The 56,852-nt window shown below is 62.0% G+C and carries 52 protein-coding genes, 1 tRNA gene, 1 other RNA gene and 1 pseudogene (1 of these 55 cut by a window edge); 40 read left to right on the top strand and 15 right to left on the bottom strand.

The features are described 5' to 3' along the window. Positions 1–119: 119 nt before the first annotated feature. The 3 genes from htpX to QZW03_RS09150 all read left to right on the top strand — a co-directional run bounded on the left by htpX (position 120) and on the right by QZW03_RS09150 (position 2,428). Positions 120–1,001 (top strand): protease HtpX, encoded by an 882-nt coding sequence (htpX, locus tag QZW03_RS09140; protein WP_296509679.1) that lies wholly within the window; start codon positions 120–122, stop codon positions 999–1,001. 116 nt (positions 1,002–1,117) lie between these two features. Beyond that, complete coding sequence (locus QZW03_RS09145) at positions 1,118–1,747, top strand: LysE family transporter (RefSeq protein WP_296509680.1); 630 nt, start codon at positions 1,118–1,120, stop codon at positions 1,745–1,747. A gap of 3 nt (positions 1,748–1,750) precedes the next feature. Beyond that, the gene (locus QZW03_RS09150; RefSeq protein WP_296509681.1) at positions 1,751–2,428 is read left to right on the top strand and encodes a hypothetical protein; all 678 of its coding nucleotides are present in this window, start codon (positions 1,751–1,753) and stop codon (positions 2,426–2,428) included. Here the strand turns inward: QZW03_RS09150 and QZW03_RS09155 are convergent. Together QZW03_RS09155 and QZW03_RS09160 are read right to left on the bottom strand one after the other, a co-directional pair. Then, positions 2,425–4,230 carry an FAD-dependent protein gene (locus QZW03_RS09155; protein ID WP_296509682.1) on the bottom strand — a complete coding sequence of 602 codons (1,806 nt, stop codon included), beginning with the start codon at positions 4,228–4,230 and terminating at the stop codon, positions 2,425–2,427. The two genes, QZW03_RS09150 and QZW03_RS09155, sit on opposite strands and share 4 nt — an antisense overlap. Positions 4,231–4,279: 49 nt before the next feature. Next, positions 4,280–5,224, bottom strand: coding sequence for a helix-turn-helix domain-containing protein (locus tag QZW03_RS09160; protein ID WP_296509683.1), 945 nt, complete (start codon positions 5,222–5,224; stop codon positions 4,280–4,282). A gap of 164 nt (positions 5,225–5,388) precedes the next feature. Here QZW03_RS09160 and eat point away from each other — a divergent pair, with 164 nt between their 5' ends. Genes eat through eutC form a run of 3 tightly spaced genes read left to right on the top strand, consistent with a single transcriptional unit; the run spans position 5,389 to position 9,071 of the window. After that, on the top strand, positions 5,389–6,786 hold the full coding sequence (gene eat / locus QZW03_RS09165) for an ethanolamine permease (protein WP_296509684.1): 1,398 nt from the start codon (positions 5,389–5,391) through the stop codon (positions 6,784–6,786). 42 nt (positions 6,787–6,828) lie between these two features. Continuing rightward, positions 6,829–8,229, top strand: a complete 1,401-nt coding sequence (locus QZW03_RS09170) for an ethanolamine ammonia-lyase subunit EutB (RefSeq protein WP_296509685.1) — start codon at positions 6,829–6,831, stop codon at positions 8,227–8,229. A gap of 8 nt (positions 8,230–8,237) precedes the next feature. Beyond that, on the top strand, positions 8,238–9,071 hold the full coding sequence (gene eutC / locus QZW03_RS09175) for an ethanolamine ammonia-lyase subunit EutC (protein WP_296509686.1): 834 nt from the start codon (positions 8,238–8,240) through the stop codon (positions 9,069–9,071). A gap of 14 nt (positions 9,072–9,085) precedes the next feature. Here eutC and cysK read toward each other — a convergent pair whose 3' ends face one another. Continuing rightward, positions 9,086–10,003: a cysteine synthase A gene (gene cysK, locus QZW03_RS09180; RefSeq protein ID WP_296509687.1), complete on the bottom strand. Its 918-nt coding sequence runs from the start codon at positions 10,001–10,003 to the stop codon at positions 9,086–9,088. A gap of 116 nt (positions 10,004–10,119) precedes the next feature. Here cysK and rnpB point away from each other — a divergent pair. Together rnpB and QZW03_RS09190 are read left to right on the top strand one after the other, a co-directional pair. After that, an RNA gene (gene rnpB, locus QZW03_RS09185) (RNase P RNA component class A) lies at positions 10,120–10,464 on the top strand. A 49-nt stretch (positions 10,465–10,513) separates the two neighbouring features. Next, on the top strand, positions 10,514–10,942 hold the full coding sequence (locus QZW03_RS09190; RefSeq protein ID WP_296509688.1) for a CBS domain-containing protein: 429 nt from the start codon (positions 10,514–10,516) through the stop codon (positions 10,940–10,942). 10 nt (positions 10,943–10,952) lie between these two features. Here QZW03_RS09190 and QZW03_RS09195 read toward each other — a convergent pair whose 3' ends face one another. Together QZW03_RS09195 and QZW03_RS09200 are read right to left on the bottom strand one after the other, a co-directional pair. Beyond that, a complete protein-coding gene (locus QZW03_RS09195) occupies positions 10,953–12,158 on the bottom strand; it encodes a S4 domain-containing protein (RefSeq protein ID WP_296509689.1) in 1,206 nt (401 codons plus the stop codon). After that, a pseudogene (locus QZW03_RS09200) lies at positions 12,155–13,036 on the bottom strand (MBL fold metallo-hydrolase); the annotation flags it as partial. The pseudogene QZW03_RS09200 and the gene QZW03_RS09195, both read right to left, overlap by 4 nt. 103 nt (positions 13,037–13,139) lie before the next feature. On the opposite strand from QZW03_RS09200, the gene dapF reads away from it, so the two are divergent. From dapF to QZW03_RS09340, 28 genes are all read left to right on the top strand, one after another. Next, entirely contained in the window at positions 13,140–14,009 is an 870-nt protein-coding gene (gene dapF, locus QZW03_RS09205; protein ID WP_296509690.1) for a diaminopimelate epimerase, read from the top strand. 16 nt (positions 14,010–14,025) lie between these two features. Continuing rightward, positions 14,026–14,724 (top strand): DUF484 family protein, encoded by a 699-nt coding sequence (locus tag QZW03_RS09210; RefSeq protein ID WP_296509691.1) that lies wholly within the window; start codon positions 14,026–14,028, stop codon positions 14,722–14,724. A 13-nt stretch (positions 14,725–14,737) separates the two neighbouring features. Next, positions 14,738–15,697 (top strand): tyrosine recombinase XerC, encoded by a 960-nt coding sequence (locus tag QZW03_RS09215; protein WP_296509693.1) that lies wholly within the window; start codon positions 14,738–14,740, stop codon positions 15,695–15,697. An 83-nt stretch (positions 15,698–15,780) separates the two neighbouring features. Next, a tRNA-Gly gene (locus QZW03_RS09220) sits at positions 15,781–15,856 on the top strand. A 109-nt stretch (positions 15,857–15,965) separates the two neighbouring features. Next, on the top strand, positions 15,966–17,147 hold the full coding sequence (locus QZW03_RS09225) for a class I SAM-dependent rRNA methyltransferase (RefSeq protein WP_296509694.1): 1,182 nt from the start codon (positions 15,966–15,968) through the stop codon (positions 17,145–17,147). Positions 17,148–17,242: 95 nt separating this feature from the next. Continuing rightward, positions 17,243–18,301, top strand: a complete 1,059-nt coding sequence (locus tag QZW03_RS09230) for a GTP-binding protein (RefSeq protein WP_296509695.1) — start codon at positions 17,243–17,245, stop codon at positions 18,299–18,301. Positions 18,302–18,539: 238 nt separating this feature from the next. Then, complete coding sequence (gene dksA, locus QZW03_RS09235) at positions 18,540–19,490, top strand: RNA polymerase-binding protein DksA (protein ID WP_296509696.1); 951 nt, start codon at positions 18,540–18,542, stop codon at positions 19,488–19,490. A gap of 32 nt (positions 19,491–19,522) precedes the next feature. Next, positions 19,523–21,313, top strand: a complete 1,791-nt coding sequence (locus QZW03_RS09240) for a hypothetical protein (RefSeq protein ID WP_296509697.1) — start codon at positions 19,523–19,525, stop codon at positions 21,311–21,313. A 66-nt stretch (positions 21,314–21,379) separates the two neighbouring features. After that, complete coding sequence (gene hslV / locus QZW03_RS09245; protein WP_296509698.1) at positions 21,380–21,925, top strand: ATP-dependent protease subunit HslV; 546 nt, start codon at positions 21,380–21,382, stop codon at positions 21,923–21,925. A gap of 24 nt (positions 21,926–21,949) precedes the next feature. Beyond that, on the top strand, positions 21,950–23,281 hold the full coding sequence (gene hslU / locus QZW03_RS09250; protein WP_296509699.1) for an ATP-dependent protease ATPase subunit HslU: 1,332 nt from the start codon (positions 21,950–21,952) through the stop codon (positions 23,279–23,281). Positions 23,282–23,541: 260 nt separating this feature from the next. Continuing rightward, the gene (gene mraZ / locus QZW03_RS09255; protein ID WP_296509700.1) at positions 23,542–23,970 is read left to right on the top strand and encodes a division/cell wall cluster transcriptional repressor MraZ; all 429 of its coding nucleotides are present in this window, start codon (positions 23,542–23,544) and stop codon (positions 23,968–23,970) included. Between the two features lie 9 nt (positions 23,971–23,979). Further along, entirely contained in the window at positions 23,980–24,915 is a 936-nt protein-coding gene (rsmH, locus tag QZW03_RS09260; RefSeq protein ID WP_296509701.1) for a 16S rRNA (cytosine(1402)-N(4))-methyltransferase RsmH, read from the top strand. After that, positions 24,912–25,229 (top strand): cell division protein FtsL, encoded by a 318-nt coding sequence (ftsL, locus tag QZW03_RS09265; RefSeq protein WP_296509702.1) that lies wholly within the window; start codon positions 24,912–24,914, stop codon positions 25,227–25,229. Before rsmH ends, ftsL begins: the two co-directional genes overlap by 4 nt. After that, entirely contained in the window at positions 25,226–26,971 is a 1,746-nt protein-coding gene (locus QZW03_RS09270; protein ID WP_296509703.1) for a penicillin-binding protein 2, read from the top strand. Before ftsL ends, QZW03_RS09270 begins: the two co-directional genes overlap by 4 nt. Then, entirely contained in the window at positions 26,971–28,470 is a 1,500-nt protein-coding gene (locus tag QZW03_RS09275; protein ID WP_296509704.1) for a UDP-N-acetylmuramoyl-L-alanyl-D-glutamate--2,6-diaminopimelate ligase, read from the top strand. The genes QZW03_RS09270 and QZW03_RS09275 overlap by 1 nt, the downstream gene beginning before the upstream one ends. Then, entirely contained in the window at positions 28,467–29,882 is a 1,416-nt protein-coding gene (gene murF / locus QZW03_RS09280; protein WP_296509705.1) for a UDP-N-acetylmuramoyl-tripeptide--D-alanyl-D-alanine ligase, read from the top strand. The genes QZW03_RS09275 and murF overlap by 4 nt, the downstream gene beginning before the upstream one ends. 18 nt (positions 29,883–29,900) lie before the next feature. Continuing rightward, a complete protein-coding gene (gene mraY, locus QZW03_RS09285) occupies positions 29,901–31,079 on the top strand; it encodes a phospho-N-acetylmuramoyl-pentapeptide-transferase (protein WP_296509707.1) in 1,179 nt (392 codons plus the stop codon). Positions 31,080–31,114: 35 nt separating this feature from the next. Next, positions 31,115–32,950 (top strand): UDP-N-acetylmuramoyl-L-alanine--D-glutamate ligase, encoded by a 1,836-nt coding sequence (gene murD, locus QZW03_RS09290; protein WP_296509708.1) that lies wholly within the window; start codon positions 31,115–31,117, stop codon positions 32,948–32,950. 5 nt (positions 32,951–32,955) lie between these two features. Further along, complete coding sequence (gene ftsW / locus QZW03_RS09295) at positions 32,956–34,197, top strand: putative lipid II flippase FtsW (protein ID WP_296509846.1); 1,242 nt, start codon at positions 32,956–32,958, stop codon at positions 34,195–34,197. Beyond that, on the top strand, positions 34,194–35,258 hold the full coding sequence (gene murG, locus QZW03_RS09300; protein WP_296509709.1) for an undecaprenyldiphospho-muramoylpentapeptide beta-N-acetylglucosaminyltransferase: 1,065 nt from the start codon (positions 34,194–34,196) through the stop codon (positions 35,256–35,258). The genes ftsW and murG overlap by 4 nt, the downstream gene beginning before the upstream one ends. Beyond that, the gene (gene murC / locus QZW03_RS09305) at positions 35,255–36,697 is read left to right on the top strand and encodes a UDP-N-acetylmuramate--L-alanine ligase (RefSeq protein ID WP_296509710.1); all 1,443 of its coding nucleotides are present in this window, start codon (positions 35,255–35,257) and stop codon (positions 36,695–36,697) included. Before murG ends, murC begins: the two co-directional genes overlap by 4 nt. Before the next feature lie 5 nt (positions 36,698–36,702). Beyond that, entirely contained in the window at positions 36,703–37,656 is a 954-nt protein-coding gene (locus QZW03_RS09310) for a D-alanine--D-alanine ligase (RefSeq protein WP_296509711.1), read from the top strand. A gap of 35 nt (positions 37,657–37,691) precedes the next feature. Next, entirely contained in the window at positions 37,692–38,441 is a 750-nt protein-coding gene (locus QZW03_RS09315; RefSeq protein WP_296509847.1) for a cell division protein FtsQ/DivIB, read from the top strand. A 23-nt stretch (positions 38,442–38,464) separates the two neighbouring features. Continuing rightward, complete coding sequence (gene ftsA / locus QZW03_RS09320; protein ID WP_296509712.1) at positions 38,465–39,694, top strand: cell division protein FtsA; 1,230 nt, start codon at positions 38,465–38,467, stop codon at positions 39,692–39,694. 182 nt (positions 39,695–39,876) lie between these two features. Beyond that, a complete protein-coding gene (locus QZW03_RS09325; protein WP_296509713.1) occupies positions 39,877–40,200 on the top strand; it encodes a flagellar transcriptional regulator FlhD in 324 nt (107 codons plus the stop codon). A gap of 58 nt (positions 40,201–40,258) precedes the next feature. Continuing rightward, positions 40,259–41,500: a cell division protein FtsZ gene (gene ftsZ, locus QZW03_RS09330; RefSeq protein WP_296509714.1), complete on the top strand. Its 1,242-nt coding sequence runs from the start codon at positions 40,259–40,261 to the stop codon at positions 41,498–41,500. A gap of 77 nt (positions 41,501–41,577) precedes the next feature. Beyond that, entirely contained in the window at positions 41,578–42,501 is a 924-nt protein-coding gene (gene lpxC, locus QZW03_RS09335) for a UDP-3-O-acyl-N-acetylglucosamine deacetylase (RefSeq protein WP_296509715.1), read from the top strand. A gap of 95 nt (positions 42,502–42,596) precedes the next feature. Further along, positions 42,597–42,896 carry a flagellar basal body protein gene (locus tag QZW03_RS09340; protein ID WP_296509716.1) on the top strand — a complete coding sequence of 100 codons (300 nt, stop codon included), beginning with the start codon at positions 42,597–42,599 and terminating at the stop codon, positions 42,894–42,896. A gap of 11 nt (positions 42,897–42,907) precedes the next feature. Here QZW03_RS09340 and QZW03_RS09345 read toward each other — a convergent pair whose 3' ends face one another. From QZW03_RS09345 to QZW03_RS09380, 8 genes are read right to left on the bottom strand one after another with little or no spacing between them, the layout of a single operon-like run. Next, a complete protein-coding gene (locus QZW03_RS09345) occupies positions 42,908–43,642 on the bottom strand; it encodes a transporter substrate-binding domain-containing protein (protein ID WP_296509717.1) in 735 nt (244 codons plus the stop codon). Between the two features lie 13 nt (positions 43,643–43,655). Next, on the bottom strand, positions 43,656–44,204 hold the full coding sequence (gene ruvC / locus QZW03_RS09350) for a crossover junction endodeoxyribonuclease RuvC (RefSeq protein WP_296509718.1): 549 nt from the start codon (positions 44,202–44,204) through the stop codon (positions 43,656–43,658). Between the two features lie 40 nt (positions 44,205–44,244). Continuing rightward, complete coding sequence (locus QZW03_RS09355; protein ID WP_296509719.1) at positions 44,245–45,234, bottom strand: phosphatidate cytidylyltransferase; 990 nt, start codon at positions 45,232–45,234, stop codon at positions 44,245–44,247. Positions 45,235–45,241: 7 nt separating this feature from the next. Continuing rightward, positions 45,242–45,853 carry a lysophospholipid acyltransferase family protein gene (locus tag QZW03_RS09360; RefSeq protein ID WP_296509720.1) on the bottom strand — a complete coding sequence of 204 codons (612 nt, stop codon included), beginning with the start codon at positions 45,851–45,853 and terminating at the stop codon, positions 45,242–45,244. Between the two features lie 58 nt (positions 45,854–45,911). After that, on the bottom strand, positions 45,912–46,628 hold the full coding sequence (gene mtgA, locus QZW03_RS09365; RefSeq protein WP_296509721.1) for a monofunctional biosynthetic peptidoglycan transglycosylase: 717 nt from the start codon (positions 46,626–46,628) through the stop codon (positions 45,912–45,914). Further along, positions 46,625–47,482 carry a TonB family protein gene (locus tag QZW03_RS09370; protein WP_296509848.1) on the bottom strand — a complete coding sequence of 286 codons (858 nt, stop codon included), beginning with the start codon at positions 47,480–47,482 and terminating at the stop codon, positions 46,625–46,627. Before QZW03_RS09370 ends, mtgA begins: the two co-directional genes overlap by 4 nt. A 2-nt stretch (positions 47,483–47,484) precedes the next feature. Then, positions 47,485–49,536: an RNB domain-containing ribonuclease gene (locus tag QZW03_RS09375; protein ID WP_296509722.1), complete on the bottom strand. Its 2,052-nt coding sequence runs from the start codon at positions 49,534–49,536 to the stop codon at positions 47,485–47,487. Positions 49,537–49,583: 47 nt separating this feature from the next. Beyond that, a complete protein-coding gene (locus tag QZW03_RS09380; protein ID WP_296509723.1) occupies positions 49,584–50,222 on the bottom strand; it encodes a YqiA/YcfP family alpha/beta fold hydrolase in 639 nt (212 codons plus the stop codon). Between the two features lie 65 nt (positions 50,223–50,287). Between QZW03_RS09380 and rodA the strand changes: the two genes are divergently transcribed. The 4 genes from rodA to QZW03_RS09400 all read left to right on the top strand — a co-directional run bounded on the left by rodA (position 50,288) and on the right by QZW03_RS09400 (position 55,211). After that, the gene (rodA, locus tag QZW03_RS09385; protein ID WP_296509725.1) at positions 50,288–51,442 is read left to right on the top strand and encodes a rod shape-determining protein RodA; all 1,155 of its coding nucleotides are present in this window, start codon (positions 50,288–50,290) and stop codon (positions 51,440–51,442) included. 1 nt (position 51,443) lies between these two features. After that, complete coding sequence (locus tag QZW03_RS09390) at positions 51,444–52,316, top strand: NAD(P)-dependent oxidoreductase (RefSeq protein WP_296509726.1); 873 nt, start codon at positions 51,444–51,446, stop codon at positions 52,314–52,316. 79 nt (positions 52,317–52,395) lie between these two features. Further along, positions 52,396–53,856, top strand: a complete 1,461-nt coding sequence (tldD, locus tag QZW03_RS09395; RefSeq protein WP_296509849.1) for a metalloprotease TldD — start codon at positions 52,396–52,398, stop codon at positions 53,854–53,856. 227 nt (positions 53,857–54,083) lie between these two features. After that, on the top strand, positions 54,084–55,211 hold the full coding sequence (locus tag QZW03_RS09400; protein WP_296509727.1) for a 3-deoxy-7-phosphoheptulonate synthase: 1,128 nt from the start codon (positions 54,084–54,086) through the stop codon (positions 55,209–55,211). Between the two features lie 97 nt (positions 55,212–55,308). On the opposite strand, the gene QZW03_RS09405 is transcribed toward QZW03_RS09400, so the two are convergent. Beyond that, entirely contained in the window at positions 55,309–55,584 is a 276-nt protein-coding gene (locus tag QZW03_RS09405; protein ID WP_296509729.1) for a hypothetical protein, read from the bottom strand. A 52-nt stretch (positions 55,585–55,636) separates the two neighbouring features. Continuing rightward, a protein-coding gene (mpl, locus tag QZW03_RS09410; protein WP_296509730.1) for a UDP-N-acetylmuramate:L-alanyl-gamma-D-glutamyl-meso-diaminopimelate ligase crosses the window boundary here: on the bottom strand, positions 55,637–56,852 show its 3' portion. It continues 281 nt past the right edge of the window; 1,216 of the gene's 1,497 nt are visible here — the last part of the coding sequence; the start codon falls outside the window, past its right edge; the stop codon is at positions 55,637–55,639.

Raw genomic sequence — 56,852 nt, forward strand, 5'->3', positions numbered from 1 at the left:
TGTGGGCCCTGAAAGGCCATAAACTTCATGGGCTCAAGCGGCGGGGTGCTTGAATTCAGGCTCCGCGCCCCTACCATTCGCCTCAACGGCCCCTGTGGGCGCTTTTCCAAGAGAGAAATATGAAACGCATTCTTTTGTTTGTTTTGACCAACGTGCTGGTGGTTGCCGTGCTCGGCATCGTGGCCAGCGTGCTGGGCGTGAACAAGTTTTTGACATCCAATGGACTGAACCTGGGCGCCCTGCTCGGCTTCGCCCTGATCATGGGTTTTGGCGGCGCCATCATCTCCTTGTTGATCAGCAAGCCTATGGCCAAGTGGACCTCGGGCGTGCAGATCATCGAGCAGCCCCGCAACGCGGATGAGGCCTGGATTGTGGACACCGTTCGCAAATTCGCCGACAAGGCAGGCATCGGCATGCCCGAAGTCGGTATTTTTGAAGGCGAGCCCAACGCGTTTGCCACCGGTGCGTTCAAAAACAGCGCATTGGTGGCGGTGTCGACCGGCCTGCTGCGCGGCATGACGCGTGAAGAAATCGAGGCCGTTATCGGTCACGAAGTGGCCCACATTGCCAACGGCGACATGGTCACCATGACCCTGATTCAGGGCGTGATGAACACCTTTGTGGTGTTCATCAGCCGCGTGGTCGGCTATGCGGTGGACAGCTTTCTGCGCAAGGGCGACGACCGCGAAAGCAGCGGCCCCGGCATTGGCTACTACGTGACCACCATCGTGCTCGACATCGTGCTCGGCTTTGCCGCTGCCATGGTGGTGGCCTGGTTCAGCCGCCAGCGGGAATTCCGTGCTGACGCTGGCGCCGCTGAGCTGATGGGCCGCAAGCAACCCATGATGAACGCCTTGGCCCGTTTGGGCGGCATGACGCCGGGCGAGTTGCCCAAGAGCGTGGCGGCTATGGGGATTGCCGGCGGCATCGGCCAGCTGTTTTCGACCCACCCGCCCATTGAAGAGCGCATTGCCGCCCTGCAAGCCCGCAACAGCCAGTAAAACGGCTAGCGCGTGATTGCGCTGCTCCCTCTCAAAAAGCCCCTTGCCGCAGACGCGCCAAGGGGCTTTGGTTTTGGGGCGTGCTACAAACGCCTTTTACCTTTCAGTGTTGCACCATGGAACTCTCTACCTGGCTCGCCTTTTTTGCTGCTTCCTGGGCTATCAGCATTTCTCCCGGGGCGGGCGCAGTAGCCGCGATGAGCGCCGGGCTCAACCATGGTTTCCAGCGCGGCTACATCACTACGCTGGGCCTGGTGCTGGGCATATGGACGCAGATTGTTGTGGTGGGCGTGGGTCTGGGCGCGGTGGTGGCTGCCAGTGGCACGGCGTTTTTGGTCATCAAGTGGGCAGGGGTGGCCTATCTGGTGTGGCTGGGCATCCAGCAGTGGCGCGCACCCGCAGTGCCTTTGGCGACCCGGGCGGAAGACACTCCCGCAGTCACCGCGCGCACCATGATTTTCCGCGCGTGGGTCATCAACGCGCTCAACCCCAAGGGCACCGTGTTTTTGCTGGCCGTGGTGCCGCAGTTTTTGAACCTGGCGCAGCCGCTTGCGCCCCAGTACCTGGTGATTGCCGCCACGCTCGCCTTTACCGACTTGGTGGTCATGGCCGGCTACACCGCATTGGCCGCACGGGTGCTGCGTGCGCTCAAATCCGAGTCTCACCTCAAGGCCATGAACCGCGTGTTCGGCGGTCTGTTTGTGGCCGCAGGTACCTTGCTCGCGTTGTTCAAACGAACCGCTTAAGCCGTGTCGATAGCCCACATAGCCGCCCGGAGTCGCGACGTCCTGCGTTTGCATGGCTGGTTGCTGATGGCATGGGCTGCCGCCGTCGGGTTGGCAAGCTCAGCGGTCTTGCTCCATGGCGTGGGCGTGCACTCCTTGGCGGTGCGCTATGCGGTCGGCGCAGGCGCGATTTACTTTCTTGGCTTTGTGGCGGGGGGCTGGGTATATGCCCGCTGGTGGAACCGGTCTCAGGAGGCGGCTCGCGCAGAACTGCAACATGCGGATGCTGCCGACTTTCTGGCCTATGCCCAGCAGGAAGAACGCATCCGCAAGCGTTTCCAGTGGGGCGATGGCGTGGATTTAGGCGGCGGCTGGAGTGGGGATGACCCGTTCAGCGCCATTCTGGCGGTGTTGGTGTTGGTGATGTTGGCCGCATTGGCTTTGCTGGCGCTGGGGCACTTCCCGCTGCTGGCCACCGAGGCGCTAGCGGGTTTCTTGGCGGAGGTGGTGCTGGAGTTCGTGATCGGCGCTGTCATTGCCCGCCAAGTCATGAAGCCGCGCAGCCTGGACGACTATTGGGTCGTGATGATGCGCAAAACATGGCTTGCGGGCTTAGCTTTTGTGATGGTAGCCGGCTTTACAGGCTGGCTTTTGCAGACGCTACATCCCGACGCGCTGACCTTCTTCCAGGTGCTTCACTAGCGCGGCTTGAGCATGTCCAGCGCCAGAGCCTCTGCCACTTTGATGCCGTCCACCCCCGCCGACAAAATACCGCCGGCATAGGAGGCACCTTCGCCTGCGGGGTAGAGGCCGCGCACATTGGTGCACTGCAGGTCCTCGCCACGCGGGATTTTGATGGGGCTGGAGGTGCGCGTTTCCACCCCGGTGAGCACGGCGTCTGCCATGTCAAAGCCTTTGATCTTGCGGCCGAACACCGGCAGGGCTTCGCGCATGGCGTCAATCGCGTAGGCGGGCAGGGCAGGGGCCAGGTCACCCAGCTTCACACCGGGTTTGTACGACGGAGTAACGCTGCCGAAGTCGGTGGACGGTTTGGCCGCAATAAAGTCGCCCACCAACTGGCCGGGCGCCTCGTAGGTGCTGCCGCCCAAGGTGTAGGCGCCGCTCTCCAGCTGGCGCTGCAGGGCGATGCCCGACATCGGGTGGGCAGCCTTCGGGTCTTGGGCCTTCATGGCGGCAGCCTCGGCGGCATAGCGCTTGCCTTTCTCTTCGCCGAAGGCGTGTACAAAAGCGGCTTCGTCGTCCGGGTAATCAGGCGGGTCAATGCCGACCACCATGCCGGCGTTGGCATTGCGCTCGGCGCGCGAATACTGGCTCATGCCGTTGGTGACCACCCGGCCCGGCTCGCTGGTGGCGGCCACCACCGTGCCGCCCGGGCACATGCAAAAGCTGTACACCGCGCGTCCGTTGGCGGCGTGGTGCACCAGTTTGTAGTCGGCCGCACCCAACAGCGGGTGGCCGGCGTGGCGACCCCAGCGAGCGCGGTCGATCACGCTTTGCGGGTGCTCGATGCGAAAGCCCACCGAGAAGGGCTTGGCGTGCATGGCCACGCCCCGCTCATAGAGCATGGCAAAGGTGTCGCGCGCGCTGTGGCCCAGCGCCATGACCACGTGACTGGCGGGCAGCTCGTACACGGTGCCGTTTTGAAGATTTTCGACCTCTAGCCCTCGTACTGATTGCGCGGGTAGCTCCTGATTTAATAGCAAATTATTGACCCGCTGCTCAAAACGGATCTCGCCACCCAGCGCAATGATTTGCTCGCGAATGCCTTCCACCACCTTCACCAGCTTGAAGGTGCCGATGTGGGGGTGCGCCTCGTACAAAATTTCTGACGGGGCGCCGTGCTCCACAAACTCGTGCATGACCTTGCGGCCCAGAAAGCGCGGGTCTTTGATCTGGCTGTAGAGCTTGCCGTCTGAAAACGTGCCGGCGCCGCCTTCGCCGAACTGCACATTGCTCTCGGGCTTGAGCGTCTTTTTGCGCCACAGGCCCCAAGTGTCTTTGGTGCGCTGGCGCACTGTGGTTCCGCGCTCCAGCACGATGGGCTTCAACCCCATTTGCGCCAGCACCAGCGCGGCAAACATGCCGCAGGGCCCGAAGCCCACCACCACCGGGCGCGCCCCTAGGTCCGCCGGGGCCTGGGCCACGGGGTGGTAGGCCATGTCGGGGGTAGCGCTGATGTGCGGGTGGGCGGCGTGCTGCACCAAGAGGCGGCTCTCCAGCAGCGGATCGGTCAGCGTGATGTCTACGATGTACACCGCGAGCAAGTCCACCTTACGGGCATCAAAACTGCGTTTGAACACGTGCAGCGTGGCAATGGCCGCCATGTCGATGCCCAAGGCCTGCGCGCACAGGCGCTGCAGGGCGTCGACGGGGTGGGCGACCGGCGCGCGGTCGGCGTCGGTTTCCGAGGGTGCGTCGGCGGCGCGGCGCGCCTCCACGGGCAGGGCGGAGAGGGGGAGTTTGAGTTCGGTGATGCGGATCATGGCAAGGCTCGTGGTTATCAAGCAAGGCCATGATTTTACGCGGACCGGGTCAATGCAGGTCTGCGCGGCGGGTGGCCGAGGGGCTGTAGCCGAACAGCTTGCGGTAATCGCTGGCGAACTGGCTGAAGTGCCAGAAATTCCAGTCCACCGCGACATCGCGCACCGACGCCTGCGGGTTGCGGCGCAAATCGCGCCGGGCGCCATTGAGCCTCAGGATGCGCAGGGTCTGCACCGGTGTCATGCCCAGCACGTCTTCAAAACAGTATTGCAGGGTGCGCCGGCTCACGTGGAGCTGTCCGCACAGGTCGGGCACGGTCACACTTTGGTCGTGGTGGGCGAGCAGGTAGTCCCGCGCTGCGGCCACGACGCGTTGGCGGCGGCTGAAGCTCTCGCGCACCCCGGCATCCACCTCGCTGGTGTCCAGCAAAGGCAGAAGGGCTTCGAGTGCCAGGGTGCGGGCCTGGTTTGGGTCCAGCGCTGCGGCTTCGGGCTGGAGCAATGCACTCAAGGTGTGCAAGCACTGCTTCAGTGCGGCTGGCGAGGGCTGCAATATCTCGGCGGCTTGCAGGCGCTCCCAGTCCATGTCAAAGCCCAGGGCGCAGGCGGCGCTGTGCAGGGTGTCATGCCGCACCACCATGCCGAAGATGGTGTAGTCCGCCGGGGTGACCAGCTCGAACTCCCGGTGCCCCGGGCGCGCCAGCACGCTGTGGCCGCTTGCGGTGCGCCCGTTGATGCGGGTCACGTCTGCGGAGAAGGGCATGCCGAACCACATCGCGTCCGGCCACACACAGCAGGACTGTCGCATGCCCTGGCTGGTGCTCTCCCGGAACACTTGCATGCCCGGAAGTTGGATTTCTTCCAGCAAGCCATGAAAGCTGCCGCAGGTCGTCTGGTCGTAGCACTGCTCCCAGTTGGTGAGGTTGGCGGCGTGCTCGTCTGCATCGCGAGCTTCAACAACGCGCAGGCCGTTGGTGGGGTTCAAAGTGGGGTTCATGAGGGGCGCTCCCGTTATGCAGTCCGGGATTGCACCGTCGGGGTGCACGCCGCAAGTCTGCCGATTTTTGATACCAGCTTACGGCGGGACTGCCTACAGTCACTGCTAGCAAACCCTATGCCGTGTTGCATGGGGCCATGGCTCAACCTTGTTGGAGAACCCACATGTCATCTGCGCAAGCTTCCTCGGGCGTGCACACGCTCAAACCGGTGCTCAGCACCCTGCAACTCTGGGGCATTGCCGTGGGGTTGGTGATCTCCGGTGAATATTTCGGCTGGAGTTTCGGCTGGGCCTCGGCCGGTACGCTGGGCTTTACGGTCACGGCGCTGTTCATTGCCGCCATGTACACCACGTTTATCTTCAGCTTTACCGAGCTGACCACGGCCATTCCCCATGCCGGCGGGCCTTTTGCCTACAGCAAACGGGCCTTCGGCCCCACCGGCGGCTATTTGGCGGGTGCGGCCACGCTGGTGGAGTTTGTGTTCGCGCCACCCGCCATCGCATTGGCGATCGGGGCCTACCTGAACGTGCAGTTCCCATCGCTGGACCCCAAGCTGGCGGCGCTGGGCGCCTACCTGGTGTTCATGACGCTCAATATCGTCGGGGTGCAGATTGCTGCGACCTTTGAGTTGGTAATTACCGTCATCGCGATCTTTGAGTTGCTGGTGTTCATGGGCGTGGTCTCCCCCGGTTTCTCTATGGCCAACTTCACCAAAGGCGGCTGGGCGGGCAGCGATGATTTCAGCTGGGCGGCGATTCCTGGCATGTTTGCCGCCATCCCGTTTGCGATCTGGTTTTTTCTGGCAATTGAAGGCGTGGCCATGGCCGCTGAAGAAGCCAAAGACCCCAAGCGCTCCATTCCGATTGCCTACATCACCGGCATTCTGACGCTGGTGTTCCTGGCCGTCGGCGTGATGGTGTTTGCCGGTGGTGCCGGCGACTGGACCAAGCTGGCCAACATCAACGACCCGCTCCCCCAAGCCATGAAGCTCATCGTGGGTGAAAACAGCGGTTGGTTGCACATGCTGGTGTGGCTGGGCTTGTTTGGTCTGGTGGCATCGTTCCACGGCATCATCTTGGGTTACTCCCGCCAGATCTTTGCCCTGGCCCGCGAGGCCTATCTGCCGGCGTATTTTGCCAAGGTGCATCCGCGCTTCAAGACACCGCACCGTGCCATTCTGGCCGGTGGCGTGGTCGGTATTGCGGCCATCTATAGCGACTCCTTCATCACCATCGGCGGCCAGTCCCTGACCGCGAACATCGTCACCATGTCGGTGTTCGGCGCCATCCTGATGTACATCTTGAGCATGCTCAGCGTGTTCAAGTTGCGCCGCTCCGAGCCCGCAATGGTGCGCCCTTTCCGTGCGCCGCTGTACCCGTTCTTCCCGGCATTCGCCTTATTCGGCGCGCTGGTGTGTATGGCCACCATGATCTATTACAACCCGCTCATCTTTGGTTTGTTTGTCGGCTTCCTGGCGCTGGGTTACGCCTACTTTAAGATGACCGGACAGCAGCGTGCAGACGCCATGCCCCAAGGCATGAGCGCCCCGATTGCCAAGTAAAAACGGCGCTTTTTCCAACTGTGATTTTTTTGATTCACTGACGTGCCAAGCCACCCTTACCAGCACACAGTCGCCAGCCATGTCTATGGCTTTCGGGATCTCAAAGACCTGATGGCCAAAGCCACGCCCATGCGCTCGGGCGACTTGCTGGCCGGGGTGGCGGCGCACAGCGCGCAGGAGCGTGCTGCCGCCCAGATGGCCTTGGCAGCGCTGCCACTGCGCACCTTCTTGACCGAGGCCTTGGTGCCCTATGAGTCAGATGAAGTCACCCGACTGATTCTCGACACCCATAGTGCATCTGCCTTTGCAGCGGTGAGTCACCTCACGGTGGGGGACTTCCGCAATTGGCTGCTCAGTGACGCCGCTAACACCGAGGCGCTGACCGCCTTGGCACCCGGCATCACGCCGGAGATGGCGGCTGCCGTGAGCAAGCTCATGCGCAACCAGGACCTGATTCTGGTGGCCAAGAAGTGCCAGGTGGTGACGGCGTTCCGCAACACCATCGGCCTGCCCGGCCGCATGGCCACCCGCTTGCAGCCCAACCACCCCACGGACGACGTCACCGGCATCGCTGCGAGTTTGCTGGACGGCCTGCTCTACGGCAGTGGAGACGCGGTGATCGGCATCAACCCCGCCACCGACAACGTGGCGCAAGTCATGAAGCTGGTGCACATGATGGCGGACGTGATTGCGCACTACGACATCCCGACCCAGAGCTGCGTGCTCACCCATGTGACCAACACCATTCAGGCCATAGAGCGCGGTGCGCCGGTGGATCTGGTGTTCCAGTCCATAGGCGGCACCGAGGCCACCAACAGCAGCTTCGGCCTGAATTTGGCACTGTTGGCCGAGGCGCACAGTGCGGCGCTCTCGCTGAACCGTGGCACGGTGGGCGACAACGTGATGTATTTTGAAACCGGCCAGGGCAGCGCTTTGTCCGCTAATGCGCACCACGGCATGGACCAACAAACCTGCGAGGCTCGCGCTTATGCAGTGGCACGTGCCTTCAAGCCTTTGCTGGTAAACACGGTGGTGGGCTTCATCGGCCCGGAGTATTTGTTTGACGGCAAGCAGATCATCCGCGCCGGGCTGGAAGACCACTTTTGTGCCAAGTTGCTGGGCCTGCCCATGGGCTGCGATGTTTGCTACACCAACCACGCTGAGGCCGACCAGAACGACATGGATGTGCTGCTCACCCTGCTGGGTGCGGCGGGCTGCAACTTCGTGATGGGCATCCCCGGCTCGGACGACATCATGCTGAACTACCAGACCACGTCGTTTCACGATGCCTTGTACGCCCGCAAGGTACTGGGCCTGCGGCCGGCACCCGAGTTCGAGGCTTGGTTGCAACGCATGAATATTTTTCAGGGGCAGGGCGCTGACCTGGTGTTGCCATCCGCGCTGCCCGCCGCGTTCGCGCAGGCTTTGTTGCCCTTGGCCTGAGGTGATGCATGTCTGACCCACACTCTCCCGTCACCGCCAACCCTTGGGCGGCATTGCGCCAGTTCACCGATGCGCGCATTGCCTTGGGCCGCTCCGGCGTGAGCTTGCCCACCAACGCGCACCTTGCGTTCCAGCTCGCCCACGCGCAGGCGCGCGACGCCGTGCACCGCGGTTTAGACGGTCCTGCCTTGGCAGAGCAGCTCAGCGCTGCGTGGCCGGGCCTGCCCGGCGCTTTGTTTCAGCTGCACAGCGCTGCGGCCGACCGCAACCAGTATCTGCAACGCCCCGACTTGGGCCGCAGGCTTGACCTGGCGTCGCGCGAACTGCTGGCGCCCGCTAGCGCACCGCAACCCGGCGCATTAGACGACCGGGGTTTTGACGTGGCCTTCGTGCTGGCGGATGGTTTGTCGGCCTTGGCGATTGAGCAAAACGCGGCCCCCTTTCTTGCCGCGCTGCACCGGCGCATGGCGGGGGAGGGCTGGACGGTTGCGCCCCTGTGTGTGGTGCGCCAGGCCCGTGTCGCCGTTGGCGATGAGATCGGGCAGGCTCTGGGTGCGAAAGCGGTGGTGGTGTTGATCGGGGAGCGACCGGGCTTGAGCTCGCCCGACAGCATGGGCCTGTACCTGACCTGGATGCCCCGCGTGGGGCTCACGGACGCAAGCCGCAACTGCATTTCCAATGTGCGGCCCGCCGGACTGGTGGTGGACGAGGCCGCCTACAAGCTGCACTATTTGCTCACCCAATCCCGCCAGCGCCAGCTCTCCGGCGTGGACTTGAAAGACGAAACCGCCACGGCCGCTACCACCTTAAACGCAGGCCACGGTAACTTCTTGCTGAAATAAGCCGCGGCCTGGTGTCAGGCAGGCAAATAGCCTTCGACCGACAGGTAGCGTTCGCCCGTGTCGTAGTTGAAGCCCAGCACGGTGCTGCCTGCGGGGATCTCGGGCAGTTTCTGCGCAATCGCGGCTAAGGTTGCGCCGCTGGAAATGCCGACCAGCAAACCTTCCTCACGTGCACTGCGGCGGCCGTACTCGCGGGCCGCTTCGGCTTCGACCTGAATCACGCCATCCAGCAGGTCTGTCTTCAGATTTTTAGGGATAAAGCCTGCACCAATGCCCTGAATCGGGTGGGGCGCCGGTGCGCCACCGCTGATGACGGGCGACGCGGTGGGCTCCACAGCAAACACTTTGAGTTGCGGCCATTGGGCTTTGAGCACTTGGGCCACACCGCTCAGGTGCCCGCCGGTGCCCACGCCGGTGATGATGTAGTCCACGCCCTGGGGGAAGTCATTCGCGATTTCGAGGGCCGTGGTGCGCACGTGCACGTCGATATTGGCGGGGTTTTCAAACTGCTGGGGAATCCAGGCACCGGGGGTCTGCGCCTTGAGCTCTTCGGCGCGGGCAATAGCGCCCTTCATGCCTTTTTCGCGCGGGGTCAGGTCGAAACTGGCACCGTAGGCCAACATGAGGCGGCGGCGCTCGATGGACATGCTGTCGGGCATGACCAGAATCAGCTTGTAGCCCTTGACCGCTGCGACCAAGGCCAAGCCCACGCCGGTGTTGCCGGAGGTGGGCTCAATGATGGTGGCGCCGGGTTGCAGCGCGCCGCTGCGCTCTGCGTCTTCGATCATGGCCAAGGCGATGCGGTCCTTGATGGAGCCACCCGGATTGGTGCGCTCACTCTTCACATAGACCTTGTGGCTGGTACCAAACAATTTGTTGATGCGGATGTGGGGCGTGTTGCCAATGGTTTGCAGGACGTTATCGAATGCCATGGGGTGTCTCCGTAATGGGGTGTTCAGCTGATTATTTTGTAGCAAAGCCGTGAATTGCTAGCGACAGTTTGCGCATATCGATATTCCGGCGTCGGCAGGCCCGATAATCGGGGGGTGAAGCCCGCCAGACCACCGCTGGTGCAATTCGGGAAACCGAGCACTGGAGGAACGTCCGGACTGCATAGGGCAGCGTAGCAGTTAACGACTGTCCACCGACAAGCTGTTGGCGCAAGCCAGTGGCCCTAAGGTGAGGATTAGAGCAACAGAGACGAGCCGATTGAGTTCGGGTGAAACGGGCAATCTCTACGCGCAGCAATACCAAGTAGGCCAACGTTGACGGGGCCCCCGGAGTTGGCGGGTAGGTAGCATCGAGCCGTTTGGGTGACCAGCGGCCCAGAGTAATGGTGGTCACGTGGGGGAAACCCCATGCACAGAATCCGGCTTATCGGTGGGCTTCACACTTTATTTGTTGTATGGTTGTGTCTTCACAGTGTTTTTGGCGGAGGCTCTATGCGACCGATTCTGGAACTGTTGGAGAAACACGGGGGCTCTGTCTGGAGCTTGAACCCGGATGACAGCGTCTTCCAGGCGCTTGAAATGCTGGCCGACTGCAACGTCGGCGCACTCATGGTGATGGAGGGCGACAAGCTCGTCGGCATCTTCTCGGAGCGGGACTACACCCGCAAAATCGCGCTGGCAGGCCGCTCTTCCAAAGACACCAAGGTGCGAGACATCATGACCTCGCAGGTCATGGTGGTCGGCCCCAAGACGCGCACGCAGGAGTGCATGGCCTTGATGAGCCAGAAGAAGATCCGCCACTTGCCGGTGGTCGACGGCAACAAGGTGCTGGGTATGATCTCTATCCGTGACCTGATGGACGACATCATCAAGGACCACGAACAGACCATCAGCCAGCTGCAAAGCTACATCGCGAGCTGAGCGGCTCCGCTTAAAACTTCTCCCACCCCGCCAGGTAGCGCCACTGGCCTACCGGCAAGTCGGCCAAAGTCACGCGGCCGAGGCGGACGCGTTTCATGGCGAGGATGTTGAGCCCCGCCTTTTTACACAAAAACGCGATCAAGCCGGGGTGTGACCCTTTGACCGCGAAGCGGATACGGCTCATCTCCGGCGTGCTGCTGCTCACACTCACCTTCACCTGCGGTAGGTCCAAGCGCTCGTCTTTGAGCGCATAGCCGATGGGTTTGAGAGCATCGGGCTCGACTTCACCTTGCACTTCCACCAGAAACTCATGTTCCATGGTGCCCATGTCTTCGGTGAGTTTGCGGGTGGTACGCCAGTCTTGGGTGAACACCACCAGACCGGTGGCCCCGTTCTCGAGCTCGACATCGGCTTCTAGGTGGTTGAAATGGCGCTTCAAGACCCGGGTCTCACTGGCATCGCCCTCCCAGTGCTGGGCGGGAGTGAGCAAGAGGCGGGCGTTGGGCGGCGGCAGCTTGGCGCCGCGCGCAGGCGGGCGGGGCGCGCCACCCGCGCGAGGTGGTGTGGGGAGTTCTTCCAGCCCGTCGGTGTGCCCGGAGGGTTTGTTCAGCAGCAGGGTCACCGGGGTGAGCTCCATCAGGCTGGCGTTGGGGTCCAGGGTGATGGTTTCACGGTCCACGCGGTGCTGAGGCTCTTCAACCACCTTGCCATTGACCTGGACCCAGCCGCCTTCAATGTACTGCTCGGCCTCTTTGCGCGAGCAGTCCTTGAGTTGCATGACTTTTTTAGAGAGCCGCTCACCGGTGTCAGGCAGGGCTGCGGGTGCAGGCCGCTGACGCGGAATAGCGCCGCCAGCCGGGCGGGCTGCGCTGCGGGGGCCTGCAGACTCTGCCCGGGGTGGACGCGCTGCGCCCGCACGCTCGGGGGCCCGCGGATGGCCGTCCGCAGGTCGGCTGCGCAGTGGGTGAGGAGGCGCTCCATCGCGCGCAGCGTTGCCTGCCGGGCGCGGGTGGGCCGGGCCGTCGTTGCTGCGGGGTGGGCGGTTGCCTGCCGGGCGTGCCGCGCTGGGAGGTCGTGCCGCGCTGGCGCGGGGCGCGAGAGACGGCGCGCTAGCAGGACGCGGGGCCGGGGTGGCTTGGCGCGCAGGGGTCTGGCCCGCAGGCAGGCGCTTGGTTTTGGCAGCGGCGGGGTTGAGTTTCAGGGTGTTGCGGTTCATGGCCGGCCTTTTTGGTTGTCCAGGGCGTAAATGCGTTCGACATGGGCCATCAACGAGCGTTTGGCCACCGGCCAGATGCGCGGGTCTACGTCGTCATAGGCCAGGGTCAGCCAGTCGTCCAGGCTGCCCAGAGGGTGCGCCTGCATCACCGCGGCGATTTTGGCTTCGCGCTTGAGCCGGTGGGTCTTGAGGTGGGCAATGGCCAAGCCCGCGTTCTCCATCACATGGCCGTGGGCCGGCAGGATGAACTGCACCTGGTGTGCCTCGCAGGCGGCGCTCAGCGCGTCCAGCGACTGCAGGTAGTCGTGCATATTGCCGTCGGGCGGGTCAATCACGGTGGTGCTGCCATTGAGAATATGGTCGCCGCTGAAGAGCAGGCCGTCTTCTTCCAGCAGCAGGCACACGTGGTTGGCCGCATGGCCGGGGGTGTAAATCACCTGCAGGGTATGCGCTGGTTTTAGAGCGCTTTCGACGTCCAGCCCAGGCAGCATATGCGCGAGCAGCTCCTGATTTAATAGCGGTCGATCCGGTGTGAACGCACTGGCCGCGCGTGCGGTGGGCGCCGAGGGCAGACCCAGAATGGGCGGTCCGCCTTGGCACAGCGCCTGCAATGGCGCAGCACCCGGCGAGTGGTCGGGGTGCGAGTGGGTGCACACAATCCGCAGAATGTTGCCGCCGGTGCCGTCTTCAAATGCGGCGGCTTGCCAGAGGCGCTGAAGGTGGTCGGGGTCGGCAGGGCCCGGGTCGATCACGGTGAACCCTGTCGCGGGCTCCCCCACCAGGTAGCTGTTGGTGCCCGGGCCGGTCATGACGCCGGGGTTGGGTGCGGTGAGGCGCCACACATTGCGCAGCAAGGGCGTGGGGCGGTCGGTTTGCCAGGCGTCAACGAGCGAGGCGGCGGCCGGCGAGAGTTCGCCGGTCAGGAGAGAGGTGGGTCGGGCCATGCGGCGGATTGTGACGCCAAACGGGGATAATGAAACGATGCGAATCCAGTTCACCAAAATGCAGGGCGCGGGCAACGACTTCGTCGTGCTCGACGAAACCCGTGGCCGACTCGGCCTGACTCCCGCGCATTACCGCTTCCTGGGCGATCGCCATTTCGGTATAGGCGCCGATCAGATCCTGACTGTGCGCCCCTCGCCCGCAGACGGCATTGACTTCGAATACGTGATCCACAACGCGGACGGCAACGAGGTCGAGCAGTGCGGCAACGGCTCGCGCTGCTTTGCCCGTTTTGTGCGCGACCAGGGCCTGACCACCAAAGACCGCATCCGCGTCAAGACCATGAAAGGGGTGATCGAGCCCCTGCTCACGCTGGATGGCCGGGTGACGGTAGACATGGGTGCGCCGGTGTTTGCGCCCGCCGAGATTCCGTTTGACGACAGCGGCCTGAGCCTGCAGGCCATGGGTTCATGGGGGAATTGGCCTCTGGCCCTCGCCGATACTGCGCAAGGCGCTCCTCTTTTGGTAGCAACTGTCTCGATGGGCAACCCCCATGCCGTGACGCTGGTGGCCGATGTGGACACGGCGGCTGTGGGCGTGTTGGGGCCGCAGGTGCAGGCGGATGCCCGTTTTCTGCAAGGCGTGAACGTGGGGTTTCTGCAAGTCGTCAGCCGCACCGCCGTGCGCCTGCGGGTGTACGAGCGCGGCGTGGGTGAAACCCTAGCCTGCGGCACGGGCGCTTGTGCCGCCGTCGTGGCCGGCATCCGGCTGGGCTTGCTGGACGCGCGGGTCGATGTCCAGACCCGCGGCGGCATGCTCACTATTGCGTGGGCCGGCATGGGCCACTCCGTCTTTATGACCGGCCCGGCCACCACTGTGTTCCGCGGCGAAATCGACATTCCCGAATAACCAGACTCTGACTGCTATGACAACAACCAACCAACAGGCTTTGGCCAACCCGATCACCGAAGACGACATTGCCAACTTTCTGGCCAACAACCCCGACTTCTTTCAGCGCCATGCGGAGTTGCTAGCCACGGTGCAGTTCACCAGTCCGCACAGCCACCGCGCGGTGAGCCTGCAAGAACGTCAGGCGGAAATGCTGCGCGAGAAGATCAAATTGCTGGAGCAGCGCATCATGGAAATGATCCGCCATGGCAATGAGAACGTCATGCTCTCCGACAAAATTTTGCGCTGGGCCCGCACTTTGTTCCTCACCATCAATCCGGCGGAGTTGCCGGTAGAGATCGTCCGGGAAATCAAAGACCAGTTTTCGGTGCCGCAGGTCGGCTTGCGGGTGTGGGGTGTGGCGGAGGCGTTTGCCGGTATTCCTGCCGCGCAGTCGGTGAGCGAAGACGCCAAGGTGTTTGCCACCTCCTTGAACGAGCCTTTTTGCGGGCTCAACACCGGCTTTGAGGCCGTGAGCTGGCTGGAGGAGCCGGCCAACATCACGTCGTTGGCCTTGATTCCGCTGCGCAGCGGCATGGCCGGCAGCACGGCACCCGCCTTCGGTATATTGGTTCTGGCCTCCAGCGACGCCCAGCGCTTTAACAGCGGCATGGGGACCGATTTCCTGGCCCGCATCGGCGAAATCGCCAGCGCGGCCTTGTCGCGCCTGCGCTAAATCGCGAACTGCCATGACTCCGGGCGACCAGGCGCTGGTAGACAAGTACCTGGAGTTTGTGCGCTTCGAGAAGCGTCTGGCAGCGCGCACCGTCGAGCTCTACACCCTGGACCTGGCCCGCCTCTGCGAGCAGGCCGGGCGGGCGGGTGTCTCTTTGGAGGCGGTGCACAACCACCATATCCGCCGCTGGGTGGCTCAGATGCACAGTGCCGGCCGCAGCGGCCGTGGCATTGCCCTCATTCTGTCCGGCTGGCGGGGTTTTTATGCGTGGCTGGGCCGCGAGGGTCTGGTCACCAGCAATCCGGTGCAAGACGTGCGCTCGCCCAAAGCCCCCAAGCCCTTGCCCAAAGCGCTGGCCGTGGATGACGCGGTGCAGTTCGCTGATTTTGAGAGCGATGACGACGCGTGGTTCGAGGCACGGGATGCCGCCATGGTGGAGCTGCTTTACGGCAGTGGCTTGCGGGTCGGCGAGTTGGTAGGCCTGGATGTGGTGGCCGGCAAGGACGCCAAGGGCTGGGTGGACCTGCAGGCCGCAGAGGCCCATGTGCTGGGGAAGGGCTCCAAGCGGCGCAGTGTGCCGGTGGGGGCCAGTGCTTTGCAGGCATTGGAGCGCTGGCTCGCGCTGCGCGGTCCAACAGGCACTCCCGGCGCTGCGCCTGTGCCTGCCTCTGGGGCAGATGCAGCGGCTGCCCTCTTTACCGGGCGCAATGGCACCCGACTTACGGCCCAGAGCATCTGGCAGCGGCTGCGGCGCCGCAGCCAACTCGCAGGACTCGGGGTACCCGTGCATCCTCATATGTTGCGGCACTCTTTTGCCAGCCATGTTCTGCAGAGCAGCGGTGACTTGCGGGGTGTGCAGGAGTTGCTGGGGCATGCCAATATCACCACCACGCAGGTCTACACCCGGCTGGATTTTCAGCATTTGGCCAAGGCCTACGATGCCGCGCATCCGCGGGCGAAGCTCAAGCGCTGAAAGGCGCGCCCTGCTTTTTTCAAAAAAATTGCGCGCTTGCTTGCGAAGGTGAAAAACGCGGTATATAATCGTGGTCTTGCAACGCGGGAATAGCTCAGTTGGTAGAGCGATACCTTGCCAAGGTATAGGTCGAGAGTTCGAACCTCTTTTCCCGCTCCAATCCACCCTCCGGGGTTCAAAAAAGGTCAGCCTCCGCTGGCCTTTTTTGTTTTCAGCGTCAGATTCCGCGCATGCGGGCTGCGGCGCGCCTCAAGCGACAATACACCCCATGAAAAATATCCGTCTGCGCGCTGGCAAAGAGCGCTCCTTGTTGCGCCGTCATCCTTGGATTTTTGAGTCCGCTATTGCCAAAGGCGGTGGCGACAGCGGTGAGACTGTGCGCGTGGAGTCCTCCGAAGGGCAGTTTTTGGGATGGGCTGCGTTCAGCCCGCAATCCAAAATCCGCGCCCGAATCTGGAGTTTTGATGAAAAGCAGCGGATTGACGCTAGCTTTTTCATAGCTGCTTGCGCAGCATCTGTAAGGGCTAGAGCCCGATTTGACATAAAAAGCGACGGTGTCCGGCTGGTGCATGGCGAATCGGATGGCTTGCCCGGCTTGATTGTCGACCGCTATGGCGACACCCTGGTGGCGCAGTTCACCTCGGCCGGCGTAGAGAAGTGGAAAGACGTGATCGCCGACGCGCTGCTTGCGGCCACCGGCCTGACCAAGTTGTACGAGCGGTCGGACGCGAGCAGCCGCGCTCTGGAGGGTTTGCCGGAGGCCACGGGCTGGCTGCGCGGCGAGGGCGCCACAGACCTCGTGCTGCAAGAGCATGAGTGGAAGCTGGCACTCAGCATCGCAGAAGGCCACAAGACCGGTTTCTACCTGGATCAGCGCGATAGCCGAAAGCGTTTTGCTGAAACGACCCGCCGCTTGGGTTTCCAGCGCGTGCTGAACTGCTACTGCTACACCGGTGGCTTTACCGTGGCGGCCCTGTCGGGCGGCGCCGGGCATGTCACCTCTATTGACTCCAGTGGCCCCGCGATTGCCAAGGCGGCGGCCAACGTGGCGTTGAACGGGTTTGATGCCAGCCGCGCCACGTTCATGGATGCCGATGTGAATGCGAGTTTGCGCGCCTTTGCCGCAGAAGGGCGCACGTTTGACGCCATCATCCTCGACCCGCCCAAGTTTGCACCTACGGTGGCCCACGCCGAGCGGGCTGCGCGCGCCTACAAGGACATCAACCGCTTGGCCTTTAAGTTGCTCGAGCCCGGCGGGGTGCTGTTTACCTACAGCTGCTCGGGCGGCATCAGCGCTGACCTGTTCCACAAAATTATTGCTGGAGCCGGCTCGGACGCAGGGGTAGATGGCTACATTACCGAGCGCATGGGCGGCGCACCCGACCACCCGATGACCATTGCGTTCCCTGAGGGGGAGTACCTCAAGGGGCTGGTCGTCATGCGGCGCTGAACCTTGCGGTGAGAGGCAGGCGCGCGCCTGATCTTGAATTTGCTGACTACACTCCCAATTGCCCCTTTTGCACTGCACCATTTTTGGACTGAACGATGAGCTTGATTCCTGCCACCATCCTGACCGGTTTTCTGGGTTCCGGTAAAACCACCTTGCTCAAGCGCGTGTTGGCCGAGGCCCACGGCCAGAAGATCGCCGTGATTGAAAACGAGTTCGGTGAAGAAAACATCGATAGCGACATTCTGGTGAGTGACACCAACGAGCAAATCATCCAGATGAGCAACGGCTGCGTCTGCTGCACCATCCGCGAAGACCTGCGCACGACGCTCAAGGACCTTGCCGAGAAAAAGCGCAAGGGTGAGTTGAACTTTGAGCGTGTGGTGATCGAAACCACTGGCGTAGCTGACCCCGGCCCGGTGGCGCAGACCTTTTTCATGGATGACGAGATTGCAGAGACGTACCTGCTGGACTCCATCCTGACCCTGGTGGACGCCAAACACGCGGTGCAGCAGCTCAACGACCGGCAGGAGGCGCGCCGCCAGATCGGTTTTGCCGATCAGATCTTCATCAGCAAGTCTGATCTGGTGTCCAAAGACGAGCTTGACGCGCTGATGCACCGCATCAAGCACATGAACCCGCGTGCGCCGCAAAAGGCTGTGCATTTCGGGGATGTGGCCATCAGCGAGGTGTTTGATCTGCGTGGCTTTAACCTGAATGCCAAGCTCGACATCGATCCGGACTTTCTGAAGGACGACGATCACCACGACCATGATCATGAACACGGCGAGCATTGCGACCATCCCTCGCACCAGCGCGACCATGGGCACGAAGGGCATGGCCACCACCATCACCATGATGACGACGTTAAAAGCTTTGTTTTCAAGTCGGAGCGCCCGTTTGATCCGGCCAAGCTCGAAGACTTTTTGGGCGCCATTGTCAATATTTATGGCCCGCGCATGCTCCGCTACAAGGGCGTGCTGAATATGAAGGGCACCGACCGCAAGGTGATTTTCCAGGGCGTGCACCAGCTCATGGGCAGCGATTTGGGCCCAGCCTGGGGCGAGGCTGAAGTGCGGATGAGCAAGATGGTGTTCATCGGTATCGATTTGCCCAAAGACATCTTCTTGCAAGGCATGGAGCAGTCGCTGGTGTAAACACCCATTCTTCATGGGCCCGGGGCGCTGTCACCGCCCCGCCCGTGATCCGGTTCAACAGGAAACGAGGGCAGGGAGTGCTATGTTTGTCTCGATTTTGCAACTAATGGGTTTTCCTCTGGGTAAGCCTGTACACTCGCGCGCCGAAGAAACCCGCTCTGAGAGGCCCTTAAAGGACCCCAAGGCGACTGCAGCCACCAGCGACGATGTGCAGGCCGAACCTGCCAGGAGACAAGAAGTGAACGCGAAATCCGGGAAAGATAGCAAGGCCAAAGAGGCCCCCACCAAAGCCAAGCCTCCTGCAAAAAAGGCCGCAGCCCCAGTTGCCGTCAAGGCCGCTGCCAAATCCACCGCCAAGCCGGTTGCTAAAACAGCCGCTAAAGCACCTGTCGCTACCCCCATGAGCAGCCCAGCCGCTGTCAAAAAACCGGTTCCTGCCCCTGTGAAAACTTCTACCAAAGTCGCTGAAAAAGCACCCGTCAAGTCCACTGTCAAAGCGGCGGCTCCTGCAAAGGCGAAAGCTGTAGTGGAGAAGGTCGCTGCCAAAGTCGTGGCGGCGCCTGTTGCTGCTCCTGTCGTGGCTGCGCCTGCGAAAGCCGGGCGCCCCTCTTCACGCTTGGCGCAGCTGACCGTGCCGTCCATGGCGCAGTCTGTGGCGTCAACCGCTGCAAAAGCGAGTTATAACCAGTCTATGTCGTCCCCTGTTATTGCCCCCGTGATCCCTGCTATTGTGAAAAAAGACGCGAAACTTGCCAATAATTGGAAAAACAAAACGGTGACCGAAATGACGGATGCTGAACTGTTGGCGATGCCTGATTCTGAATACATGAACGAGATGCAGATGGCCTACTTCCGTCTGAAGCTTGTTGAGCTCAAGCGTGGCATTTTGGCCAGTGCCGGAGAGACGACCGAGCACCTGCGTGAAGACACATCGGTGGTGCCTGATCCTGCGGATCGTGCAACGATTGAGGAAGAGCACGCCTTGGAGCTGCGTACACGGGACCGCGAGCGCAAGCTGCTGAAGAAAATCGAGCAGTCCATCGGCCGCATTGATTCAGGCGACTATGGCTACTGCGATGAAACCGGTGAGCCCATCGGCGTCGGCCGGTTGTTGGCACGCCCCACCGCGACCTTGTCGCTCGAAGCGCAGCAGCGCCGTGAACTCAAGCAGAAAATGTTCGGGGATTAATCCTCCGGCACTCCCAACTATTCACGGCGGATATGGCAACTAAAGACGAGCGACCCGGCCTCCTTTCGAAGGTGGCGATGTTCGTCCGCAATCCGACCAAGGACTGGTCGGAGTTGTCACGGACCGATACCGAGCCCGACAGTGCCTATGACAAACAAGCCCTGAAGGCGATGATCGAGCGCAAGCGGCAAAACGATTTTGTTCGCAAGCGTGAGTTTGATCAGCTGCGTAAATTGCGTAATCGGGACCCTTCGGCCGCGGCGAACCTTGCCCGACCCTCTTTCTTTCAGAGCAGCATTCCCACGGATCCGGATGGTCGGGCTGTGACGCTCAAGAAGATTGACGAAATCGAAGCCCAGATGTCCAAGCAGTGGTGGAAGGGCAAGCAAGACGCCATGACGGGTGCCCAGCCTGCCGCGATGTCGGGTATGCCGGTACCCATGCCGGCGGCACCCGCCCTGACACCCGATGATTCCATCCCGGAAACTGAAGCGTTTCCGATGTCCATTCCCTCACCCGCTGAGGCGACGGGGACTCACCACCCGCAGCGCCGCCCTGTACCGGCGGCGTTTTCATCGGGTCCTCAGACAGAATATGCGCCGACCGTGATGGGGGCCGGCATGCCGCCGGTGTCTACGCACATACCGCTGGCACCCGTGGTGACGGGTACGGTCTCGCACATTACTGCCGATGTGTCGGAGGTCAGCTTCTCCTCGTCGAAGTTGTTTGCGATGGATGTGGCTGATATGACCACCGACCCGGAGCTCGAAGAGGCCGCTATCCGCTTTGCCAACGGTGACGATGCAGGCGCTGAAAGCGGTCTGCTGGAGGCCTTGCAGCGTGGAACGCCGGACGCTGAAATTGCTTTCAATTGGGCGGCTGCGCTCATGGATTTGTACCGTGCCACCCAGAATCGCGACAAGTTCGACTGGGCTACGGTGGAGTTCGCCCATCTTTGGAATGGTCGCGTCCCCGGTTGGGAAGTCATGATTCTGGATACCGCATTCGGATCCGACACGACGGCAGCGGCCCCCTTTGTGCCAGAGTCGGTACCAGGCGAGTTCGGCACGGAGGCCGCCATGTGGACCAGTCCTGCTGTGCTGGATGTGGCTGCGATGGAGTCCTTGCGCTCGGTCTTGGCAAGCCAAGCGATGCCGTGGACGCTCGCTTGGGGTGGCGTGCGGCGTATCGACCCTGAGGCCATGGGCTTGTTGGGCGGACTTTTCTCCAGTCTTTGTGATGAGCCGGTTGCCTTGCGATTCGTGGGCGCAGATGCGCTTCTCGAGGCACTGAAAGCGGCGACACCCTCTTCCGTCAGATCGGTAGAGTCGTCATGGTGGAATGTGCGCCTGAATGCCTTGCGGACCATGCAGCTGCTCGATGAGTTTGAGCTGGTGGCACTGGACTACTGCGTTACCTATGAGGTCTCGCCCCCCGCATGGGAGCCGCCGCGCTGTGACTACGCGACGTGGAGCCCTCGCGCTGTGGGTGGGTCAACGGCCGATTTCATTGCGACAGTGCCTATGGGTCTGGGTACCGTTACGGTCAGCAGTCAGGAGTTGCGTGGTGAGGTCTTGGGTGACGCGGCGGCCCTGCTGGCTGGCTTAGACAGCGCGAAAGATGCGTCCAACAACTTGTCGATCTCGTGCCGGTTTCTCGTGCGGGTGGACTTCGCGGCGGCAGGAAGCATTTTGAACTGGGTTGCCCTGCGGCAAGCCGAGGGCTGTATGGTGCAGTTTCAAGACGTTCACCGCCTGGCCGCCGCTTTCTTTAATGTGATCGGTATCGGCGAACACGCCCGGATAATTCCCCGCGCGCTGTAACTTCGGTCGCGAGTTGGCGGCACCTCCCGGGCTTGCATTGCCCGCTTTCATCTTTATTTCTCTCCCATGGAACAATTTCACGGAACCACCATCATCAGTGTGCGACGCCAAACCCCGGAGGGCGTGCAGGTCGCCATCGGAGGGGATGGGCAAGTCACATTGGGGCATATTGTTGTCAAAGGTACAGCGCGCAAAGTCCGCAAGCTCTACCATGGCAAGGTTTTGGCGGGGTTTGCCGGGGCAACAGCAGACGCTTTTACCTTGTTTGAGCGTTTTGAAGCCAAGTTGGAAAAGCACCAGGGCCATCTGGTGCGAGCCGCCATTGAACTCACCAAAGATTGGCGCACCGACCGCGTGTTGCGAAAGCTGGAGGCGATGCTGGCAGTCGCCGACAAAGATGCATCCTTGATCATCACCGGCAATGGAGATGTGTTGGAGCCGGAGAATGGCATTGTCACCATCGGTTCGGGTGGTGCGTATGCCCAGGCGGCAGCGGTCGCTCTACTCAACCATTCGGATCTGCCCGCTGCAGAGATCGTGAAGCGCTCGCTGGAAATTGCCGGCGAACTGTGCATCTACACCAACATGCACCACACGATCGAGACCTTGTAATTTTTTGATTTCTGATTCGCTGTTATGCAAACACTCACACCTCAAGGCATCGTTGCCGAGTTGGACAAACATATTGTTGGTCAGGCACAGGCCAAGCGCGCAGTCGCGATTGCCTTGCGCAACCGCTGGCGCCGCCAAATGGTGGAAGGGGATTTGCGCCAGGAAATCACGCCCAAAAACATCTTGATGATCGGGCCCACCGGTGTCGGTAAAACCGAAATCGCCCGGCGACTCGCCCGGCTGGCGGATGCGCCTTTCATTAAGGTGGAAGCGACCAAATTTACCGAAGTCGGCTACGTGGGAAAAGATGTAGATGCCATCATCCGCGACTTGGCGGAAATAGCCATCAAGCAAACGAGAGAGCAGGAAAAGCACAAGGTGGCCCGTCGTGCCGAAGAGGCCGCGGAAGAGCGCATCCTGGACATCCTGGTGCCCCTGCCACGGGGAGATGGCAGCTCGTCTGTGACAGACTCGCCGGAGAGCAGCACCCGACAGACCTTCCGCAAGAAGCTGCGGGAGGGGCAACTTGATGACCGCGAGATTGAGTTAGATCTCGCCATGCCTGCGCCCAATCTCGAAGTCATGGGGCCAGCGGGTATGGAGGAAATGACAGAGCAACTTCGCGGGCTGTTCGGCCAGATAGGGCAAGGCAAAAAGCAGACCCGCAAGTTGCGAATTGCCGAGGCTGCGAAGCTCCTGGCCGAGGAAGAGGCCGCCAAGTTGGTCAACGAAGAGCACATCAAGACCCAAGCGATCCAGAACTTGGAGCAAAGCGGCATTGTGTTTATCGATGAAATTGATAAGGTCACCTCCCGCAGTGAGGGGAGTGGCGCCGAGGTGTCCCGGCAAGGGGTGCAGCGCGACCTGCTTCCGTTGGTGGAGGGAACCACCGTTACCACCAAATACGGCATGGTGAAAACGGACCACATTTTGTTTGTTGCATCGGGTGCTTTTCACCTGAGCAAGCCCAGTGATTTGATTCCGGAGTTGCAAGGGCGCTTTCCCATCCGGGTCGAATTGCAATCCCTGTCGATTCAGGACTTTGAAGCTATCTTGACGCAGACCCACGCGTCGTTGATCAAGCAATACCAGGCACTTCTGGCCACCGAGGGGGTGAAGCTGGAATTCACGCCCCAAGGCATAACCCGTTTGGCCCAGATAGCGTTTGAGGTCAATGAGCGCACTGAAAACATCGGCGCCCGCCGTTTGGCCACGGTCATGGAGCGACTGCTCGATGACGTGAGCTTCAATGCGGATGATCTGGGCGGACAAACAGTCCAGATCGATGCCGACTATGTTGAGCAACGTCTGGGAGCGCTCAGCCAGGACGAAGATTTGTCCCGATTTATTCTGTGATTCGTGAAAAAACGGATAAACGGTATTCGCTTCAAGCATCACTTTCAGAGCCACTGCTAAGTGCTTAATTTAGAACGGTTTTTGAGGTCTCGCAGCCTTTAGAAACGCGTCTAAGTCCTTGATTTCATTGGAAAAAATTCGCGCAAGGCATCTTGCGAATAACCCTTTTGCTGATACAGTGCAAAAAAGTGCAATTAAGTGGTGAAAAGTGCCCTGAAATTGCTGTTTGAATGCCGTCGCAGTGAAAAGGTGGTTCTTCCGTGTTCCAAGGGGCTTCGTCTCTCAGTCTTGATGCCAAAGGTCGCCTGTCGGTGCCGACACGGCATCGTGACGTCTTGAGCGCGACTGCGGCCGGCCAACTCACGATCACCAAACACCCGCACGGATGCTTGATGGTGTTTCCGCGCCCCGAGTGGGAGAAATTCCGGGAGCGTATTGCTGCGCTGCCCATGTCGGCGCAGTGGTGGAAGCGGATATTTCTCGGAAATGCCATGGATGTCGACATGGATGGCACCGGTCGTGTCCTGATTTCCCCTGAGCTCCGCGAATCTGCCGGAATTGCCAAAGACACCATGCTGCTTGGCATGGGGAATCATTTTGAGTTGTGGGACAAAGCGACCTACGACGAACAAGAGGCCAAGGCGATGCAGGGCGAGATGCCCGATGTCTTCAAGGACTTTTCTTTTTAAGGCCTGACGGTGGAAGCTCCTCGGATCCATACCACCGTGCTGTTGAACGAAGCGGTTGATGCCTTGTTCAGCGACGGCGGCACCCCCTTTGCCTCGGCGGCTCAAGCGACCTACGTGGACGCAACCTTCGGTCGCGGCGGTCATTCGCGGCTGATTTTGTCGCGCCTCGACAGCGCAGGCCGGCTGATTGCATTTGATCGCGATCCCGAGGCGGTAGCCCAGGCGGCGTTGGTAGATGACAGCCGGTTTTCTATCCGCCACGAGGGCTTTTCCAATCTCGGGGTACTCGCCCCGGGCAGTGTCGGCGGTTTGCTGATGGATTTGGGGGTGAGTTCGCCCCAGATCGATAGTCCGGAGCGGGGCTTCAGCTTCCGCTTTGAAGGTCCTTTGGACATGCGCATGGACACCACGCGCGGTGAGAGTGTGGCCCAGTGGCTGGAAACAGCCGAGATCAATCAAATCGCGGAGGTGATACGTGAATATGGTGAAGAACGGTTTGCTGGGGCAATTGCAAAGGCGATTGTTGCTCGCCGACAGGAACGGGGGCCAATTTCAACCACCTCCGAGTTGGCCCAACTCGTGGCTGACACGGTCAAAACCCGCGAGCCGGGCCAGAACCCTGCAACGCGCACATTTCAGGCTTTTCGGATTTTCATCAACGCCGAGCTTGAGGAGTTGCAACAGGCGTTAGCGGCGAGTCTGGATGTGCTGGAGCCGGGTGGTCGGCTTGCTGTGATCAGCTTCCATTCATTGGAAGACCGCATCGTGAAGCAATTTATCGCCAAGCACTCCAAGGAAGAGTACGACCGCCGCGCACCTTTTGCCGCGCCGAAAGTCATGAAGCTCAAGGCTTTGGGACGCATCAAGCCGTCTGCCGAGGAGGTTGCTGCGAACCCGCGTTCGCGTAGTGCGATTTTGCGCGTAGCGCAAAGGATGCCGGCATGATCCGCATCAACCTCATGCTCATGGTGGCGGTGGTTATCAGTGCGCTCTACCTGGTGGGCGTGCAGTATGAATCGCGTCGTCTTTTCACGGAGTTGGACAAAGCGCGCGCCGATTCGCGTCGCCTGGAAACCGAATTCGGGCGCTTGCAGGTCGCTAAAAGAGAGCAGGCCACCTCGGCCCGTGTCGAGCAGCTTGCCCGCGAAAAGTTGCAGATGCGGCAGGTTACCCCGGCGATTACGAGCTACGTCACTTACACCGCACCGGCTGCAAAAAGTGTCCCTGAGACACTGCCAGCCAAGAAGGGCGCCGAGTGACACGCCGCGGCATTCAGTACACCTCCAGCCCGTTGCTGGCCAGCCGCACACCGGTGTGGCGCAGCAAGTTCGTGGTGGGCGCCATTGCGCTGGGCTTTACCGGTCTGGTAGCCCGGGCTGCCTACATTCAGGTGTACGCCAATGACTTTTTTATCAAGCAGGGTGAAGTGCGTTTTGCGCGCACGATCGATCTTCCTGCGGACCGGGGCCGTATCCTGGATCGCAATGGGCTGATCCTCGGCTCCAGCGTTCCGGCGCCCAGCATCTGGGCCATTCCGGAAGACGTGGCTCTCGAAAAAGGCCAGCTCACGCAGCTGGCCAAGCTGTTGGATATGCCGGCGGCTGACATCTCCAAGAAGCTGGCCGATGAAGACAAATCATTTGTCTGGATCAAGCGGCAGGTGGATGCCGATGTCGCCAAGAAAATCGCCGAGCTCAATATCAAGGGCATCTACCAGCGCAAGGAATACAAGCGGCAATACCCCGAAGGCGAAGCTGCGGCGCACATTGTCGGTTTCACGAATGTGGAGGACAACGGCCAAGAGGGCGTCGAGCTTATGTTCAACAAGGAGTTGTTAGGCCGCCCCGGCATGCGCCACGTGATCAAGGACCGGTTGGGGCGCGCCGTGGAAAACGTAGGCGAAACCGTTGCGCCGGTGCCAGGGCGTGATTTGCAGCTCAGCATTGACAGCAAAGTGCAGTTCTTTGCCTACCAGAAGCTGCGCGAAGCGGTGACCACCAACAAGGCCAAGGCAGGAAGCGTGGTGGTGTTGGATGCCATCACCGGCGAGGTGCTGGCCCTTGCCAACTACCCCAGCTACACCCCCGACAAGCGCAAGAATCTGACCGGCGAGCAACTGCGTAACCGCGCCCTGACCGATACGTTTGAGCCCGGCTCGGTCATGAAGCCGTTCACGGTGGGCTTGGCCTTGGACACCGGCCGTGTCAAGCCCAGCACCGTGATCGACACTGCACCCGGCTCCGTCACGATCACGGGGGCCACCATCCGCGACTCCCATCCCCATGGAGCCTTGACTGTAGAGCAGGTGATTCAGGTGTCCAGCAACGTGGGCACCACCAAACTCGCCATGCAAATGCCTGCGAGCGAGATGTGGCAAACCTTTTCCCAAGCGGGTTTCGGGCAGAAGCCACAGGTCGAATTTCCCGGCGTCGTGTCCGGCCGGCTCCGTCCCTACAAGTCGTGGCGGCCCATTGAGCAAGCCACGGTTTCTTATGGGTACGGCATGTCGGCCTCCCTGTTCCAGATGGTGCGCTCTTACACCGTGTTTTCCCATGGCGGGCAGATCATTCCGGCCACTCTGCTGAAAACCAGTACGCCCGCCGTGGGCGTACAGGTGTTTTCGGAGCAAACAGCTGCCCGGGTCCGTCACATGTTGAAAATGGCTGCGGGCCCTGGCGGTACGGCCCCGAAAGCCCAGACCATCGGGTACTCGGTGGGCGGAAAGTCCGGTACCGCTTACAAGCAAATCGGCAAAGGCTACGGTTCTGATGGCAACCGCAAGTACCGCAGTTGGTTTGTCGGCATGGCCCCGATCGACGAGCCGCGCATCATTGTGGGCGTCATGCTCGATGAGCCAAGCGCCGGCAAATACTATGGCGGCGAAGTGGCCGCACCTGTTTTTAGCGAAACCGTGCAACAGACCTTGCGCATGATGGGTGTGCAGCCCGATATGGCAGTGCAGCCGCATATCCAAGCCTCCACCGTGGAGGAAAGTTTCTGATGCCCGTGTTCACTCAGGCCCCTCAAGCGGTTGCATGGCTGCGTGAGCGCGGAGTGCAGTCTTTGACGACGGACAGTCGCGAGGCCGGCATGAGCGACGCCTTTATCGCGTGGCCCGGTGCCGCAACAGATCCGCGCCGCTTTGTGCCTGCCGCCTTGGCGCAGGGCGCGCTCGCCTGTGTGGTGGAGCAGGCAGGGGCGGATGCCTTGGGCCTTGACCCGGCCCGCGTGGCCACCTTTGCAGGCCTGAAAGCGGGCTCAGGCCCGATCGCCGCGGAGTTTTACGGAGCCCCCTCCCAGGAGCTGGCGGTGTTGGCTGTCACGGGCACCAACGGCAAGACCAGCACGGCTTGGTGGCTGGCGCAGGCCTTGGCGTCTGTCGAGGGCGCGCAGGCCATGCCGTGCGGGGTCATAGGTACCCTCGGCGTCGGCCGTCCACCAGAATTGACGACCACGGGGTTCACTACCCCTGACCCCGTCTTGCTGCAGAGAACCCTGCGTAGTTTTGTGGCGCAAGGGCTCAGCGCCTGTGCGATTGAGGCCTCGTCCATCGGCATCGAAGAAATGCGCATGGCGGGTACCCAGATTCACACCGCCATTTTTACCAACTTCACCCAAGACCATCTCGATTACCACGGCAGCATGTCCGCCTACTGGGCCGCCAAGCGCGCGTTGTTTGCATGGAAGGGCCTCAAGGCCGCCGTTGTCAATGTGGACGACGACAAAGGTATGGAGCTGGCCACGGAGCTGGAGTCTTCGGGCTTGGATCTTTGGACCGTCGGGGTTCATCGCGCGGCCCGACTGCAAGCCCGCGACATCACCCACGCTGCAAAAGGCCTTGTTTTTGAGGTGGTGGAGGGCGCGCAAGCGGTGCGCCTGCAGTCGCAGGTCATCGGTAGCTACAACGTGTCCAACCTGTTGGGTGTGATCGCGACCATGCGTGCGCAAGGCATTGACCTGCACGCGGCAGTGACTGCGTGTGCCGAACTCTTGCCGGTGCCGGGCCGCATGGAGTGTGTGGGTGGCGATGGTGCGCCTTTGGTTGCGGTGGATTACGCCCATACCCCGGATGCGCTCGACCAGGCTCTGCGTGCTTTGCAGCCGGTCGCGCGCAGCCGCGGTGGCCGACTCTGGTGCGTCTTCGGCTGTGGCGGGGACCGTGATGCCACCAAGCGCCCCCTGATGGGTGCGGTGGCGGCCTCCCGCGCCGACCGCGCGGTGGTTACCAGTGACAACCCCCGGAGTGAAAAGCCGGAGTCCATCGTGGCGCAGATTCTTCTGGGCATGGTGGAGTGCCCGCATGCTGATGTGCAAGTAGACCGCGGCGAAGCCATCGCCCGCGCCATTGCCGAAGCTGCTGCGCAAGATGTCGTGCTCCTGGCCGGCAAAGGCCATGAAGAGACGCAAGAAGTGGCAGGCATCAAAACCCCGTTTTCTGACCTTGCGCACGCCAAGGCCGCGCTCCAGCGGCGTCAAGCGATTCCCGGAGTTGCCGCATGAACCCCTTGATGACTTTGGCCGACGCACAGCGCCTGCTCCCTGGTGCCCGGGTGGTAGGCGACTCTGCGGTGAGCCTTGCGCGGGTGCACACGGATACCCGCACGATTGAGCCCGGAGATTTCTTCGTAGCCCTCCAAGGTGAGCGCTTTGATGCCAACCTCATGTTGCACGAATCGCAGGCCAAGGGCGCCTCTGCGGTGATGTGCCATGCAGGGCTACCGGAGTCCGCCTACCCCGCAGGGCTCCCCCGGCTGGAGGTGGCAGACACCCGCTTGGCATTGGCGGAGTTGGCTGCCGCGTGGCGCGCGCAGTTCCGGATTCCCTTGATCGCCGTGACAGGCAGCAATGGCAAGACCACGGTCACCCAAATGGTCGCCAGCATCTTGCACACCCACGCACCGGACGGTGCTGCGCTTGCGACGGTCGGCAATTTCAACAACGACATTGGCGTTCCGCTCACATTGCTGCGCCTGCGTCCGACCCACCGCATTGCTGTCGTCGAGCTGGGCATGAATCACCCCGGTGAGATTGCAGGCCTGGCCGCCATGGCCCGCCCGACGGTGGCGCTGGTCAACAACGCCCAGCGTGAGCACTTGGAGTTCATGCACACCATTGAAGCCGTGGCGCGCGAAAACGGCAGTGTGTTGAGCGCCTTGCCTGCCGATGGCGTGGCCGTGTTTCCTGCGGATGATGACTACGCCCCTCTGTGGCGCTCACTGGCTGCTAGCCGTTCCGTGACCGGCTTTACGGCTGCGGCTGAGGGCGCGGAGGTGAGTTTGCTGAATGCTTCCTGGCAAGAAGGTGCCTGGTCCGTGCAGGCCGCCAGCCCGCAAGGCCCCCTGCAGTTCCGGCTGGCCATTGCAGGGCGTCACAACGTCAAAAACGCACTGGCCGCTGCCGCGTGCGCCTTGTCCGCCGGAGTGCCTCCTGGTGCGGTCGTACGGGGGCTTGAAGCGTTTGTGCCGGTCAAAGGCCGTTGCCGTGCTGTGCAGGTTCGCCACGGGGAATGCAATTTCACCTTGGTAGACGACACCTACAACGCCAACCCCGACTCCATGCGCGCCGCCATCGATGTGCTGGCCGATCTGCCCGGCCCGCGCCTGCTGGTGATCGGCGACATGGGTGAAGTCGGTGAGCAGGGCCCTGCCTTTCATGCGGAAGCCGGCCGCTACGCCCGGGAAGCCGGCATTGAGCATGTGCTGGCCCTCGGCGAGGCGAGCGCTTTTGCCGTGCAAGAAATGCCGGCTGCGCGCCATTTTGATTCGTTAGACACCTTGTTGCCGGCCACCCGTGCCGTGTTGCCCGGCGTCGCCAGTGTGTTGGTCAAAGGCTCGCGCTTCATGCGTATGGAGCGTGTGGTGGAGGCGCTATCTGCCGGCCCCGCACGGGAGGTGGCATCCCATGCTGCATGATTTGTTTGGAGAAATTACATGTTCCTGAGCCTGGCCCAATGGCTGCAAGGTTTGTCCCCCGAGTTCGGATTTTTCCGGGTCTTTCAGTACCTGACCTTCCGCGCGGTCATGTCGGCGCTCACCGCATTGCTGATCGGCTTGTTGGCCGGCCCTGCCGTGATCCGTCGGCTGCGCGCCCTGAAAATCGGCCAGCCGATCCGCGGCTACGGCATGGAAACCCACCTCGCCAAGAGCGGCACCCCGACCATGGGCGGCGTTTTGATTCTGCTGTGCATTGCCACCGCCACGCTGCTGTGGGCTGATTTGTCCAACCGCTTTGTCTGGATCGTATTGATTGTGACCCTCGGCTTCGGTGCGATCGGCTGGGCGGACGACTGGCGCAAAGTGGTCCACAAGGACCCCGAGGGCATGCGCTCCCGGGAGAAGTATTTCTGGCAGAGTCTCATCGGCCTGCTGGCGGCGCTCTATCTGGTGTTCAGTATTTCTGAAAGCTCCAACCTCCGGGTGCTGGAGCTCTTCTTCAATTGGGTTGCCTCCGGCTTTGATGTGAACCTGCCCCCCAAGGCCGGGTTGCTGCTGCCGTTTATCAAAGAAGTCAGCTACCCCTTGGGGGTTTTGGGCTTTGTGGTCATGACCTATCTGGTGATTGTGGGTTCCAGCAATGCGGTGAATCTGACCGACGGTCTAGACGGCCTGGCCATCATGCCGGTGGTGATGGTGGGCTCCGCACTGGGTGTGTTTGCCTATGTGACCGGCAGCTCGGTGTTCTCCAAATACTTGTTGTTCCCCTACATTCCCGGCTCCGGCGAGTTGTTGATTTTCTGTTCCGCCATGGCGGGGGCCGGACTGGCCTTCTTGTGGTTCAACACCCACCCGGCACAAGTCTTCATGGGCGATGTGGGCGCACTCGCGCTGGGCGCAGCCTTGGGCACCATCGCCGTGATCGTGCGGCAGGAAATTGTCTTGGCCATCATGGGCGGCATTTTTGTGGCGGAAGCGGTGTCGGTGATGTTGCAAGTCACTTACTTCAAGTACACCAAGCGCCGCTTCGGCGAAGGCCGTCGTCTGCTGAAGATGGCGCCGCTGCACCACCATTTCGAGAAGTCCGGCTGGAAAGAGACCCAGGTCGTGGTCCGCTTCTGGATCATCACCATGCTGCTCTGCCTAGTGGGCCTCTCCACCTTGAAATTGCGATGAACAGCCCTGAGCAGCACCCCCCACAGGACAGCCCAATGACGCTGGTCGAGCCGACCAGCGTGCTGCCCTGCGACCCGGTCCCAGAGACCGCGGCGGTGGAGTTGCCCGCTGAAACAGTGCCCTCAGAGGCTCTCCCGCCGGTGCAGGCGCAGGTGCCGGCTCCGGCTGCTCCTGCTGGCCTGCCCACAACGCTCAGCGCAGCCAAAGACGCTGCCGAGTTTGTCGCCCGCATTTTTGCCGAAACCCAGGCCGAGAAAAAAGAAGCGGCTGAAGCGGATCTCGCCCCTTCGGATACAGAGAGCGCCGAGCCTGACAGCGCGTTGGCCGACGCAGTCGCAGAGCCCGTGGTCTTTGCGCCTTTGGCGGGTCAGCAGGTGCTGATCCTGGGCCTCGGTGCCTCCGGTCTGGCGATGGCGCGCTGGTGTGTTCTGGCGGGAGCCACTGAGGTCACCGTGGCCGATACCCGCGACGCACCGCCACAGTTGGCGGTGCTCCAGCAGGAGCTGCCCCAGGTGCGATTTGTGCCCGGTGCCTTCGATGCCCAGCTGGTGGAGGGCCAGAACCTCCACGCCGTCTACCGGTCGCCGGGGCTGAGTCCGGCAGATATTGCTCCTGTTTTAGGAGCGGCTAGCGCACATTCGATCTGGGTTGGCGGTGAATTAAGCTTGTATTCTCAAGGCCTGGAGACGCTGCGCGCCCAGCGCGCCTATGCGCCTGCGGTTCTGGCCATCACCGGCACCAACGGCAAAACAACCGTGACTTCGTTAACCGGTCAGCTGATGGCGCATGCCGGCAAAACAGTCGCCGTGGCGGGCAATATCGGCCCTACGTTGTTGGACACGCTCACACAGCATCTGGTGGCCGACACGCTGCCGGAGGTGTGGGTGCTCGAACTCTCCAGCTTCCAGCTGGACGCGGCCGGAAGTTTCGAGCCCACCGCAGCGGTGGTTCTCAACATCAGCCAAGACCATCTCGACTGGCACGGCAGCATGCCGGCCTACGCAGCGGCCAAGGCCCGTATCTTTGGTCAGCACGCCATGATGGTGCTGAACCGGGAAGACAGCGCCGTCATGGCCATGCGGCCCGAGCCCGTCAAGGTGCGCCTGCAGCGCCCGCAAGAGCGCGCTCACATCACCTTCGGCACCACCATGCCGCAGCGCCCGGGCGACTTTGGTATTGAAGAAGTCAATGGCATGGTCTGGTTGGTGCGCGCCCTGGAGGCAGACGAAACCCGCCGTCGTCGCAAGGACGAAGAGCCGGAAATCCATATCCAGCGCCTTATGCCTGCCGACGCCTTACGCATCCGCGGTCGGCACAACGCGAGCAACGCCTTGGCCGCCTTGGCCCTCTGCGCCGCGGCCGGCTGCTCACTGGCGGCGGTGCTCTATGGCCTGCGCGAATACCGCGGTGAGCCGCACCGCGTTGAGCCGATCGGCATTCTGAACGACGTGGAGTTCTTTGACGACAGCAAGGGCACCAATGTAGGCGCCACCGTAGCGGCCTTGCAGGGGCTAGGTGCCGACCGCCGCATCGTGGTCATCCTGGGGGGAGAGGGCAAAGGACAGGACTTCGCCCCGCTGGCCGGACCGGTGGAGCGCTTTGCCCGCGCTGCCGTGTTGATCGGTCGTGATGCGCCGCTGATTCGCGCCGCCCTGGAGCTCACCGGCGTGCCCCTGTTCGACGCAGACACTATGGCGGCCGCCGTGAACGTGGCCAATGCCAAGGCCCATGCCGGCGATGCCGTGCTGATGTCACCGGCCTGCGCCAGCTTTGACATGTTCAAGAACTACGAGCACCGTGCGCAGGTGTTTTGCGATGCCGTCAAAGACCTGGCCTTGGCCAATGGCACCGATCTGGAGCAGCTCGCATGAAGCTGATGCCCCGCGCTCTCGCCGCCTGGTTCGCACCGCGTGAGGCGGAGGCCGCCGGTGCTTTGCCGGTGCGCCTGGGCGGGCGGGGTTCGTTTTCCGCCAGCACCACGCCCGCACAGGTGAAAGGCTTCGACCAGCCTCTGGTGTGGGTGACGGTGGCCCTCTTGATGTGGGGTCTGGTGATGGTGTATTCGGCATCGATTGCGATGCCTGACAACCCCAAATTCACCTTCTACAGCCACACCCATTTCGCGGTGCGCCACGCGGTGTCGCTGATGGTGGCCTTTGTGGCGGCCCTCATTGCGTTCCAGATCCCGCTGCAAACTTGGGAGCGACTGGCGCCATGGCTGTTTGTCACGTCCTTGATTTTGCTGATTCTGGTGCTGGGCGTGGGGCGTGGCGTCAACGGTGCCAAGCGCTGGATTTCTCTGGGCGTGATGAACTTTCAGCCTTCCGAGCTCGCCAAGTTCGCGGTGCTGCTCTACGCGTCTGACTATATGGTCCGCAAGATGGAAGTGAAAGAGCACTTCTTCCGCGCGGTGGCACCCATGGCGGTCGCGGTCGCCATCATCGGTCTGCTGTTACTGGCCGAGCCTGATATGGGCGCTTTCATGGTGATTGCAGTGATCGCCATGGGCATTTTGTTTCTGGGCGGGGTGAATGCCCGCATGTTCTTCTTGATTGCCGCCCTGATGGTGCTGATGTTTGCGGTGGTCATTGCCAGCTCCGAGTGGCGGCGCGAGCGCATTTTTGCCTACCTGGACCCCTGGACTGAAAAGCACGCCTTGGGCAAGGGCTACCAGCTCTCCCATTCGCTGATTGCCATTGGCCGCGGCGAAATCTTCGGCGTGGGCTTGGGCGGTAGCGTAGAAAAGCTGCACTGGCTGCCCGAAGCCCATACCGACTTTTTGCTCGCCGTGATCGGTGAAGAGTTCGGACTGGTCGGGGTGGTCGTGGTGATCGGCCTCTTTTTGTGGCTAACCCGCCGCATCATGCACATCGGCCGCCAGGCCATTGCGCTGGACCGTGTGTTTGCCGGCCTGGTCGCGCAAGGGGTGGGCGTGTGGATGGGCTTTCAGGCCTTCATCAACATGGGCGTGAACCTGGGCGCACTGCCCACCAAAGGCCTGACCCTGCCGCTCATGAGCTACGGCGGCTCCGCGATTTTGATCAACCTCGTCGCTATCGCGGTGGTGCTCAGAGTGGACTATGAAAACAGACAACTCATGCACGGAGGCCGTGTATGACGCAAAAGTGTGCATTGATCATGGCTGGCGGCACGGGAGGTCACATCTTCCCCGGGCTGGCCGTAGCACAAGCGCTCATTGCCAAAGGCTGGCGAGTGCACTGGCTGGGCGCTCCGGGCAGCATGGAAAGCCGCATCGTCCCTGCGCGCGGCATCCCGCTGGAGCTGGTGGAGTTTGGCGGTGTCCGCGGCAAAGGTCTGAAAACGCTGGCGTTTTTGCCCTTCAAATTGCTGCGCGCCTTCTGGCAAAGCCTGCAGGTGGTGCGTCGCGTGCGCCCCGATGTGGTGGTGGGCTTGGGCGGCTACATCACCTTTCCCGGCGGCATGATGGGGGTGCTCTGCGGCAAGCCCCTGGTGCTGCACGAGCAAAACTCGGTGGCCGGCATGGCCAACAAGGTGCTGGCCGGTGTGGCCGACCGCGTGTTTGCCGCCTTCCCCGGCGTGATGGCCCGGGCCGAGTGGGTGGGTAACCCTTTGCGCGCCGAATTCCTGAACGTGCCCGCACCAGCGCAGCGCTTTGCCGGCCGCACAGGCCCGCTCCGCGTGCTGGTGGTGGGCGGCAGCTTGGGTGCCCGCGCACTCAACACCGTGGTTCCGCAAGCGCTGGCCTTGATTCCTGAAGCACAGCGCCCGGTGGTGACCCACCAGGCCGGCGAAAAGCAAATCGACGAGCTGCGTGCCAACTACGCGGCAGCGGGTGTCGACGCCCAGTTGACGCCCTTCATCGACAACACGGCCCAGGCATTTGCCGATGCCGACTTGGTGATCTGCCGCGCCGGTGCCAGCACCGTGACCGAATTGGCGGCGGTCGGGGCCGCAGCGGCCTTTGTGCCGTTCCCAGCCGCAGTCGACGACCACCAGACTTTCAACGCCAGGTTCCTGGTCGATCAGGGCGGTGGCTGGCTCTTGCCACAGGCCACGCTCACCCCGGAATCGCTGGCGAAATTGCTATTAAATACAGAGCGACCCGCGCTGATAGAGCGGGCGCTGGGAGCTAAAAACATGCAAAAACTACATGCCACCGACGCGGTGGTCGCCGCTTGCGAGGAGTTGGCCCGATGAAGCACGCTGTCAAACATATCCATTTCGTGGGCATTGGGGGCTCCGGCATGTCGGGTATTGCGGAGGTGCTGAGCAACCTCGGCTATGTGATTTCCGGCTCCGACCTCGCAGACAACGCCACCACGCGCCGACTGGCCGGGCTCGGCATCAAAACCTATGTGGGCCACGCAGCGGCCAACGTGACCGGGGCCGATGCGGTGGTGACCTCGACTGCGGTGCAGTCGGACAACCCCGAAGTCATCCGCGCCCGCGAACTCAAGATGCCCATCGTGCCCCGCGCCCTCATGCTCGCCGAGCTGATGCGCCTGAAGCAAGGCATTGCCATTGCCGGCACCCACGGCAAAACCACCACCACCAGCCTGGTCGCCAGTGTGTTGGCCGAAGCCGGCCTGGACCCGACCTTTGTGATCGGCGGCCGCCTCAACAGTGCCGGCGCCAATGCGCGCCTCGGCAGTGGGGACCATATCGTGGTGGAGGCCGACGAGTCGGATGCCTCGTTCTTGAACCTGCTGCCTGTGATGGCGGTGGTGACCAACATCGATGCCGACCACATGGAAACCTACGGGCACGATTTCGGCAAGCTCAAGAAAGCGTTTGTCGACTTCCTGCACCGCATGCCCTTTTATGGCACCGCGATTCTGTGTACCGACGATGCCGCGGTGCGCGACATCTGCGAACAGGTGACCTGCCCGATCACCAGCTACGGCTTTAACGAAGGTGCCGAGGTCCGCGCGGTCAATGTGCGCGCAGTCGGCGGGCAAATGCACTTCACCGTGCAGCGCCGCAACGGCGTGGTCTTGCCCGATATGGAGGTGGTGCTCAACCTGCCGGGCTTGCACAACGTGCTGAACGCCTTGTCTGCCATTGCAGTCGCCGTGGAGCTCAATATTGCGGATGCCGCGGTGGTCAAGGCCCTGGCCGAGTTCAAAGGCGTGGGCCGCCGCTTCCAGCGCTACGGTGATCTGGCTTTGCCCGCCACCGACGGCAAGTCGGGCGGCACCGTGACGGTGATTGATGACTATGGCCACCACCCCGTCGAGATGGCGGCCACGCTGGCTGCCGCACGCGGTGCTTTCCCCGGCCGGCGGCTGGTGCTGGCATTTCAGCCACACCGCTACACCCGCACCCGCGACTGCTTTGAGGACTTCGTCAAGGTGATCGGTGCCGGTGCGGACGCCGTATTGCTGGCCGAGGTGTACGCCGCCGGAGAGGCCCCCATTGTGGCGGCCGATGGCCGTTCGCTAGCCCGCGCGCTGCGGGTGGGCGGCAAGGTGGAGCCGCTGTTTGTGGACGACGTTGCCGACATGCCGCAAGTGGCCATCGACAACGCGCGCGATGGCGATGTACTGCTGTGCATGGGCGCCGGCTCGATCGGTGCGGTGCCCGGGAAAATTGTTGATTTGCTACAAAAACAGGAGCTGCTTGCGCAGCAGGGATGAGGGCTATGAGCCAAATTGGTCATAAATTAGGGAAAGTCGCGGTCTTGATGGGGGGAGCCTCCGCCGAGCGCGAGGTGTCGCTCATGTCCGGCACCGGTGTACTCAAGGCTTTGCTCTCGCAGGGCGTAGATGCCCATGCATTTGACCCCTCAGAGCGGTCGCTGGATGAGCTCAAGCGCGAAGGGTTTGACCGCTGCTTTATTGCCTTACACGGCCGCTTCGGTGAAGACGGAACCGTGCAGGGCGCACTCGAATTGCTGGGCATCCCCTACACCGGCTCCGGCGTGATGGCATCAGCAATCTCGATGGACAAGGTCATGACCAAGCGCATCTGGCGCTTCGAAGGCCTGTCGACTCCGGCCTGGCAGCAAGTCAAAAGTGCGGCAGAAACCCACGCCGCCTTTGCCGCGCTGGGTGCGCCCATGATTGTGAAGCCCGCCCGCGAGGGCTCCAGCATCGGCTTTACCAAGGTCATGACCGCGGACCAGTGCGACGCGGCCTATGCGCTGGCATCGCAGCACGACAGCCATGTGCTGTGCGAGCAGTTCATTGCGGGCGACGAAGTGACCTGCCCGGTCTGGGGCCCGACATCGGCCCCCGAAGCTCTGCCGGTGATTCGCATCGTGGCGCCTGAGGGCAACTACGACTACCAGAACAAATACTTCACCGATACCACCCAGTACCTCGTGCCTGCCGGCCTGCCGGCGGGGGAGGAAGAGGTGATCCAAGCCTTGGTGTGCAAAGCCTACCAAGTGCTGGGCTGCCGCGGTTGGGCCCGGGCGGATGTGATGATTGATGCGACAACCCGCACCCCTTACCTGCTGGAGATCAACACCTCGCCCGGCATGACCAGCCACTCACTGGTGCCGATGTCTGCGAGTGCAGCCGGCATCAGCTACGAAGCGCTGTGTGTGCGTTTGCTGGAAAGCACCGCCACAGACGGGAAGGCCGACGCGTGAACCCAGCCGCCGATACACCGCTGGACGTCAAACTCATGAACGGGACCGCTGCGCTCCTGTTGGTGGGCTTTGTCGTGCTGGCCGTGTTTGCCGGCGGCAAATGGTTGGGGCGTCTGCCAATTTTCGCGATCGAAGGCATCACGGTGCATGGCGACATGAGCCACAACAGCCCCTTGACCCTGCGCGCGAATGTGGCGCCCGGCCTGAACGGCACGTTCTTTTCCGTGGACCTGGCGCGCGTGCGCTCGGCATTTGAGGCCGTGCCCTGGGTGCGCCATGCCGTCGTGCGCCGCGAGTTCCCCAACCGATTGCGGGTGGAGCTGCAGGAGCATGTGGCAGTGGCGTATTGGGGGGATGACCCAGAGTTGCGACTGCTCAACAACTTCGGCGAAGTGTTTGAGGCCAACGTCGGCGAGGTGGAGCAAGACGAGCTCCCCAAACTCAGCGGGCCCGATGGTCAGAGCAATGAAGTCCTGCGCATGTACCAGGCACTCCGCCCGACCTTGGCCGCCATGGACTTCGCCATCGAACAACTGGACCTCTCGGGACGTGGAAGCTGGCGCGTTCGCCTGGATGGCGGAGCGGTGATTGAGATGGGACGCGGTGACACAGAGGCTGTCACTGAGCGTCTCCAGCAGTTTTTGAAGACGCTGACGCAAGTCACCACGCGTTACGGACGGACCCCGGGTTCGCTCGAATCGGCGGATCTGCGGCACGTCAATGGATACGCGGTCAAGCTGCGCGGCGTTACGACGCTACAAGCGGCCACCAGCGGTAAGAAATAGCGCAAACGGAGCAGGGCAACACTATGGCAAAAGAATACAAAGATCTCGTCGTCGGCCTGGACATCGGCACCGCCAAAGTCATGGCAGTGGTGGCTGAAGTCATGCCCGGCGGGGAGCTCAAATTGGCCGGATTCGGCGTCGCGCCCAGCAACGGCTTGAAGCGGGGCGTGGTCGTCAACATTGATGCCACCGTGGCCAGCATCCAGCAAGCCTTGAAAGAGGCGGAGCTGATGGCCGATTGCAAGATCACCCGCGTGTACACCGGCATCACCGGCAGCCATATCCGCGGCATCAACAGCAGCGGCATGGTGGCGGTGAAAGACCGCGAAGTCACCCAGGCCGACGTGGCCCGTGTGGTGGAAACTGCCAAGGCCATTAACATTTCGACCGACCAGCGCCTGCTGCTGGTGGAGCCCCAGGAATTCATCATCGACGGCCAGGATGTGCGCGAGCCCATCGGTATGAGCGGCATCCGCTTGGAAGCCAAGGTACACATCGTGACCGGTGCGCAGAGCGCGGCCGAAAACATCATCAAGTGCGTGCGTCGCTGTGGTCTGGAGGTAGAGCAGCTGATGCTCAACCCGCTGGCCAGCAGCCTGAGCGTCCTGACCGAAGACGAGCGCGAGCTCGGTGTCGCGCTCGTCGACATTGGTGCCGGCACGACGGATGTAGCCATCTTCACCAACGGTGCCATCCGCCACACGGCCGTGATTCCGATTGCCGGTGACCTGATCACCAGCGACATCGCCATGGCTTTGCGCACACCCACCAAGGATGCCGAAGACATCAAGGTCGAGAGCGGTCACGCCAAGCAGTTGCTGGTAGACCCCGAAACGCAGGTCGAGGTCCCCGGCCTGGGTGACCGTGGCCCGCGCATGCTGAGCCGCCAGGCTTTGGCCGGTGTGATCGAGCCCCGCGTGGAAGAAATCTTCTCGCTGGTGAACCAGGTCATGCGCGAATCCGGCTACGAAGAAGTGCTGTCCAGCGGCATCGTGCTCACCGGTGGCAGCTGCATCATGCCCGGCATGGTGGAGTTGGGGGAAGACATCTTCTTGAAGCCCGTTCGCCGCGGCATCCCCAAATACAACAGCGCCTTGGCCGACATGGTGGCGCAGCCCCGTGCCGCCACGGTGATGGGCCTGCTCGAAGAGGCGCGCATCGCTCGCATGCGCGGCTACAAAGTCGCCCAAAAAGCAGGTTCGATGAAATCAGCGTTCAGTACCGTCAAGGACTGGTTTGTAGGGAACTTCTAATCATGTCTCATACGCCACTGACCTATTCCGTGTTGAACCAGCTCCCGCGTAGCTGCTGGGGGCTGATCCGGGTCGTCGTTCATCGAGGCCTGGACCCGCCTTCATAGCCGCCAGGACATGTTTGCAAAAGATCGTTGGAAATACATCGTCGAATAAATATTGGATCGAAGGAGATGACAAATATGAAAGCCCACATCAAGGCCGAAATTCGCGAAGCAAACATGGCCTACTTGAACATGGCCCAGAGCCTTATCCGTCAGGACTTGAAGTCGGCGGTGAAGATTCTGGGGATGTCTGAGGACGCAGCACAAATTATCAAGACCTTGTCAGAAAGCCAGAAAGCCAGCATTGCAGACAGCGACATCCTGCTGTGCCGCTTTGGAGTCAGTGATGACGTGGTGTGGAACCTCCTCACCAGCCATCCCGCACCCAAGCCGGAAGCAGAAAGCGCTACCCGCCTCCTCGCCGACATTCTGTTGGCAGGCCGGCTTGCAATGGCAGCCTGAGCCCTGACGGTCACCCGGTTCACCCACATTTAAAGATTGCAATTCAAGGAGTAACAACATGAGCATCGAAATGATCGAAGAAGAAGCTTTTAACCAAGGCACCCAAATCAAAGTTATCGGCGTGGGCGGTGGCGGCGGCAACGCTGTTGAGCACATGATTTCGACCTCGGTGGGCGGCGTGGAATTCATTTGTGCCAACACCGACGCGCAGGCCCTGAGCCGCAGCTCGGCGCACAAAACCATCCAGCTCGGCGGCACCGGCCTGGGCGCCGGCAGCAAGCCCGACAAGGGCCGCGAAGCCGCGCAACAGGCCGAGGCTGATATCCGCCAGGCCATCGAAGGCGCGCACATGTTGTTCATTACTGCCGGCATGGGCGGTGGAACAGGTACCGGTGCAGCCCCCGTGATTGCCAAAGTGGCCAAAGAAATGGGCATTTTGACGGTCGGTGTGGTGACCAAGCCTTTCGACTTCGAAGGCGGTCGCCGTATGAGCAATGCTGACTCCGGCCTCGCTGAGCTCGAAGCCAATGTGGACTCGCTGATCGTGGTGCTCAACGAAAAGCTGCTCGAAGTGCTGGACGACGATGTCTCCCAGGACGAGGCCTTTTCTCATGCCAACGACGTGCTGAAGAACGCCGTGGGCGGTATTGCAGAAATCATCAACGTCAAGGGCGAAATCAACGCCGACTTTGAAGACGTGCGTACCGTCATGGGCGAGCCCGGTAAGGCCATGATGGGAACCGCCACTGCGAGCGGCCCGGACCGTGCCCGCATTGCTGCGGAGCAAGCCGTGGCCTGCCCCTTGTTGGAAGGTGTGGACCTGTCCGGCGCCAAGGGCGTGCTGGTCTTGATTTCCGCTTGCAAGGGTTCTTTGAAGCTCAAAGAATCCAAGATGGCGATGGAAACCATCCGCGCTTGCGCTTCTGCCGATGCCCACGTCATCTACGGTACGGCCAACGACGAGAAGTTGGGCGACGAAATCCGCGTCACCGTGATCGCCACCGGCCTGAGCCGCCAAGGCGCCCGTCGCACAGCGCCTCCGCTGCAAGTCTTGCGCACCGGCACGGACAATGTGCCCTTCCATGTGCCCACCTTGAACACCATTGCCGGCCAAGCCAGCGGCAGTGTGTCGATGGGCAATGCCGGCTCTGCTGCGAGCCAGCCGGACTACGGCAGCATGGCAACGCCTAGCGTGTGGCGCACCAACCGCACCCAGGCGGCGGCCAAGGTCGATGCCTTATCCAGCGGCGGCATGGACGATTACGAGATCCCGGCCTTCCTGCGCAAACAGGCTGATTGATTTAGCACACCCCCCGGCTTGCCCACTGCAAAAGCACTCGCGTCGGGGGTTATCTGCGCTACTTTTACAATAGACCTGTGCTGAAACAACGAACCCTCAAATCCCTGACCCGCGCCGTGGGCGTGGGGCTGCATAGCGGCCAACGTGTCGAAATCACCTTGCGCCCGGCGGCCCCCGATACCGGAATCGTGTTCCGGAGGGTCGATTTGCCGAACGCCCCGGACATTGTGGTGTCAGCGGAGTCGGTCACCGACACGCGCTTGGCGTCCACCTTGTCCTGCGGGAATGCCAAAGTGCACACCGTAGAGCACCTGATGTCCGCTTGCGCCGGCTTGGGGGTGGACAACCTGTTTGTCGACATCACCGCCGAGGAGGTCCCGATCCTGGATGGCTCTGCCGCGTCGTTTGTCTTTTTGTTGCAAAGCGCCGGTATCGAGTTGCAGAATGCGCCGCGCCGCTTCATCAGGCTCATCAAGCCGGTGGAGGTGCGTGAAGGCGAGGGGGCCCAAGAGAAATGGGCTCGCCTGGACCCGTACCACGGCTACAAACTCAGCTTTGAGATCGACTTCAACCATCCGGCGGTGGACTCCACCGGCCAGAAGGTGGAGTTCGACCTGAGCACGGGCAGCTATTCCCGCGATATTGCGAGAGCCCGTACCTTCGGCTTTACTAAAGACGTGGAGATGATGCGCGCCAACGGCTTGGCTCTGGGCGGCGGCTTGGACAATGCCATTGTGATGGACGACTACAAGGTCCTGAACGCGGACGGCTTGCGCTACGACGACGAGTTCGTGAAACACAAAATCCTGGATGCCATCGGTGACTTGTACATCGTCGGTAAGCCCTTGCTGGCGGCCTACAGCGCACGCCGCTCCGGGCACGCTATGAACAACAAGCTCTTGCGCGAGCTCCAAGCCCACCCTGAGGCGTGGGAAGTGGTCACCTTTGAAGATGTGAAGCAAGCGCCCCAAGGCTTTGCCCAGCCTGCAAGGGCCTGGTAAGTACCGCTTGTCCGGCTGACGCTTGTCTGCCGGACACCGCTGCGGATAATGCGGGGGATTGGCCCGTGCGGGCCGCTCTACGAGCGTGACCACCCATGAACTCCATTTCCTCCATCGCCCTGTCCGGAATGAACGCTGCGCAGACCCGCGTGGGCACCAGCGCGCACAATGTCGCCAACCTCGCCACCGACGATTTCAAGCGCCAGGAGACGGTGCAAACGGCGCAGGCCGCCGGTGGGGTGAGCACATCGGTCCGCGAAAGTACACGGGCCGGCAATGCCTTGGAGCAGGATGTGGTGACGCAGTTGGAAGCTAAAAACAGCTTTATTGCCAACCTCTCGGTGTTCAAAACAGCCGACAAAATGGCCGGCGCCTTGCTCGACATCCGGGCCTGAGCCCGCGGTACCTATTTCTGGGTGTAGCGTCGCACCAGTGCTTCCACGCGGCCTTGGCGCCGGAGCTTGTCGAGAGCGGTTTGCAGGCGCTCCACCACCGCAGGGTCTGACTGCAGGTTCAACGCAAAATAGTAAGCGCCCTCATCGGTGAGTTTGACGTGTTTCACCACCGTCGCTGCGTCCAGCCCGCTGTTGCGCACCGACCAGGCCATGGCCACCTCGGTGTCCACCATAGCGTCGACAACACCGGAGAGCATCAGGCGCAAGATGGCCGTGTTGGAGCTGTCTTCCACCATGGCACCGGGCGGGACGCCGGCCTTGAGCAGGTCCCGCTGAGCTGCCTCATCGCGCACGATACCGAAGCGCAAAGTCTTGAGTTCGCGAACGTTGGCGGCTGCAATCTCCGGGCGCACATAGACCCAAGTGGTGCGCGGCAGGATGGGGCCGACCCACAGAAAATCATTCTCCCGGTCGGGCTTGCGGGCGGTCGTGAAGAGCACGGTGTTGGGGGTGCCGCGGACCAGCTTGTTGGCGCGGGCCCAGGGCATGAGTTGCAGGTTGCAGCGCAGGCGCGCGGCTTCGCAGCTCTCCCGCAGCAGGTCCGCCGAAATGCCTTTGACCAGTTGCCCTTGTTGAAAGTTATAGGGTGCCCATTCTTCGGTGTAGGCCGCTAGCGTTTGGGCACCGACACCGGCCACCACGCAGCAACCCACGAGCAATCCAACGAATCCTTTAATCGCATTCATAAAGCGTTTTGTTTTATTGACTACGGCCGTCACGATAGCGGATTTTTCCGTTTCCTCCTACCCCGTTACTACCCGCCAACAACGCCATGGATTTACCGGCGTGGGCATGGGTGATAGCAAGCCCGAGGGCATCGGCGGCATCCGGGCCGGGCAGCCCGGGCAGATGCAGAAGGCGCTTCACCATTTCCTGCACCTGGTCTTTGTGGGCGCGGCCGTGGCCCGCCACGGCCTGTTTCATTTGCAGTGCGGTGTACTCCGCGACCGGCAGGTCCGCGCACACCAGTGCGGTCACTAGCGCGCCACGGGCCTGGCCCAGCAGCAAGGTGGATTGCGGGTTCACGTTGACAAACACAATTTCAACAGACGCGCAGGTGGGCTGGTAGCGCTCCACGACCTCCCCGATGCCGTCAAACAGCACCTTAAGCCGTGCCGGCAGGGCGCGGGTGTCAAGGTGTTCGGTGCGAATGGTGCCACTGGCGACATAGCGCACATCCGCGCCCACCACATCCACCACGCCAAAGCCGGTGGTGCGCAAGCCGGGGTCAATGCCAAGAATTCGCATGCTATTGAATTAGTAGCTGCCTGCGCAGTATTGGCGAGGGCTAGAGGTCAAAATACCACCGAGCTGAGTGAAAGAAAACCGGCGCAGCAAAACACAGGGCATCGACACGGTCCAGCAAGCCGCCGGCGCCGGTGACCGCGCGCACATTGCCACCCCAGCTCGGAATTCCGCGGTCGCGCTTTAAGGCTTTCATCACGAAATGGCCCATGGAGCCTGCCACACAGGCAATAAACGAAAACGCAAACGCCGTACCAGGAACCCAGGGCGTAATGCCGGCCAACAGCGCACCGAAGAGGCTGGCCACAAACACCCCGATCCACCAACTCGGCCAGTTAAAGCTCTGGCTGATGGCGGGCGCTGCCGGCGGCAGTTTGAGCTTGCGCGACACCAGGTGCTGCACGGCCATGCAGAACTGCACCACCAGCACGAGGAAGAACACCATGAAGGCGTTTTTGTGGTCGTAGCCGGGGAATTTGAGCATCAACAAGGCGGGCACATGGCTCATGCCGTAGATGCACACCATGATGCCCCACTGCAGCTTGGCATTGCGCTCCAGGAAGCGTTGCGGGTCATTGGCCAGCGCGCTGGCCACCGGCAGGGCCAGAAACACGTAGACCGGTATGAACACCGCGAACATGTCGAAATGCTCGGTCGCCACTAACCAGTATTGCAGCGGCAGCACCACAAAAAAAGCCAACACAAGGCTGCGGTGGTCGCCCCGCCGGGTGGGGGAGAGCGTCATGAATTCGCGCAGCGCAAAGAAGGACACGCCGCCAAACAAGGTCAGCGCAATGAGCGGCCCGCTGACCCAGCCGATCCAGAACACAAACACCATGAACCAACTGGTGCGGATGATGCCATCGAGATTTTTGAGCTCACCGCGACGGCGCTCACCGGCCTCGTCATCGCCATAGTCCCGCAGTGACAAAACAAACGCCACGATGCTCGAGAGCAGCAGCAAACCGAAGACGATGATGAAGAGCGCACCGATCTGCTGCGTGGGCCCCAGGTTCTTGAGATAGAAGTACATAGGCTGCCTACACGTCCCGCAGGGCGACCACGGCACTGCGGGCCCGGTCCAGAAAAGCGCGCCGCTCTTCACCGTCCGCAAGCTGCATCGGGGCGCCGAAGGTCACCGAGCACAAGACCGGCACCGGCACCACCTCTCCCTTGGGGAGTACGTGCTGCACATTGTTGATCCAGGCAGGCACCAGCACCACGTCAGGAAACCGGGTGGCTAAGTTGTAGAGCCCCGCTTTGAAGGCTTGGGGTTCGCCGGTGTGGCCGCGGGTGCCCTCGGGGAACAAAATGATCGAGTCTCCATTGCCCAAGGCCTCGATCAGAGGCTCCAGCGGATCTTCCTCTGAGGTGCGGTCGCGCGAGACATAAATCACGTGGAACACCTCGGTGGTCAGCCACTGCCGGAACGGCGACTTGGTCCAGTAGTCTTTGGCGGCAATGGCGCGGGTGATGTGGCGCAACTCTTTGGGCAGCGCCGCCCAGATCATGACCAAGTCCGCATGGCTCTGGTGATTGGCAAAGTAGATCCGTTGCTCGGCCTTGGGCGGGCAGCCATGCCAGCGGGCCTGCGCGCCGGTGAGAAAGCGGATCAGACCCAACAGGAAGTAACTCATCAACTTGGCAAGCATGGCGGGGATGATACAGAGCCACCATGACGCGGCGGTGCTGCGTCGGAGACTATGTGCCTTAGGGCAGTTGCGCGTCCGGCATCCGCGCGACGATGGTGCCGGCGCGGCTGCTCAGGTAGCCGGAGTTGGGTGTTTTCTCAAAAAACTTGGGCCGCGGCAACATCACGGCTAAACGGGCCGCCTCGTAGGCGCTGAGTTTGCTGGCCGGTTTGCGGTAGTAATGCTGGGCGGCGGCTTCGGCGCCAAACACGCCTTCCCCCCACTCCACACTGTTGAGGTAGATCTCCAGAATGCGCTGTTTGCTGAGCAGCTGCTCCAGCAACAGGGTCAGCACAAACTCCTGCCCTTTGCGCAGCAGGGTGCGCTCGCCGGAGAGAAACAGGTTTTTGGCCAATTGCTGGCTGATGGTGGAGCCGCCCACGATCTTGGGGGGCTTGGTGGTTTTCTTTTGCTCGGCCCGCTGTTCGGCTTTGGCATTCTTGGCCCAGGCTTTTTCCAGGGCCTCCCAGTCCACGCCATCGTGCTGGCTGAAGCCATCGTCTTCCGACGCAATCACCGCCCGCTTGAGGTTGTCGGAAATCCGTTCATAGGGCACCCACTCCTGGCGCCACCGGAAGGTGTCGCGCTCGACAGCCACCCGCCAGGCCTCGGACCGCTCAAACGCGGTGGACTGGGGGTCCACCACCGCCATGAGTGCAATCCGCCCCACGAAAAACAGTTGCAGTGCGGCGAACGCCAGACCACACAGCAGCACCCAGCGCAGCAGGGCTTTCATCGGCTGGAGGATGAGACCTTGGCTTCCAGTGTCTCGTCGCGGGTGAATTTGAAGCGGGATACCACCAGAATCTGGTCGGCCTGTTTGCGCATGGGCGCGTTGAAGTTCCCGAATGGCCCGGCGGACCGTGCAATCGCCTGCGCCCGCTTGTCGAGCACCGGATTGCCCGAGCTTTGCACCACTTCGGTGTCGAGCACGCGGCCATCGAAATTGATGGTGACGATCATGGTCAGTTCACCGTAGAGCTTTTTGCCGCCGCTCTGCGGAAAGTTGTCGGTGCCTTTTTCTTCAATACGCTGGCGCAGTTGGTCGTAGTAGACGGCGTAGACCTCTTCACGCACTGCAGGGCTCACATAGCGCTTTTTGGGCCGCGCGTTCTCCATGTTGATACGGCGCTCAATTTCGGCCAGCAGCTTGATGAGTTGCTTACGCTTTTCTTCGCGGTCAGCCTGCTCGGCTTTGTCGGCCATCTTGCTCGGGTCGGGTGGGGGCAGGGCGGCAAGCTGATTTTTGACCTGGGCGAGCAACAGGTTTTGTTGCTCTTGCAGGTTTTGCAGCTTGCGCACGCTCTCTTCTTCCAGCGTGTCGCCGATATCGGTAAGTGCCGAGGGGGGCAGCGGGCTGGTGGCGCGGCCCTTTTCTACATTGCCCCCACCTGCCATATTGGTTTGCGCAATCGCCTGCGCCTTGTCCGGCTTCTCGTTGCTCTTGGCATTGACCAGAATGACTTCCAGCGGCTGGTCCTCAAACACCCGGTTGAAGGCTTCGGGGTCCACAAAACGCACGGTCAAGAGCACTGCGTGTATCGCGATGGATACACCCAGGGCCCATTGGAGCGTGGTCAGTTTGCGCAGATTCACGGGGTGGGATTATCACCGCCGGCATCCGGCGCTTCGTTCACATCCACCGCAATCGCGATCGGGCCGGCGACCTCGTCGTCGCTGTCGTCCTCTTCGTCCTGAAGGTCGGCTTCTACCGGCGCATCCAGGCGCTCCAGCACGGTGCCTTGCACATCCAGCGTGATGAGGTCCATCTCACCCAGCTTCACGCGCACCTTGGCGTGGCGGGGCAGGCCCTGCGCACCCAGGACCGGCAGCACCAGCGGAATGTCGTCCGCGCGGACCATGCCATCTTTGAACAGGCTGGCGGTGAGCTCGGTGATGCCGTGCTGCTGGGCGTAACGCAGGGTCCAGAAACGCTCCATGGCGCCCTGGTAGCCGTTGTACGCGCTGTAAGCCGCGTCAAACGACGAGATGATGGCGAACAGCTCCGCGTCCTTGGGCTTGAAGGGCGCAACCAGCGCTGCCGTCTTGCCGTGGCGCGCGCAGGCAATGATTTGCCACTGGTTCACCAGGTCGGTGTAACGACGCAGGGGAGAAGTTGCCCACGAATACGCCTTGACCCCGATACCGGCATGCGGCAAGGCCTTGGTGCCCATGCGCACCTTGACGCCGGGGGCCAGGCTGGCTTGGCTGCGGTAGATGCCGGGCACACCCATCTCGGCGAGCCAGCTGCCCCAAGTGCTGTTGGCCAGAATCATGGCCTCGGCCACGATCAGGTCCAGCGGCGCACCGCGCTGGCGGATGCTGATGAGCACGGTCTCGTCGCCCTGGGGTTCTCCGTCTTCACCTCCCTGCAGGCGGAAGTTGTAGTCCGGGCGGTTGAAGGTCTCGGGTTTGCCGCGCACGATCTCGCGCTTGGCCTTCAGGTCGCGCGCTAGGCGATGCAAAAATGATAGCTGCTCGCGCAGACCTGCTGAGGGCTGGGTGTCTTTTTCATAGTTAAACGACGCATCGGTCAGCCACTGCTCAGTGACCACGCTGTCGAGCTGGTCGTGGCGCAGGTTGTGGGCAATCGGCACGCGTTCCAGCTTGGTTTCGCTGCTGGTGATTTCCAGCGTCTCCTCGTTGAAGGTGACGTAGAGCGACACCGACGGGCAGTCCCGCCCCTCCATCAGCGTGTAGGTCTGCACTACCTCGTCGGGCAGCATGGTGACCTTGTAGCCGGGCATGTAGACGGTGGACAGGCGGGCGCGGCCCAGCACATCGACCGGGCTGCCTGGCTGCACCGCCAAGCCGGGGGCTGCAATGTGCACACCCACGATCACGGTGCCGCTGCCCAAGCCCTGCACGCTCAAGGCGTCGTCAATTTCGGTGGTTTGGGAGTCGTCGATCGAGAACGCCTGCACCGGGGCCACGGGCAACTCATCCACGATGGCGGGTGCGGCCATGGCCGGAAAGCCCGTGCCCTTGGGGAAGTTCTCCAGCAAAAAGCGCTTCCAGTGGAACTGGTAGGGCGAGGCAATCGCACCGGCCTTTTGCAGCAGCTCCAGTGGGGCAATGTGGGTGGCGCGGCTGGCCTCGACCACGGCTTTGTACTCCGCGGCATTTTTGTCCGGCTTGAACAAAATTTTGTAGAGCTGGTCTTTGATGGCCTGTGGGCAGCTGCCGGCGGCCAGCTCGTGGGCCCATTGGGCGATTTGCTCGGCAATCAGGCGCTTTTTCTCAATAGCGGCCAAAGCCTGCGCAATGATGTCGGCCGGTGCTTTCTTGAAGCGGCCTTTGCCGGCCCGGCGGAAGTAGTGGGGCGTGTCAAACAGCTTGAACAGCATGCCGGCCTGCTCGGACTGGCTGGCCTGGGCCGAAAAGTAGTCTTTGGCCAGATCGGCAAAACCAAACTCTTCGTCGGGCGCGAATTCGTAGGCCATATCCAGCTCAATGCCGGCCGCCTGCGCTTGCGCAGCCGCCACAAACTCCGTCGGAGCGGGTTTCTCGAACTTGATCAGGATATTGGCGTTCTTGACCTTGACGCGCTTGCCGGAATCCAGCTCCACCTGTGCAGAGGCGTCGGCCTCTGACAGCACACGACCGGCCATGAATTTTCCGGCTTCTTCAAACAGTACAAACATAGGGGGTGGATTGTCCCCGCAAAACGGGCCGTTCCGAACCCGCGGGCTCAGGCCTCTGGCGATGAGGGGTTTTTCGCCAGCGGGCCCGGTGCAACGCTCAGGCCCATGAAGGCGGCGAGGTCGGGCAAAAAGGCCTCAAAGCCGGTCAAGGCGTGGTCGCCCCCTTCGAGCAAGGTGAGATGGGTACCGGCATAGCGGGCGTGCATTTCGCGCCAATCCAGCACTTCGTCCCCCTTGGCAAGAATCGCCCGGTAGCGTGTCGGGTGCGCCAGGGGCCCCACTGCCAGGTGGCGCAGTTCCTCCACGTACTCCGGTAAAAAGTAAAAACTCTCTTCCGGCGCATGCCACTGCCGGTTTTCACCGATGTACCGGCCCAGATCGCGCGCGGGGTCGACCGCCGGGTTAATCAGCAGGGCCCGGCAACCCGTTGCCTCGGCAATGTGGGTGGCATAAAAACCGCCCAGCGACGAGCCCACCACCGCCATGTGTGCGGGGGGCCAGTCGGCCACGCCGCGCATCAGCATGTCCATCGCCTCCCGGGGCGACGGGGGCAGCTGCGGGCACCACCAGTGCACGTGCGGGTAGTGTTGCGCCATGTAGGCCGCCATGGCCTGCGCCTTGTGCGACCGGGGCGACGACCGGAAACCATGCAGATAGAGGAGGTGGGTGGTGGGGCTTAAAAACATCGGGGCATGGTAAAGCGTTCGCATTAGCGGCCCGCATGTACCGGCCTTGGGGATAATCGGGTCCCATGTCGTACCAATTTGGAAAAGTCCCCCTGCGCCAGCGCATTGCGCCTTGGTTTTCGGGGTTTGACGGGCCTCTGGCCTTTGCGGTGTTTATGCTGGCCTGCGCGGGCTTGCTCATCATGTATTCGTCGGGGTTCGACCACGGCACCCGGTTTGAGGACCATGGTCGCAATATGCTGATCGCGGCCACCATCATGTTTGTGGTGGCGCAGGTTCCGCCACAGCGCTTGATGCTGGTGGCGGTACCCCTCTACACGGTGGGGGTGGCCTTGTTGATTGCGGTGGCGGTTTTCGGCATCACCAAAAAGGGGGCTAAGCGCTGGGTCAACATCGGCGTGGTGATTCAGCCCAGCGAGATCATGAAAATCGCCATGCCGCTGATGCTGGCTTGGTGGTTTCAGAAGCGGGAAGGGCAGCTGCGCCCCCTGGACTTTGTGGTGGCCGGTGCCTTGTTGGCCGTGCCGGTCGGGCTGATCATGAAACAGCCGGACCTGGGAACCTCGCTGCTGGTGCTGGCCGCGGGCATGGCGGTGATCTTTTTCGCCGGCATGAGCTGGAAATTGGTGATCCCGCCGGTGGTGCTCGGGGCTATCGGCATCGTGCTCTTGGTGGTGTTAGAGCCCCAGCTCTGCGCCGACGGGGTGCGCTGGTCTATCTTGCATGATTACCAGCAGCAGCGCATCTGCACCTTGCTGGACCCGACCAAAGACCCATTGGGCAAGGGCTTTCACATTATTCAGGGGATGATCGCGATCGGCTCCGGCGGCATCACCGGCATGGGCTTCATGAAGGGGACGCAGACACACCTGGAGTTCATCCCGGAGCGCACCACTGACTTTATTTTTGCTGCGTATTCCGAGGAGTTCGGCTTGCTCGGAAACATATTCCTCATTTGCGCCTTCGTCTTCCTGATCTTCCGCGGTCTGGCCATTGCACTGGAGGCGCCCACGCTCTTTTCCCGCTTGCTGGCGGGGGCTGCCACCATGATTTTCTTTACCTACGCCTTTGTGAACATGGGCATGGTCAGCGGCATCCTGCCGGTGGTGGGCGTGCCCTTGCCCTTCATCAGCTACGGCGGCACCGCCATGGTGACGCTGGGGCTGGCGTTGGGGATTCTGATGTCGATTTCCAATTCCAAACGCTTGGTGCAAAGCTAGCATGGCGGGCTTTCCCGTCACGCTGGTGGGCGTGGGCAACATGGGCGGCGGCATGGCGCAGCGCCTGGCGAGCTTGGGGTGGGCGCCCTCGGTGCATGACCTGGACCCGGCCAAAGTCGATGCTTTAGTGCCTTTTGGTACTCTGGCCCCCGTAGACATTGCGCAAGCCGCTTCTAAAAGCATAGCAACTATCGTGTGCGTAGTAGACGCCGCGCAAACCCGCGACGTGCTCTTCGGACCGGAGGGGTTGGCCCACCACTTGCCCGCAGGGCATGTGGTGCTGCTGTGCCCGACCATCGCACCGCAGGATGTGGAGTCCATCGCCGCCTTGCTCGGCCAACAGGGTGTGCTGACGCTGGACGCACCCCTGTCCGGCGGGCCGGTCCGTGCACGGGAGGGCAGCATGAGCCTGATGGTGGCGGGCCCCGACGCCGCCTGGGCCGCGTGCGAAACCTTGTTGACCGCACTGTCCAGCCAGGTGTTCCGCATCAGCGACCGGGTCGGCGATGGAGCACGCACCAAGCTGGTCAACAACTTGCTGGCCGGCATCAATCTGGTGGGTGCAGCCGAAGCCTTGGCACTGGCAGACCGCTTGGGGCTGGACGCCGGCCGCACCTTGGAGGTGATTGCCCAGAGCAGTGGCCAGAGCTGGATAGGCAGCGACCGCATGCGCCGCGCGATTGCGGGCGACCTGGCCCCCCGCGCCCACATGACCTTGTTGGCCAAAGACACCCGCCTTGCCCTTGATGCCGCCCGGGAGGCTGGCTTCACGGGCCCTTTGGGAGGTGCTGCCAGTGCCGTGTTTGCCCAAGCGGTGCGGGCAGGCCTGGCAGGCATGGACGACGCCAGCCTGCTCGATTTTCTCAAGCGCTGAGCGGCCAAACCCCTGCAAGCGGCCCTGCCTCTGCCTGACCTTGGCTGCACGGCACGGGCGCAGGCCTAAAATGGCCCGCATGATCTCCCGCGAACCCACCATTGAACGCTTGGCCACGGCCAAATCCCTGTTGCTCACGCCTTTCGGCTTGGATGAGAGCCATCTCACCCGCGCGCTGAATGAAATCAAGGCGCACAAGGTGGACGAGGCGGACCTGTATTTCCAGTACACCCGCTCCGAGGGCTGGAGCCTGGAAGAGGGCATCGTCAAAACCGGCTCCTTCAGCATTGACCAGGGCGTGGGCGTGCGTGCGGTGAGCGGCGAGAAAACTGCCTTTGCGTATTCCGATGATATTTCTGAAGCCAGCCTGCTGGATGCTGCCCGCACTGTGCGCACTATTTCGGCTGCAGCCCAGACCAAACGTGCGAAGACTGCTACGCAAAAGATAGCAGGCGGCCGTAAGCTGTATGCCGGCATCGACCCGATTGCCACCCTGGACAGCACCGCCAAGGTGGAGCTGCTGGGCAAGGTGGAGAAGCTGGCTCGTGCCAAAGACCCACGCATCATCCAAGTGATGGCCGGCCTGGCCGCTGAATACGACGTGGTGCTGGTCGCCCGGGCCGACGGCACGCTGGCCGCCGATGTGCGCCCGCTGGTGCGCCTGAGCGTGACCGTGATTGCCGAGCAAAAGGGCCGCCGCGAGGTGGGTTCCAGTGGCGGTGGTGGCCGCTTCGGTTTGGCGTATTTCACCGATGCGCAGATTGAAGACTATGTGGACCAGGCCGTGCACGCCGCGTTGACCAACCTCGATGCCCGCCCCGCACCCGCCGGTGAAATGACCGTGGTGTTGGGCGCCGGCTGGCCCGGCATTTTGTTGCATGAAGCCATCGGCCACGGGCTCGAGGGCGACTTCAACCGCAAGGGCAGCAGCGCCTTCAGCGGCCGGGTGGGCCAGCGTGTGGCTGCCAAGGGCGTGACGGTGCTGGACGACGGCACCATTGCCGACCGCCGCGGCTCGCTCAATGTGGACGACGAAGGCAACCCCAGCCAGCGCAATGTGTTGATCGAAGACGGCATCCTGAAGGGCTACATCCAGGACAGCATGAACGCCCGCCTGATGGGCGTAAAGCCCACCGGCAACGGCCGCCGCGAGAGCTATGCCCACCTGCCCATGCCCCGCATGACCAACACCTACATGTTGGGCGGCGACAAGGCGCCGGAAGAGATTATTGCCAGCATCAAAAAAGGCCTCTACGCCCCCAACTTCGGTGGCGGCCAGGTGGACATCACCAGCGGTAAGTTTGTGTTTTCTGCCAGCGAAGCTTATTGGGTGGAAAACGGCAAGATTCAATACCCCGTCAAGGGCGCGACGCTGGTGGGCAGTGGCCCCGAGTGCCTGAAGCGCGTCTCCATGATCGGCAACGACATGAAGCTCGACCCCGGCGTGGGCACCTGCGGCAAAGAGGGCCAGAGCGTGCCGGTGGGGGTGGGCCAGCCCACGTTGCGCATTGATGGCCTGACCGTGGGCGGAACTGCTTAAGCGCGGGCGTAAGCCGCTGTCAGAAACCTGTGCTACATTGAGCCTCATGCATTCCGCACGTTTCTTTTTTAGCTACTTTTGGTTCTCACGCGCATCCGGCGGTCGAGAGATCTGAACGTACCCACAAGAAACGTCCTGAATCTTCCCAAAACCCGCCGGCACCCCCGGCGGTTTTTTTTTGCCTTTTCGCTTTGTTTTATTCCTCACTTGAACTCTGGAGACCTGACATGAATGCAAAAGCCTCTGCTAGCGACGCCTGGTACGGACAATCCCAGCCCGCCGACCGCACCAGCAAAACCGACGACGAACGCATCAAGGACATCACCGTGTTGCCCCCTCCAGAACACCTCATCCGCTTTTTCCCCATCCGCGGCAGCGCGACAGAAACCTTGATTTCTGACACCCGTAGCACGATTCACAACATCATGGCGGGCAAGGACGATCGTCTCTTGGTCATCATCGGACCCTGCTCCATCCATGACCCGGCCGCCGCGCTGGACTACGCTCGCCGCCTGAAGGTGGAGCGCGAGAAATACAAAGACACGCTGGAAATCGTGATGCGCGTCTACTTCGAGAAGCCCCGCACCACCGTGGGCTGGAAGGGCCTGATCAACGACCCCTACCTGGACGAGAGCTACCGCATCGACGAAGGCCTGCGCATCGCACGCCAGCTGCTGATTGAGATCAACCGCTTGGGCATGCCCGCAGGTAGCGAGTTCCTGGACGTGATTTCGCCCCAGTACCTGGGCGACCTGATCTCCTGGGGCGCCATCGGTGCGCGCACCACCGAGAGCCAGGTGCACCGCGAGTTGGCCTCCGGCATTTCGGCCCCCATCGGCTTCAAGAACGGCACCGACGGCAACATCAAGATCGCGACCGACGCTATTCAGGCAGCGGCTGGTGGGCACCATTTCTTGTCGGTGCATAAAAATGGTCAAGTGGCGATTGTGCAAACCAACGGCAACCCGGATTGCCACGTCATTCTGCGCGGCGGCAAAGCGCCTAACTACGACGCCGCCAACGTGGCCGCAGCCTGCGCGGACCTCGCCAAAGCCAAGCTGCCCCAGACCCTGATGGTGGATTGCAGCCACGCCAACAGCAGCAAGCAGCACGAGAAGCAGCTCGATGTGGCAAAAGACATTGCCGCTCAGATCACCGGTGGTTCACGCAGCGTGTTCGGGGTGATGGTGGAGAGCCACCTGAACGCGGGTGCCCAGAAGTTCACGCCCGGCAAAGACGATGCGTCCGCATTGGAATACGGCAAGAGCATCACCGACGCCTGCCTGGGTTGGGACGATTCGGTGGAGTCGCTGGAGGTGCTGTCTGCCGCCGTGAAGGCGCGCCGCGCAGCCTGATCCGGCGGCTGAGGCGGCAGCAAAAAGGCCAACGCGATCCAGCGTTGGCCTTGCAGTTGCAAACCGAGAAGAAGAGGCGGGCTAAGAGTCCGCCTTTTTATTGGAGCGGCGCGGGTGCCCGCAGAGACTCCATCACCACGTCCGGCGTGCCGCCCGCAGCCAAGTGGGTTTTGTACCAGACGCTCAAAATGGTGCTGATCACCGGGCCCGGATTCTCGCGGACCTTGGCCACGTCCCACTGGTTGAGTTGGCAGATGCGCTCGACCAGGTCCATGTCCATGTCGATGGCTTCGTTGTCGCAGCGGCGCAGGCGCAGGTCGGTGAATCGGGCGCCCTCGGGCAGACGGAGTTGGAAGTTCGGATCGTTTTGCATGGCGATTAGGTAAGAAATTGGCCTCTAGCCCCCGTATATATTGCGCAGATAGCTATGATTTTTGTAGCATTTCGATGAGCTTGGCGTGAATGCCGCCGAACCCGCCATTGCTCATGCACAACACATGGTCGCCCGGCTGCAGGGCGGCTGCGACCTGTGCGAGCACGGCGTCAATGCTGTCACCGACTTGCGCTCGGGCGCCCATGGGGGCCAGCGCCTCAACAGCATCCCAGCCCAGGCCGCCACTGTGGCAGAAGGCGAGGTCGGCTTCTTCCAGACTCCAAGGGAGCTGGCTTTTCATGGCGCCCAGCTTCATGGTGTTGGAGCGCGGCTCGAACACGGCCAGAATGCGCGCCGCCCCCACCTGCCGGCGCAGGCCGTTCACCGTGGTGCGGATGGCGGTGGGGTGGTGGGCAAAGTCGTCGTAAATTGTGACCGGCGCGCTGTCGGGCCGGCTTGCCAGTGGGGCGTGGGCGCGCACTTCCATGCGGCGCTTGACGTTCACGAATTGGCCCAGTGCTTCGGCGGCGACGGCGGGTGACACGCCCACATGCTCGGCTGCGGCGATGGCGGCCAAGGCGTTGAGCTGGTTGTGCACGCCATTCAGGCTCCATTGCACACTTGCGACTTCGCGCCCTTGGTGCAAGACGGCAAAGTCGTGCGGCTCGCCGACCGCCGAGAAGTCGCTCACGGCCGCGCCGAAGCTGCGTTGTTCGCTCCAGCAGCCTTGGTGCAGTACGCGGGTGAGGCTTTCTTCGAGCCCGTTGACCACCACGCGGCCGGTGCCGGGCACGGTGCGCACGAGGTGGTGGAATTGCCGTTCGATGGCGGCGAGGTCGTCAAAGATGTCGGCGTGGTCGAATTCGAGGTTGTTCAGGATGGCGGTGCGGGGGCGGTAGTGCACGAACTTGCTGCGTTTATCGAAGAAGGCGGTGTCGTATTCGTCGGCTTCTATGACAAATAGCGGGCGCTCGCTTGGCGTTGTACGGCGGGCAGGCAAAACGCTCTGCTCCGTGTCCCCCGCCCGCTTTGCGGGCTCCTCCCTGACCTGCGCAGAGCCCTTTGCCTCCCCGCCTCCCAGGCGGGCGGAGATACCGAAATTCAGCGGCACGCCGCCTACCAGGAAACCGGGTTGCAAGCCGGCGTACTCCAACACCCACGCGAGCATGCTGGTGGTGGTGGTTTTGCCGTGGGTGCCGGCGACGGCCAGCACATGGCGGCCTTGGAGCACATGCTCGGCCAGCCATTGCGGGCCGCTGGTGTAGGGG

The sequence above is a fragment of the Rhodoferax sp. genome (assembly GCF_013297935.1).
GTDB lineage: Bacteria > Pseudomonadota > Gammaproteobacteria > Burkholderiales > Burkholderiaceae_C > Allorhodoferax.

What these genes read in the sequence shown, in the direction of transcription:
- mtgA (WP_296509721.1), bottom strand. Translation starts at nt 46,628, where the DNA reads ATGAAAGCCCTGCTGCGCTGGGTGCTGCTGTGTGGTCTGGCGTTCGCC.
- QZW03_RS09325 (WP_296509713.1), top strand. Translation starts at nt 39,877, where the DNA reads ATGAAAGCCCACATCAAGGCCGAAATTCGCGAAGCAAACATGGCCTAC.
- QZW03_RS09145 (WP_296509680.1), top strand. Translation starts at nt 1,118, where the DNA reads ATGGAACTCTCTACCTGGCTCGCCTTTTTTGCTGCTTCCTGGGCTATC.
- QZW03_RS09195 (WP_296509689.1), bottom strand. Translation starts at nt 12,158, where the DNA reads ATGAACCGCAACACCCTGAAACTCAACCCCGCCGCTGCCAAAACCAAG.
- QZW03_RS09225 (WP_296509694.1), top strand. Translation starts at nt 15,966, where the DNA reads ATGAAAAATATCCGTCTGCGCGCTGGCAAAGAGCGCTCCTTGTTGCGC.
- QZW03_RS09375 (WP_296509722.1), bottom strand. Translation starts at nt 49,536, where the DNA reads ATGTTTGTACTGTTTGAAGAAGCCGGAAAATTCATGGCCGGTCGTGTG.
- QZW03_RS09405 (WP_296509729.1), bottom strand. Translation starts at nt 55,584, where the DNA reads ATGCAAAACGATCCGAACTTCCAACTCCGTCTGCCCGAGGGCGCCCGA.
- tldD (WP_296509849.1), top strand. Translation starts at nt 52,396, where the DNA reads ATGATCTCCCGCGAACCCACCATTGAACGCTTGGCCACGGCCAAATCC.
- QZW03_RS09355 (WP_296509719.1), bottom strand. Translation starts at nt 45,234, where the DNA reads ATGTACTTCTATCTCAAGAACCTGGGGCCCACGCAGCAGATCGGTGCG.
- eat (WP_296509684.1), top strand. Translation starts at nt 5,389, where the DNA reads ATGTCATCTGCGCAAGCTTCCTCGGGCGTGCACACGCTCAAACCGGTG.
- QZW03_RS09190 (WP_296509688.1), top strand. Translation starts at nt 10,514, where the DNA reads ATGCGACCGATTCTGGAACTGTTGGAGAAACACGGGGGCTCTGTCTGG.
- QZW03_RS09380 (WP_296509723.1), bottom strand. Translation starts at nt 50,222, where the DNA reads ATGTTTTTAAGCCCCACCACCCACCTCCTCTATCTGCATGGTTTCCGG.
- murG (WP_296509709.1), top strand. Translation starts at nt 34,194, where the DNA reads ATGACGCAAAAGTGTGCATTGATCATGGCTGGCGGCACGGGAGGTCAC.
- murD (WP_296509708.1), top strand. Translation starts at nt 31,115, where the DNA reads ATGACGCTGGTCGAGCCGACCAGCGTGCTGCCCTGCGACCCGGTCCCA.
- dapF (WP_296509690.1), top strand. Translation starts at nt 13,140, where the DNA reads ATGCGAATCCAGTTCACCAAAATGCAGGGCGCGGGCAACGACTTCGTC.
- QZW03_RS09275 (WP_296509704.1), top strand. Translation starts at nt 26,971, where the DNA reads ATGCCCGTGTTCACTCAGGCCCCTCAAGCGGTTGCATGGCTGCGTGAG.
- rodA (WP_296509725.1), top strand. Translation starts at nt 50,288, where the DNA reads ATGTCGTACCAATTTGGAAAAGTCCCCCTGCGCCAGCGCATTGCGCCT.
- QZW03_RS09400 (WP_296509727.1), top strand. Translation starts at nt 54,084, where the DNA reads ATGAATGCAAAAGCCTCTGCTAGCGACGCCTGGTACGGACAATCCCAG.
- murF (WP_296509705.1), top strand. Translation starts at nt 28,467, where the DNA reads ATGAACCCCTTGATGACTTTGGCCGACGCACAGCGCCTGCTCCCTGGT.
- QZW03_RS09310 (WP_296509711.1), top strand. Translation starts at nt 36,703, where the DNA reads ATGAGCCAAATTGGTCATAAATTAGGGAAAGTCGCGGTCTTGATGGGG.
- QZW03_RS09215 (WP_296509693.1), top strand. Translation starts at nt 14,738, where the DNA reads ATGACTCCGGGCGACCAGGCGCTGGTAGACAAGTACCTGGAGTTTGTG.
- murC (WP_296509710.1), top strand. Translation starts at nt 35,255, where the DNA reads ATGAAGCACGCTGTCAAACATATCCATTTCGTGGGCATTGGGGGCTCC.
- QZW03_RS09240 (WP_296509697.1), top strand. Translation starts at nt 19,523, where the DNA reads ATGGCAACTAAAGACGAGCGACCCGGCCTCCTTTCGAAGGTGGCGATG.
- QZW03_RS09230 (WP_296509695.1), top strand. Translation starts at nt 17,243, where the DNA reads ATGAGCTTGATTCCTGCCACCATCCTGACCGGTTTTCTGGGTTCCGGT.
- hslU (WP_296509699.1), top strand. Translation starts at nt 21,950, where the DNA reads ATGCAAACACTCACACCTCAAGGCATCGTTGCCGAGTTGGACAAACAT.
- mraY (WP_296509707.1), top strand. Translation starts at nt 29,901, where the DNA reads ATGTTCCTGAGCCTGGCCCAATGGCTGCAAGGTTTGTCCCCCGAGTTC.
- eutC (WP_296509686.1), top strand. Translation starts at nt 8,238, where the DNA reads ATGTCTGACCCACACTCTCCCGTCACCGCCAACCCTTGGGCGGCATTG.
- ftsZ (WP_296509714.1), top strand. Translation starts at nt 40,259, where the DNA reads ATGAGCATCGAAATGATCGAAGAAGAAGCTTTTAACCAAGGCACCCAA.
- QZW03_RS09340 (WP_296509716.1), top strand. Translation starts at nt 42,597, where the DNA reads ATGAACTCCATTTCCTCCATCGCCCTGTCCGGAATGAACGCTGCGCAG.
- ftsW (WP_296509846.1), top strand. Translation starts at nt 32,956, where the DNA reads ATGCCCCGCGCTCTCGCCGCCTGGTTCGCACCGCGTGAGGCGGAGGCC.
- QZW03_RS09210 (WP_296509691.1), top strand. Translation starts at nt 14,026, where the DNA reads ATGACAACAACCAACCAACAGGCTTTGGCCAACCCGATCACCGAAGAC.
- ftsL (WP_296509702.1), top strand. Translation starts at nt 24,912, where the DNA reads ATGATCCGCATCAACCTCATGCTCATGGTGGCGGTGGTTATCAGTGCG.
- htpX (WP_296509679.1), top strand. Translation starts at nt 120, where the DNA reads ATGAAACGCATTCTTTTGTTTGTTTTGACCAACGTGCTGGTGGTTGCC.
- QZW03_RS09345 (WP_296509717.1), bottom strand. Translation starts at nt 43,642, where the DNA reads ATGAATGCGATTAAAGGATTCGTTGGATTGCTCGTGGGTTGCTGCGTG.
- QZW03_RS09160 (WP_296509683.1), bottom strand. Translation starts at nt 5,224, where the DNA reads ATGAACCCCACTTTGAACCCCACCAACGGCCTGCGCGTTGTTGAAGCT.
- QZW03_RS09390 (WP_296509726.1), top strand. Translation starts at nt 51,444, where the DNA reads ATGGCGGGCTTTCCCGTCACGCTGGTGGGCGTGGGCAACATGGGCGGC.
- ftsA (WP_296509712.1), top strand. Translation starts at nt 38,465, where the DNA reads ATGGCAAAAGAATACAAAGATCTCGTCGTCGGCCTGGACATCGGCACC.
- hslV (WP_296509698.1), top strand. Translation starts at nt 21,380, where the DNA reads ATGGAACAATTTCACGGAACCACCATCATCAGTGTGCGACGCCAAACC.
- ruvC (WP_296509718.1), bottom strand. Translation starts at nt 44,204, where the DNA reads ATGCGAATTCTTGGCATTGACCCCGGCTTGCGCACCACCGGCTTTGGC.
- QZW03_RS09360 (WP_296509720.1), bottom strand. Translation starts at nt 45,853, where the DNA reads ATGCTTGCCAAGTTGATGAGTTACTTCCTGTTGGGTCTGATCCGCTTT.
- QZW03_RS09155 (WP_296509682.1), bottom strand. Translation starts at nt 4,230, where the DNA reads ATGATCCGCATCACCGAACTCAAACTCCCCCTCTCCGCCCTGCCCGTG.
- cysK (WP_296509687.1), bottom strand. Translation starts at nt 10,003, where the DNA reads ATGGCATTCGATAACGTCCTGCAAACCATTGGCAACACGCCCCACATC.
- QZW03_RS09315 (WP_296509847.1), top strand. Translation starts at nt 37,692, where the DNA reads ATGAACGGGACCGCTGCGCTCCTGTTGGTGGGCTTTGTCGTGCTGGCC.